Annotated in this window: 52 protein-coding genes and 1 tRNA gene; 19 read left to right on the top strand and 34 right to left on the bottom strand. The window is 75.4% G+C overall.

Annotated elements, in window-relative coordinates; genetic code table 11:
- The coding region (locus tag ABD994_RS23625; RefSeq protein WP_345421121.1) for an ATP-binding protein at nt 1-2302 on the bottom strand (2302 nt) is incomplete at its 3' end.
- Between the two features lie 140 nt (nt 2303-2442).
- On the opposite strand from ABD994_RS23625, the gene ABD994_RS23620 reads away from it, so the two are divergent.
- Together ABD994_RS23620 and ABD994_RS23615 are read left to right on the top strand one after the other, a co-directional pair.
- Nucleotides 2443-3117 carry a hypothetical protein gene (locus ABD994_RS23620; RefSeq protein WP_345421118.1) on the top strand — a complete coding sequence of 225 codons (675 nt, stop codon included), beginning with the start codon at nt 2443-2445 and terminating at the stop codon, nt 3115-3117.
- Nucleotides 3118-3188: 71 nt separating this feature from the next.
- Nucleotides 3189-3503 carry a hypothetical protein gene (locus ABD994_RS23615; protein WP_345421115.1) on the top strand — a complete coding sequence of 105 codons (315 nt, stop codon included), beginning with the start codon at nt 3189-3191 and terminating at the stop codon, nt 3501-3503.
- A 12-nt stretch (nt 3504-3515) separates the two neighbouring features.
- Here ABD994_RS23615 and ABD994_RS23610 read toward each other — a convergent pair whose 3' ends face one another.
- From ABD994_RS23610 to polA, 3 genes are all read right to left on the bottom strand, one after another.
- Nucleotides 3516-4277: a maleylpyruvate isomerase family mycothiol-dependent enzyme gene (locus ABD994_RS23610; RefSeq protein WP_345421112.1), complete on the bottom strand. Its 762-nt coding sequence runs from the start codon at nt 4275-4277 to the stop codon at nt 3516-3518.
- Nucleotides 4274-4900, bottom strand: coding sequence for a TetR/AcrR family transcriptional regulator (locus tag ABD994_RS23605; protein WP_345421109.1), 627 nt, complete (start codon nt 4898-4900; stop codon nt 4274-4276). The genes ABD994_RS23610 and ABD994_RS23605 overlap by 4 nt, the downstream gene beginning before the upstream one ends.
- A gap of 114 nt (nt 4901-5014) precedes the next feature.
- On the bottom strand, nt 5015-7786 hold the full coding sequence (gene polA, locus ABD994_RS23600; protein ID WP_425550115.1) for a DNA polymerase I: 2772 nt from the start codon (nt 7784-7786) through the stop codon (nt 5015-5017).
- 81 nt (nt 7787-7867) lie between these two features.
- Between polA and ABD994_RS23595 the strand changes: the two genes are divergently transcribed.
- The 3 genes from ABD994_RS23595 to ABD994_RS23585 are packed head-to-tail and all read left to right on the top strand — an operon-like array spanning nt 7868 to nt 12750.
- On the top strand, nt 7868-8311 hold the full coding sequence (locus ABD994_RS23595) for a PaaI family thioesterase (RefSeq protein WP_345421106.1): 444 nt from the start codon (nt 7868-7870) through the stop codon (nt 8309-8311).
- A 47-nt stretch (nt 8312-8358) separates the two neighbouring features.
- On the top strand, nt 8359-11121 hold the full coding sequence (locus tag ABD994_RS23590; protein ID WP_345421103.1) for a helix-turn-helix transcriptional regulator: 2763 nt from the start codon (nt 8359-8361) through the stop codon (nt 11119-11121).
- Nucleotides 11122-11166: 45 nt separating this feature from the next.
- On the top strand, nt 11167-12750 hold the full coding sequence (locus ABD994_RS23585; RefSeq protein ID WP_345421100.1) for an FAD-dependent monooxygenase: 1584 nt from the start codon (nt 11167-11169) through the stop codon (nt 12748-12750).
- A gap of 78 nt (nt 12751-12828) precedes the next feature.
- Here ABD994_RS23585 and ABD994_RS23580 read toward each other — a convergent pair whose 3' ends face one another.
- The 12 genes from ABD994_RS23580 to ABD994_RS23525 form a co-directional block, all read right to left on the bottom strand.
- Complete coding sequence (locus tag ABD994_RS23580; protein WP_345421097.1) at nt 12829-13548, bottom strand: ABC transporter ATP-binding protein; 720 nt, start codon at nt 13546-13548, stop codon at nt 12829-12831.
- On the bottom strand, nt 13545-14498 hold the full coding sequence (locus tag ABD994_RS23575; RefSeq protein ID WP_345421094.1) for an ABC transporter ATP-binding protein: 954 nt from the start codon (nt 14496-14498) through the stop codon (nt 13545-13547). The genes ABD994_RS23580 and ABD994_RS23575 overlap by 4 nt, the downstream gene beginning before the upstream one ends.
- Nucleotides 14495-15652: a branched-chain amino acid ABC transporter permease gene (locus ABD994_RS23570; RefSeq protein ID WP_345421091.1), complete on the bottom strand. Its 1158-nt coding sequence runs from the start codon at nt 15650-15652 to the stop codon at nt 14495-14497. Before ABD994_RS23570 ends, ABD994_RS23575 begins: the two co-directional genes overlap by 4 nt.
- Before the next feature lie 8 nt (nt 15653-15660).
- On the bottom strand, nt 15661-16647 hold the full coding sequence (locus ABD994_RS23565) for a branched-chain amino acid ABC transporter permease (RefSeq protein WP_345421127.1): 987 nt from the start codon (nt 16645-16647) through the stop codon (nt 15661-15663).
- A 251-nt stretch (nt 16648-16898) separates the two neighbouring features.
- Nucleotides 16899-18122, bottom strand: a complete 1224-nt coding sequence (locus ABD994_RS23560; protein WP_345421088.1) for a branched-chain amino acid ABC transporter substrate-binding protein — start codon at nt 18120-18122, stop codon at nt 16899-16901.
- 170 nt (nt 18123-18292) lie between these two features.
- Entirely contained in the window at nt 18293-19507 is a 1215-nt protein-coding gene (locus ABD994_RS23555) for a branched-chain amino acid ABC transporter substrate-binding protein (RefSeq protein ID WP_345421085.1), read from the bottom strand.
- Nucleotides 19508-19695: 188 nt separating this feature from the next.
- Complete coding sequence (locus ABD994_RS23550) at nt 19696-20349, bottom strand: ANTAR domain-containing response regulator (RefSeq protein WP_345421082.1); 654 nt, start codon at nt 20347-20349, stop codon at nt 19696-19698.
- A gap of 168 nt (nt 20350-20517) precedes the next feature.
- Nucleotides 20518-20591 (bottom strand) — tRNA-Leu (locus ABD994_RS23545).
- An 890-nt stretch (nt 20592-21481) separates the two neighbouring features.
- Nucleotides 21482-22102 (bottom strand): rhomboid-like protein, encoded by a 621-nt coding sequence (locus ABD994_RS23540; RefSeq protein WP_345421079.1) that lies wholly within the window; start codon nt 22100-22102, stop codon nt 21482-21484.
- A 56-nt stretch (nt 22103-22158) separates the two neighbouring features.
- Nucleotides 22159-22578, bottom strand: coding sequence for an OsmC family protein (locus tag ABD994_RS23535; RefSeq protein ID WP_345421076.1), 420 nt, complete (start codon nt 22576-22578; stop codon nt 22159-22161).
- Nucleotides 22579-22604: 26 nt separating this feature from the next.
- Nucleotides 22605-22889, bottom strand: coding sequence for a WhiB family transcriptional regulator (locus ABD994_RS23530; protein WP_345421073.1), 285 nt, complete (start codon nt 22887-22889; stop codon nt 22605-22607).
- A gap of 109 nt (nt 22890-22998) precedes the next feature.
- Entirely contained in the window at nt 22999-23871 is an 873-nt protein-coding gene (locus tag ABD994_RS23525; protein ID WP_345421070.1) for an alpha/beta hydrolase, read from the bottom strand.
- Between the two features lie 268 nt (nt 23872-24139).
- On the opposite strand from ABD994_RS23525, the gene ABD994_RS23520 reads away from it, so the two are divergent.
- Complete coding sequence (locus ABD994_RS23520) at nt 24140-24460, top strand: GNAT family N-acetyltransferase (RefSeq protein WP_345421067.1); 321 nt, start codon at nt 24140-24142, stop codon at nt 24458-24460.
- Between the two features lie 3 nt (nt 24461-24463).
- Here ABD994_RS23520 and ABD994_RS23515 read toward each other — a convergent pair whose 3' ends face one another.
- Both ABD994_RS23515 and ABD994_RS23510 read right to left on the bottom strand, forming a co-directional pair.
- Entirely contained in the window at nt 24464-24919 is a 456-nt protein-coding gene (locus tag ABD994_RS23515; RefSeq protein WP_345421064.1) for a MaoC family dehydratase, read from the bottom strand.
- A gap of 10 nt (nt 24920-24929) precedes the next feature.
- Complete coding sequence (locus ABD994_RS23510) at nt 24930-25814, bottom strand: SDR family oxidoreductase (RefSeq protein ID WP_345421061.1); 885 nt, start codon at nt 25812-25814, stop codon at nt 24930-24932.
- Nucleotides 25815-25892: 78 nt separating this feature from the next.
- Between ABD994_RS23510 and ABD994_RS23505 the strand changes: the two genes are divergently transcribed.
- The 4 genes from ABD994_RS23505 to ABD994_RS23490 all read left to right on the top strand — a co-directional run bounded on the left by ABD994_RS23505 (nt 25893) and on the right by ABD994_RS23490 (nt 30016).
- Complete coding sequence (locus ABD994_RS23505) at nt 25893-27080, top strand: MFS transporter (protein WP_345421058.1); 1188 nt, start codon at nt 25893-25895, stop codon at nt 27078-27080.
- A 61-nt stretch (nt 27081-27141) separates the two neighbouring features.
- On the top strand, nt 27142-27900 hold the full coding sequence (locus ABD994_RS23500; RefSeq protein ID WP_345421055.1) for an SDR family NAD(P)-dependent oxidoreductase: 759 nt from the start codon (nt 27142-27144) through the stop codon (nt 27898-27900).
- Nucleotides 27897-28673 carry a crotonase/enoyl-CoA hydratase family protein gene (locus ABD994_RS23495; RefSeq protein ID WP_345421052.1) on the top strand — a complete coding sequence of 259 codons (777 nt, stop codon included), beginning with the start codon at nt 27897-27899 and terminating at the stop codon, nt 28671-28673. Before ABD994_RS23500 ends, ABD994_RS23495 begins: the two co-directional genes overlap by 4 nt.
- 224 nt (nt 28674-28897) lie before the next feature.
- Nucleotides 28898-30016, top strand: a complete 1119-nt coding sequence (locus ABD994_RS23490) for a hypothetical protein (RefSeq protein ID WP_345421049.1) — start codon at nt 28898-28900, stop codon at nt 30014-30016.
- Between the two features lie 4 nt (nt 30017-30020).
- On the opposite strand, the gene ABD994_RS23485 is transcribed toward ABD994_RS23490, so the two are convergent.
- From ABD994_RS23485 to ABD994_RS23475, 3 genes are read right to left on the bottom strand one after another with little or no spacing between them, the layout of a single operon-like run.
- Entirely contained in the window at nt 30021-30542 is a 522-nt protein-coding gene (locus ABD994_RS23485) for a VOC family protein (protein WP_425550114.1), read from the bottom strand.
- 18 nt (nt 30543-30560) lie between these two features.
- Nucleotides 30561-31676, bottom strand: coding sequence for an adenylate/guanylate cyclase domain-containing protein (locus tag ABD994_RS23480; protein ID WP_345421045.1), 1116 nt, complete (start codon nt 31674-31676; stop codon nt 30561-30563).
- 9 nt (nt 31677-31685) lie between these two features.
- Complete coding sequence (locus ABD994_RS23475) at nt 31686-32045, bottom strand: ArsR/SmtB family transcription factor (RefSeq protein ID WP_345421042.1); 360 nt, start codon at nt 32043-32045, stop codon at nt 31686-31688.
- Between the two features lie 89 nt (nt 32046-32134).
- Between ABD994_RS23475 and ABD994_RS23470 the strand changes: the two genes are divergently transcribed.
- The 5 genes from ABD994_RS23470 to ABD994_RS23450 all read left to right on the top strand — a co-directional run bounded on the left by ABD994_RS23470 (nt 32135) and on the right by ABD994_RS23450 (nt 40346).
- A complete protein-coding gene (locus tag ABD994_RS23470; RefSeq protein WP_345421039.1) occupies nt 32135-33034 on the top strand; it encodes a nicotianamine synthase family protein in 900 nt (299 codons plus the stop codon).
- A 14-nt stretch (nt 33035-33048) separates the two neighbouring features.
- Nucleotides 33049-33600, top strand: coding sequence for a peptidase associated/transthyretin-like domain-containing protein (locus ABD994_RS23465; RefSeq protein WP_345421036.1), 552 nt, complete (start codon nt 33049-33051; stop codon nt 33598-33600).
- Nucleotides 33597-34229 carry a ferric reductase-like transmembrane domain-containing protein gene (locus tag ABD994_RS23460; protein WP_345421034.1) on the top strand — a complete coding sequence of 211 codons (633 nt, stop codon included), beginning with the start codon at nt 33597-33599 and terminating at the stop codon, nt 34227-34229. The genes ABD994_RS23465 and ABD994_RS23460 overlap by 4 nt, the downstream gene beginning before the upstream one ends.
- Before the next feature lie 11 nt (nt 34230-34240).
- Nucleotides 34241-34447 (top strand): hypothetical protein, encoded by a 207-nt coding sequence (locus tag ABD994_RS23455; RefSeq protein WP_345421031.1) that lies wholly within the window; start codon nt 34241-34243, stop codon nt 34445-34447.
- A gap of 184 nt (nt 34448-34631) precedes the next feature.
- Nucleotides 34632-40346 carry an ATP-binding protein gene (locus ABD994_RS23450; protein ID WP_345421028.1) on the top strand — a complete coding sequence of 1905 codons (5715 nt, stop codon included), beginning with the start codon at nt 34632-34634 and terminating at the stop codon, nt 40344-40346.
- A gap of 155 nt (nt 40347-40501) precedes the next feature.
- Here the strand turns inward: ABD994_RS23450 and ABD994_RS23445 are convergent, their stop codons facing one another.
- On the bottom strand, nt 40502-40780 hold the full coding sequence (locus ABD994_RS23445) for a hypothetical protein (protein ID WP_345421024.1): 279 nt from the start codon (nt 40778-40780) through the stop codon (nt 40502-40504).
- 186 nt (nt 40781-40966) lie between these two features.
- On the opposite strand from ABD994_RS23445, the gene ABD994_RS23440 reads away from it, so the two are divergent.
- Complete coding sequence (locus ABD994_RS23440) at nt 40967-41845, top strand: enoyl-CoA hydratase-related protein (protein WP_345421021.1); 879 nt, start codon at nt 40967-40969, stop codon at nt 41843-41845.
- Between the two features lie 4 nt (nt 41846-41849).
- Here the strand turns inward: ABD994_RS23440 and ABD994_RS23435 are convergent, their stop codons facing one another.
- The 3 genes from ABD994_RS23435 to ABD994_RS23425 are packed head-to-tail and all read right to left on the bottom strand — an operon-like array spanning nt 41850 to nt 44374.
- A complete protein-coding gene (locus ABD994_RS23435) occupies nt 41850-42506 on the bottom strand; it encodes a winged helix-turn-helix transcriptional regulator (protein ID WP_345421018.1) in 657 nt (218 codons plus the stop codon).
- A gap of 57 nt (nt 42507-42563) precedes the next feature.
- On the bottom strand, nt 42564-43235 hold the full coding sequence (locus ABD994_RS23430; RefSeq protein ID WP_345421015.1) for a response regulator: 672 nt from the start codon (nt 43233-43235) through the stop codon (nt 42564-42566).
- On the bottom strand, nt 43232-44374 hold the full coding sequence (locus tag ABD994_RS23425; RefSeq protein ID WP_345421012.1) for a sensor histidine kinase: 1143 nt from the start codon (nt 44372-44374) through the stop codon (nt 43232-43234). Before ABD994_RS23425 ends, ABD994_RS23430 begins: the two co-directional genes overlap by 4 nt.
- A 168-nt stretch (nt 44375-44542) precedes the next feature.
- Between ABD994_RS23425 and ABD994_RS23420 the strand changes: the two genes are divergently transcribed.
- A complete protein-coding gene (locus ABD994_RS23420) occupies nt 44543-45265 on the top strand; it encodes a hypothetical protein (RefSeq protein WP_345421009.1) in 723 nt (240 codons plus the stop codon).
- A 112-nt stretch (nt 45266-45377) separates the two neighbouring features.
- Here the strand turns inward: ABD994_RS23420 and ABD994_RS23415 are convergent, their stop codons facing one another.
- The 6 genes from ABD994_RS23415 to ABD994_RS23390 all read right to left on the bottom strand — a co-directional run bounded on the left by ABD994_RS23415 (nt 45378) and on the right by ABD994_RS23390 (nt 49874).
- A complete protein-coding gene (locus tag ABD994_RS23415; RefSeq protein WP_345421007.1) occupies nt 45378-45779 on the bottom strand; it encodes a VOC family protein in 402 nt (133 codons plus the stop codon).
- Nucleotides 45780-45813: 34 nt separating this feature from the next.
- Nucleotides 45814-46623, bottom strand: a complete 810-nt coding sequence (locus ABD994_RS23410) for an enoyl-CoA hydratase (RefSeq protein WP_345421005.1) — start codon at nt 46621-46623, stop codon at nt 45814-45816.
- 72 nt (nt 46624-46695) lie between these two features.
- Nucleotides 46696-47382 (bottom strand): DUF4383 domain-containing protein, encoded by a 687-nt coding sequence (locus ABD994_RS23405; RefSeq protein WP_345421002.1) that lies wholly within the window; start codon nt 47380-47382, stop codon nt 46696-46698.
- Nucleotides 47379-47684 carry a hypothetical protein gene (locus ABD994_RS23400; RefSeq protein ID WP_345420999.1) on the bottom strand — a complete coding sequence of 102 codons (306 nt, stop codon included), beginning with the start codon at nt 47682-47684 and terminating at the stop codon, nt 47379-47381. The genes ABD994_RS23405 and ABD994_RS23400 overlap by 4 nt, the downstream gene beginning before the upstream one ends.
- A 77-nt stretch (nt 47685-47761) precedes the next feature.
- On the bottom strand, nt 47762-48559 hold the full coding sequence (locus ABD994_RS23395) for a histidine phosphatase family protein (protein WP_345420996.1): 798 nt from the start codon (nt 48557-48559) through the stop codon (nt 47762-47764).
- 19 nt (nt 48560-48578) lie between these two features.
- Nucleotides 48579-49874 carry an alpha-hydroxy-acid oxidizing protein gene (locus ABD994_RS23390; RefSeq protein ID WP_345420993.1) on the bottom strand — a complete coding sequence of 432 codons (1296 nt, stop codon included), beginning with the start codon at nt 49872-49874 and terminating at the stop codon, nt 48579-48581.
- Nucleotides 49875-49944: 70 nt separating this feature from the next.
- On the opposite strand from ABD994_RS23390, the gene ABD994_RS23385 reads away from it, so the two are divergent.
- Nucleotides 49945-50394, top strand: a complete 450-nt coding sequence (locus tag ABD994_RS23385) for a nuclear transport factor 2 family protein (RefSeq protein WP_345420990.1) — start codon at nt 49945-49947, stop codon at nt 50392-50394.
- A gap of 8 nt (nt 50395-50402) precedes the next feature.
- Here ABD994_RS23385 and ABD994_RS23380 read toward each other — a convergent pair whose 3' ends face one another.
- Both ABD994_RS23380 and ABD994_RS23375 read right to left on the bottom strand, forming a co-directional pair.
- On the bottom strand, nt 50403-51257 hold the full coding sequence (locus tag ABD994_RS23380; protein WP_345420987.1) for a vWA domain-containing protein: 855 nt from the start codon (nt 51255-51257) through the stop codon (nt 50403-50405).
- A 128-nt stretch (nt 51258-51385) separates the two neighbouring features.
- Nucleotides 51386-52282 carry an AAA family ATPase gene (locus ABD994_RS23375; RefSeq protein WP_345420984.1) on the bottom strand — a complete coding sequence of 299 codons (897 nt, stop codon included), beginning with the start codon at nt 52280-52282 and terminating at the stop codon, nt 51386-51388.
- Between the two features lie 141 nt (nt 52283-52423).
- On the opposite strand from ABD994_RS23375, the gene ABD994_RS23370 reads away from it, so the two are divergent.
- A complete protein-coding gene (locus ABD994_RS23370; protein ID WP_345420981.1) occupies nt 52424-53272 on the top strand; it encodes a mycofactocin-coupled SDR family oxidoreductase in 849 nt (282 codons plus the stop codon).
- Nucleotides 53273-53278: 6 nt separating this feature from the next.
- On the opposite strand, the gene ABD994_RS23365 is transcribed toward ABD994_RS23370, so the two are convergent.
- Nucleotides 53279-54777 (bottom strand): LuxR C-terminal-related transcriptional regulator (locus ABD994_RS23365; protein ID WP_345420976.1); only part of this gene is annotated, 1499 nt, incomplete at its 5' end.

Raw genomic sequence — 54777 nt, 5'->3', positions numbered from 1 at the left:
CCCGGCGGGCGCGGTCCGCCGCCGCGCGCAGCCGGACGGCGACGCCCTCGCGCCCGGCGTCGGCGGCCGCCGCGGAGTCCGGCTCGAGCGCGTCGAGCAGGGCGATCGTGTACCCGCCGTCGGACGCCGCCGCGAGCGCGTCGTGGGCCTCGGCCGTGACGTCCTCACCCCGGGCGCGCCGCACGGCGAGGTGCGGGAGGTCGGCGGCGACGGTCAGCTCCCGGGCACCCCGGTCCCGGGCGCGGCGGCGGGCGGGCTCCGCGAGGTCCAGCGCCCCGGCGAGGTCGCCGGCGGCGAGGGCGGCGGTGGCCACGACGCCGCCCACCTCGGCGGCGATGAGCGAGAGGCCCTGCCCGGCCCAGGTCTCGAGGGAGGCGGCGAGGTCGCCGACCGGGCCGGGTGGGTCGGACCAGAGCGCGACGTGCGCGCGGCAGGCGTCGAGGCCCTCGAGCGCGATGAAGCCGGGGTGCTCGTCGAGGAACAGGGCGTGCTCGTCGATGAGGCCGACCGCCTCGCCCACCCGCCCGCCGCGGCACAGCGCGCGGACCGCGGGCAGCAGCGCGCAGGTGGCGCTCGCGGGCTCGCCGATCCCCATCGCGAGCAGCTGCCCGGCGCGGCCGTGCTCGAGCGCGGCGTCGACGTCGCCCCGCTGGCCCGCGATCTCCGCACGGATCGCCCCGTCCCAGGCGCGCAGCTGGTGGTGGCCGAGCTCGTCGAGGGCGGGCAGGGCGGCGTCGGCGCAGGCGAGCGCCGCGGCGTCGTCGCCGAGCCACAGGTGGGTGTAGGCCAGCACCTGCAGGGCCTCCACGCGGCCCCAGAGGTCGCCGGCGGCCGTCGCCCGCTCCGTGGCCCCGGCGAGGACGGGCGCGGCCACGGCCGGCGCGTCGAACCCCTGCGCCATCCCGAGCAGGATCATCGCCCGCCCGCGGACGTCGTCGGCGGCGCCCGCGTCCTCGGCCACCGCGACGGCCAGGCCCAGGCCCTCCTCCAGCTCGCCGGCGTACACGGCGTGGAACGCGTGCGCCCAGCGCAGGCGGTCGGGGACCGGCTCGCCCGCCGCCGTGAGCGCCGCGGTGACGCGTCGTGCCCGGTCGAGCCCCTCGCGGCAGCGGCCCCGCAGCGACCACCAGAAGGCGAGGTCGGCGACGACGTCGGCGGCCGGCCCGCGCGCGCCGTCGTCGCCGGACGCGCCGTGGGCCAGCACCGCCCGGACGGCCTCGGCGTCGCCGTCGAGGCGCGCCAGCACGGCGGCGTCGGCGCGCTCGAGCCCGTGCCGGGCGGCGGCGGCGAGCGCCGCCACCCATGGCGAGAGCCGGGCCAGGGCCCGGTGGGCCTCGCCGGGCACGACCTCGCGCGCGTGCTCGCGGACGGTCTCGAGCACCAGGTAGGTGCCGTCGGCGGGCCGGAACCGCACCAGCGAGTGGTCGACGAGCTCCTCCAGCACCGCCACCGCGTCCGGACCTCCGATCGCGGCCGTCGCCGCGTCGAGGGAGAGGTGGCCGTCGACCACCGACAGCGCGGCGAGACCGGCGCGGGCCTCCGACCCGAGCAGGGCCGTGCTCCAGGCCAGGCACGCCTGGAGCGACCGGTGGCGCGGGTCGCGCTGCGTGCTGCTCGTGAGGAAGGCGAGCCGGTGCGCCGTCCCCTCCTCGATGACGCGCAGCGGCAGTGCCCGCGCGCGGGCCGCGGCCAGCTCGAGCGCCAGGGGCAGCCCGTCGAGCGCGGCGGCGATCCGGCGGGCGCGCCGCGCGGTGTCGTCGGTGTCGGGCAGGTCCGGGCGCACCCGCCGCGCCCGGTCGAGGAACAGCGCCGTGGCCTCCCCGGCCGGTAGCCCCTCGACCGGCAGCGTCCGCTCCCCCGGCACCCCGAGCGAGACCCGACTGGTGGCCAGGACGTGCAGCCGGGGCAGCCGGGCGAGGAGGGCGTCGACGAGCGCGGCGACGGCGTCGCGCACGTGCTCGCAGTTGTCGAGCACGAGCAGGACGTCGCAGTCCCCGAAGCGCTCCCCGAGGCGGCCGGCCAGGCGGTCGAGGGGCGCGCGGGCGGGGTCGTCGCGGATGTCGCACGCAGCGAGCACGATCGACCAGAGGTCGTCACCGGGCGTGTGGGTCGCCAGCTCGACGACGCCGGCGACGGCGGGGGCGACGTCGGCGAGCGCCTCGGTCACGAGACGGGTCTTGCCACTGCCGCCCGGCCCGACGGCCGTGACCAGCCGTTCGCTGCCACACAACCGGCGCAGCGTCGTCAGCTCGGTGTCGCGGCCGACGAACGGCGTCGCGACCGACCGCACCCCCTCGGTCATGGCGGCAGTGTGATCGAGCGCGACCGCTCCCGTCACCCGTCGGGCCGACGAGGTCTGCCGATCGGCAGATGTTCCGCCCGTTCGGCTCACCCAGAGTGACCGATATCGGGCAGGGAGCCCGCCGACGCGAGGAGACCACGATGCGCTCGTCCACCGTCCTGCTCGCCGCGACGGTCGTCGCGGCGCTGCTCTACGTCGCCGGCGCCGGCGCGCTCGGCGCGCCGCCGGACGCCACCGCGTCCGGCGACGAGGTGGTCGCCTGGTTCGCCGCCCACGGCAGCGGCGTCCGCGCCTCCGTGTGGTGCCTGACGCTGCTGGTGCCGGCCGCCGGCACGCAGGTCGCCCTCATCCGGCACCGCCTGCCCGCCCCGTACCGCGACGTCTTCCTGGCCGGCGGCCTCACCTTCCTCGCCGAGACCGCGGTGATGGGCTGGCTCTGGTGCGCGCTGTCGTCCCACCCGGGATCGCTCGAGCCCGGCACGGCCCGGGCCCTGCTCGACGTGGCGTCGTTCTGGGGTCCGGTCCTGACCGGGTCGACGACGCTGATGCTCGGCGCCGTGGTGGCGGCCGCCGTCCGCGGCGCCGTCGCCCTGCCGCGCTGGCTCACCGTGCTCGGCGCGGTCGCTCTCGTCGAGCAGGCGATCGAGACGGTCACCGTGTTCGGCCGGACGGGGTTCACCGCCCCGGGCGGGCCGATGAACCTCTACCTCGGCGCGGTGCTGACGCTCGCCTGGTTCGTGGCGCTCGGCGTCGTGCTGGCGCGGCGCGGAGAGCGCGTCGGGGCCCCGGTCGCCGAGCCGGCACCGGCCCGGTGACGACCCGGGCCGGGTCCGGACCCACCGGGGGGCGGGTCCGGACCCGGTCCGGCGTGCGCCACGATCACGCGGTGGCACGGTGGCGGCGCAGCTTCCTGCGCGAGGTGAGGGCGGAGCTGATGCGCCTCGGGCTCTCGGCGTGCCCGGTGTGCGGCGCGAGCGAGCTGGAGATGCTCGCCCGGCCCCGCCTCCTGCGCGTCGGCGGACCGGGAGCGCAGGGCTGGCGGCGGCGCGCGGACGCCGACGAGGGGACCGACCACCTCATCGCCGTGCGCTGCGACCTGTGCGGGCACGAGCTGCTGTTCGACTCCGAGCGCTACCGCCGCAGCGGCGAGTCGGAGCTGGTCAGCGGCCCGGACGAGGACGACGACCGGCCGGGCGGCTGAGCGCCCCGGCCGTCAGAACGGGACCTGCGTCTCCAGCAGCCCCTCGGCCGGGGCCCGCCCCGAGAGGCGGCGGCAGAAGTCGACGGCGTCGTGGGACAGCTCGGGGCCGCCGGCGCCCCGGCTCCAGTGCCCGCCGGCCGGGCCGGTCAGCTCGAGGCGGAACGGCTGCCCGTGCCGGGACGCCCACTCCCCCACGACGTCGTCGACGAGGACGCCGTCGTGCTCCGGGGTCAGGTCGAGGGTCGCGCCGCAGGCGTCGGTGATGTCGATCCGGTGCATCCACGGATCGCGGGTCAGGATCGTCTCCCACAGGTAGCCCATGGTCCACACGTCGCCGGGCGCGCCGGTCATCGTCATGCGCCGCGTGAGCGACGACGCGCGGGCCCGGCTGCGGGCGGCCCGCGGTGCCCGCTCGGCGTAGGCCGCCGCGATCGTCGGGCCGTCCGTGTCCGCCCGCTCCTCGACCTGCAGGCCGGTGAGCTCGTCGATGAACTCGGTGCCGCGGCGCCTGCTGCGGACGGTCGCGGTGAGGTTCTGGCGCACCATCTCCCGCGTCGTCGCGATCATGTCGACCATGCCGAGGCAGTGCGCCGCGACGGCGCGCACGTCCCAGCCGGTGCAGACGGTCGGGGCGGCCCACTGGTCGGCGTTCAGGCCGGCGAGCAGCGCGGCGAAGCGCTCGTACTCGGTGGCGGCCAGCCGGTCGGCGGTGGGCCGGTCGAGCGTGGAGGTGCGTGGTGGTGTCCTCGCGACGGTGGTGGCGGCGGTGGTCATGACCCCTCCCGGAGAGGTGTGAGCGGTGGGCCCGGCAGGCCCGTGTTGTCGGCGTACATGTCGACGACGCGTGGCAGCAGCCGCCGCCAGCGCTCGCCGCCGGGGTCGTTGGCCAGCTGCTGGGAGACCATCGCCCCGACCAGGGCGGTGAAGATGTCGCGGTCGTCCGGGTCGCCCAGGCCGAGCCCCTCCAGCAGCCCGACGAGCTGCGCCATCACCGCGAGCGACGGGGCGTAGGCCTCGGGCGAGGGCCGGAACCCGGGCACCACGGCGGTGTCCATCAGCTGGTGACGGACGGGGTCGGCGACGGCGAAGTCGAAGTACGTGCGCGCCACCGCGAGCAGGACCTCGCGCGGCGCCTCCGGCAGGTCGGCGTACGCACCTCGCCCGACGGCCAGGTACTGCTCCCAGGCCTGCCCGAACATCGCGTCGATGATCGCGAGCTTCGACGCGAAGTGGCCGTACAGCGACGGCGCGCGCATCCCGATCCGCTCGGCGACCTCCTTGAGCGTCATCGCGGCGAGCCCCCGCTCCCGCGCGACCTCCCACGCCGCCTCGACGATCTCGAGGCGGGTCGCCTCACGACGTTCGGCGCGGCGATCACGCGTCGGCTGCCCTACCACGATTCGTAGTGTCGAACGGAGTTAGGCATGTCGTCGATCGGCCGGGCGGGTGACGCGGGGACGGCGATGACCCCGCGCCCGGGGCCGGGCGCGGGGTGCGGGGTGTGGCCGGGTCTAGTGGGCCGCCTGGTCCCAGGAGCGGCCGAAGCCCACCGACACCTCCAGGGGCACGTCGAGCTCGAAGGCCGCACCCATCTCGCGGCGGACCAGCTCGGTGACCTGCTCCTTCTCGTCGGCCGCGACCTCGAGCACGAGCTCGTCGTGCACCTGGAGCAGCATCCGCGAGCGCAGACCCTCGGTGCGCAGCGCCTGGTGCACCCCGAGCATCGCGACCTTGATGATGTCCGCCGCGCTGCCCTGGATCGGGGCGTTGAGCGCCATGCGCTCGGCCATCTCGCGCCGCTGGCGGTTGTCGCTCGTGAGGTCGGGCAGGTAGCGACGCCGGCCCAGGATCGACGAGGTGTAGCCGTCCTTGCGGGCCTGCCCGACGACCTGCTGCAGGTAGTCGCGCACGCCGCCGAACCGCGCAAAGTACTCCTCCATCAGCTCCTTGGCCTCGTCGGTGGAGATCCGGAGCTGGGCGGAGAGCCCGTAGGCGGACAGCCCGTACGCCAGGCCGTAGTTCATCGCCTTGATCTTGGCGCGCTGCGCGGGCGACACGTCGTCCTCGCCGACGCCGAACACCCGTGCCGCGGTGGCCGAGTGGAAGTCGTAGCCGGACTGGAACGCCTCGATCAGCGCGTCGTCGCGCGAGAGGTGCGCCATGATGCGCATCTCGATCTGCGAGTAGTCGACGGTCATGAGCTCGGCGAACTCGCCGTCGGCGGAGTCCGACCCGACGACGAAGGTGTCGCGGATGCGGCGGCCCTCGGCCGTGCGCACCGGGATGTTCTGCAGGTTGGGCTCGGTGGAGCTCAGGCGGCCGGTGCGCGCGATCGTCTGGTTGAACGTGGTGTGGATGCGGCCGTCGTCGCTGCACGCGTCGAGCAGACCCTTCACCGTCACCCGCAGCCGCGTCGCGTCGCGGTGCTCGAGGAGGTGCTCGAGGAACGGGTGGGGGTTCGACTCGTTGAGCGTCTGCAGCGCGTCGGCGTCGGTGGTGTAGCCCGTCTTGGTCCGCTTGGTCTTCGGCATCTGCAGCTCGTCGAACAGCACCACCTGCAGCTGCTTCGGCGACCCGAGGTTGATCTCCTTGCCGATGACGTCGTACGCCGACTGTGCCGCGGCCTGCACACGGGCGCCGAACTGCGACTCGAGGTCGTGCAGCGCGGTGATGTCCACCGCGACGCCGGCGGCCTCGAGGTCGGCCAGCACGGCCAGCAGCGGCAGCTCCAGCTCGGTGAGCAGGGCGGTGCCGCCGAGCTCGGCGAGGTCGGCGTCGAGCTTGTCCGCGAGGTCGGTGACCGCGCGGGCCCGCAGCATCTCGGCCTGCGCGAGCGCCGCGTCGGCCTCCTCCTCGCCGCCGTCGAGCGTGAGCTGCTCGCTCTCGCCGGCCGCCTCCTCCACCCGCAGCTCGCGGCGCAGGTAGCGCAGCGCGAGGTCGGCGAGGTCGAAGCTGCGCTCGCCGGGACGGGCGAGGTAGGCCGCGAGCGCGGTGTCGCTGGTGACGCCCTCGAGCCGCCAGCCGCGGGCCCGCACGGCGTGGCTCGGGCCCTTGATCTCGTGGCCGGCCTTCGGCAGGTCGGGGTCGGCGAGCCAGGCGGCCAGCGCCTTCTCGTCGCCCTCGTCGAGCGTCTCGACCGCGAGGTAGGTGGTCTCGCCGTCGGCGGCCGCGAGCGCGATGCCCTCGAGGTCGCCCGTGCCGTGCGCCCAGTGCCCCCGGAACGCGAGCCCGACCCGGCTGCCGTCGCGGGCGTGGTCGGCCAGCCAGTCGGCCACCGCGCCCGTCTCGAGCGCGGCGCCGCGGACCTCGAAGCCCTCCTCGGCCTCGGGCTCGGCCGCGGTGAGCGTGGAGAACAGCCGCTCGCGCAGGACGCGGAACTCCAGCTGGTCGAACAGCTGGTGCACCGCGTCGCGGTCCCACTGCCGCACCACGAGGTCGTCCGGGCCGGCGCCGATGCCCTCGACGTCGCGCACCAGCTCGGTGAGCTGGCGGTTGAGCACGACCGACGAGAGGTGCTCGCGCAGTGCGTCGCCTGCCTTGCCGCGGACCTCGTCGACGCGGTCGACCAGGGCGTCGAGCGACCCGAACTCGCGGATCCACTTCTGCGCCGTCTTCTCCCCCACCCCGGGGATGCTCGGCAGGTTGTCGCTCGGGTCGCCGCGCAGCGCCGCGAAGTCCGGGTACTGCGCCGGCGTCAGCGTGTACCGCTCCATGACCTGCTCGGGCGTGTAGCGCACGAGATCGGACACGCCCTTGCGCGGGTAGAGCACCGTGACGTCGTCGGACACGAGCTGGAACGCGTCGCGGTCGCCCGTACAGATCGACACCGTCATGCCCGCGGCCACCGCCTGCGTGGTGAGCGTGGCGATGAGGTCGTCCGCCTCGTAGCCCTCGACCTCGAGCACCGGGATGGCCAGCGCCGCCAGGATGTCCTTGATCAGGTCGATCTGGCCGCGGAACTCGTCGGGCGTCGAGGACCGGTTGGCCTTGTAGGCCGCGTACGTCTCGGCCCGGAACGTCTTGCGCGAGACGTCGAAGCACACCGCGACGTGCGTCGGCTCCTCGTCGCGCAGGAGGTTGATGAGCATCGACGTGAAGCCGTAGACGGCGTTCGTGGTCTGCCCGGTGGTGGTGTTGAAGTTCTCCGTGGGCAGCGCGAAGAAGGCCCGGTACGCCAGCGAGTGCCCGTCGAGCAGCAGGAGCCGCCCGCGCCCGCTCGCCGGGGCGTCCGGGACGGTCTCGGCCGGGACGGCGGATGACGGAGCGGTGCTGGTCGGAGCCACGTCCCGGAGTCTAGGCGCGACCCCCGACACACCCGGCCCGCCCGGGGAGCCCCGCCCCGACCGCCGCCCTACCCTGCGGGAATGACCAGTTCCCGGGCGCCCGAGTCGGCGGCGGTCCCCGACATCGAGGTGCAGTACCCCGACGAGCAGCTCGCCGCCAAGATGGGCATCGAGATCACGTCGTGGGAGCCCGACCGGGTCGTGGGCACCATGCCGGTGACGGGCAACCGCCAGCCGTTCGGCCTGCTGCACGGCGGCGCCAACGGCGTCCTCGCCGAGACGCTCGGGTCCACCGCGGCCGCCCTGCACGGGTGGCCGGAGCGCGCGCCGGTCGGCCTCGAGCTCTCGTGCACCCACCACCGCTCCGCGCTGGGCGGAACGGTCACCGGCGTCTGCACGCCGCTGTCGGTCGGACGCACGATCGGGACGTTCGAGATCGTGATCACCGACGACGAGGACCGCCGCGTCTGCACGGCGAAGCTCACCTGCGTCTACCGCTCGCGGCCGCCGGGCTCCGGGAGCTGAGACCTCCGCCCCTGGTCAGCGGGCCGGGGGCACGCTGCAATGGGCGGATGACCGCCACCCGTGCCCGGCTCGTCGGCCGGGACGCCGAGCGCGCGCTCGTCCGCCGCCGGGTGGCCGCGCTGGGCGCGGGGACGGGCGGCGCGCTGCTGGTCACCGGCGAGGCGGGGATCGGCAAGTCGCGCCTGCTCGCCGAGGTGGCCGACGCGGCGGCGACGGCGGACCGGCCCGTGCTCGCCGGGCGCGCGGTGCCCGGCGGCGGGGCATATCGGCCGGTGGCCGAGGCGCTGTCCGCTCCCCTGCGTGCCGGGCCGGTACCCGACACCGACCGGCTGCGGCCGTTCCGTCCCGCGCTCGCCCGGGTCCTGCCCGGGGCGTTCCCCACACCGTCCGACGCCGGGACGCCCGGCGCCGATCCCGCCGTCGTGCTCGGCGAGGGCCTGCTCGCGCTGCTCGCCGCGCTGCACGGCGACCGCGGCGCCGTCCTGGTGCTCGACGACCTGCACTGGGCCGACGCCGACACCCTCGACCTGCTGGTGTACCTCGCCGGCGCCGCCGCGGGGGCGGGCCTGCTGCTCGCGCTCGCCGCCCGCGACGACGAGCACGCCCCCGGCCTCGCGGCCCTCGGCGGGCACCCCGACGTCACGGTCGTGCCCCTGCGACGCCTCGACGCCGACGCGGTGGCCCGGCTCGCGGGCCGCCCCGACGAGACGACCCTGGCGGCGCTCCTGCGACGGTCCGAGGGCCTGCCGTTCCTCGTCGAGGAGCTGGTCGACGGCGGGACGGACACGCTCCCGGCGAGCTGGGCGACCCTGGTCGCCCACCGTCTCGCGGCCCTGCCGACGGCGGCCCGCACGGTGCTGGACGCGGCCGCCGTCGCCCCGGGCGACCCCGACCGCCTGCTCCTCGCGTCCGCCACGGGCGAGGGCGAGGAGACCGTCCTCGCCGGGCTGCGGGCGGGGGTCGCCGCGGGCCTGCTGACGGCCGCCGGCGGGCGCCTGACCTGGCGGCACGCCCTGACCCGCGACGCCGTCGTCGCCGCCCTGTTCCCCGGCGACCGGGAGGACCTGGCCGGGCGCCTCGCCGCGGCCCTGGAGTGCCGCGACGGACCGGGTGACCGGGAGGTCGCCGCGCAGTGCCACGCCGACGCGGGCGACCACCGCCGGGCCACCGGGCTCCTGCTCGACCTGGCCCGCCGGGACGCCGACCGCGGCGCGCTCGGCCACGCCGAGGAGCTGCTGGCGCGTGCCGACGCCCTGGGCACGGCCCCGGGCGCGGTGGCCCTCGAGCGGGTCCGGGTGCTGACGCTGCGCGGCGCGGCCGCCGACGCGCTGGCCGTCGGGGACGCGGCGCTCGACGCCGGGGTGGTGACCGGCGACGAGCACGCGGAGCTCTGTCTGCGCCTGGCCCGCGCCGCGGTGCTGGGCGGGCGCTACGCCGAGGCCGCGCAGCGGGTGGCCGGGATCGGGCGGCCCGGTGACCACCGCGCGCTCGTGATCGCCGCCGACGCCGCGTTCGGGGCCGGCGACGTCGCCGCCGCGAGCGGGTGGGCGCGGGCGGCGGTGGATGCCGCGGAGGGGGCCGCGGAGGGCACTCCCGAGGGCGCGGCGACCCTCTGCGAGGCGCTCCTCGTCCTCGCACGCTGCGGGCTGGCCGACCCGGACGTCGACGGGATCGCGCTCACGAGCCGCGCGGCCGCGGTCGCGGCCGCGCACGGCCTGACGCCGTGGCGCGTCGAGGCGCTCTTCCACCTCGGGGCGCGCCGGATGAGCGCGGGTGACGCGAGTGCCCCCGACCTCGCGCGGGCGCGTGACCTCGCCGAGCGCCACGGCATGCTCGCCCGTGCCGCCCAGGCCGACCTCCTGCTCGCCGACGCGGCGCTGCACGTCCACGGCCCGCACGCCGCCCTCGCGATCCTCCGCCCGGCGATCGAGCGGCTCGCCCGGCTGCGCCTGTCGACGCTGCTCGGCACCACCGAGCTGTTCGCGGCGGCGTCGTGCGCGCTGATCGGGGACCGCGCCGGGGCGGACAGCATGCTCACGGCGTCGCGGAGCCGCCCGGACCTCCCGGCCGACGTGGCCGTCATCGGCCCGCTCGTGCCGGCACTGACCGCCCTGCTGGCCCACGACCTGGAGCGTGCGACGGCCCTCGCCGACCGCGCCGTGACCCCGGCGCTCACCCATCGCAGCGCCGCCCCCATCCCCTTCTACGGTCTCTGGCCGCTGCTGCGGACCCTGCGCGCCGACCGCGACGCCGAGGCCCGCGACGGCCTGCGCGGCCACCCCGTCCTCCTCGCCCTGCCCAACCGCGCCGCGCTCGTCTACGCCGACGCGATCGCGGCGGGCCGCGACGGCCGCACCGAGGACGCCGACGCCCTCGCCGCGGCGGCCGCCGCCGACCTCGCGGACTGGCCGTGGTGGCACCGGCTCCTGCGCACGATCGTGCTCGAGGCGCAGGTGCGCGACGGGTGGGGCGACCCGGTGCCCGCCCTGCGCGCCGACCTCGCCGTCCACGAGCAGGGCACCGACGCCGGCGCCCGCGCGCTGGCCCGCACGTGCCGCGACCTGCTCCGGGCGGCCGGCGCGCCCACCCGCCGCTCGGGCGACGGGGTGCCGCCGGACCTGCGTCGCCTCGGGGTGACGGCGCGGGAGGCCGAGGTCCTGGCGCTCGTCGCCGAGCACCGCACCAACGCCGACATCGCCACCCGGCTGCACCTCTCGACCCGCACCGTCGAGACCCACGTGGCGCGGCTGCTGGCCAAGACCGGCACGACGGACCGCGCCGGGCTGCGGGCGTGGGCGTTGGATCCGTAGTCGGTACGGACGTCGTCGGGGCCCCCGCGCCCGAGGCTCGGGGCCATGGAACACACAGCGCACACCCCCCACGTCCTCGTCGTCGGCGCCGGCCCCGCGGGCCTGGCCACCGCCCTCTCCGCCGCGCGCCACGGCGCGCGGGGGTTGCTCGTCGAGCGGCACCCGACGACCTCGATCCACCCCCGGGCCTCGGGGCTCAGTACGCGGACCATGGAGATCTTCCGGGCCTGGGGCGTCGCCGACGCCGTCCGCGCCGCGAGCTCGACGGTCATCGCCCGCAGCGCCACCGGCGTCACCCTGGCCGACGGCGAGCTCACCGAGAGTTCCCTGGGCTTCCCCGTCCCCCGCGAGGCGCTCGCCGTCAGCCCGTCGTTCCCGGCCTGCTGCGCGCAGGACCACCTCGAGCCGATCCTGCTCGACGCTGCCCGCCGCGCCGGGGTCGACGTCCGGTTCTCCACCGAGCTCACCGACCTCGTCGTCGACGACGACGGAGGCACCGCACGGCTCCTCGACCGCGACACCGGCCGCACGACGACGGTGCGCAGCCGCTTCGTCGTCGGCGCCGACGGGCCGCGCAGCCGGGTGCGCACGGCCCTCGGCATCGGCACCGAGCCGATCGGCGGCCTGGGCCCGGCGATGCAGGTGCTCTTCCGTGCCGACCTCTCGGCGGTCCTCGACGGGCCCCGCCACGCCCTCTACTGGCTCAGCCACACCGAGGCCTCGGGACTGCTCATCGCCTTCGGCACGGAGGGCGGCACCGACCGCTGGGGCTTCGCCCGTCAGGACCCGTCCGCCGACGACCGCGCCGGCGACGACGCGTACTGGACCCGGCTGCTGCGCCTCGCCACCGGCGTGCCGGACCTGCGGCCGGACTTCCTGGGCACCGCGTCCTTCGACCTCGCCGCCGAGCTCGCCACCACCACCCGCGCCGGCGCGGCGTTCCTCGTCGGCGACGCCGCGCACCGGATGACGCCGGTCAACGCGGTCGGGCTCAACACCGCCGTCCACGACGGCCACGGCCTGGGCTGGAAGCTCGCGTGGGTCGCCCGGGGACAGGCGGGCGAGGCGCTGCTCGACAGCCACGTCGCCGAGCGCGGGCCGGTCGGCGAGCGCAACGCCCGCCGCTCGACGCGTCCCGGGGTGCCCGACCCCGCCGACGGGATGGTCGGCGACCTCGGGTCCCGCTACGGCTCCCCGGCGCTCGTCGACCCGGCGGAACTGCGGGCGGACCCGGGCGAGCGGGCCCCGCACGTCTGGGTCCGGCACGCGGGCCGGCGGTGCTCGATGCTGGACCTGTGGGACGGGCGCCTGACGCTCGTCACCGCGTCCGACGCCTGGCGCCGGGCGGCGGGCGTGGTCGGCCTCGCCGCCCCGGTCCTCGACGACCCCGACGGCCGCCTCGCCCGGGCCTACCGGCTCGACGCCGGCGGCGCGGTCCTCGTCCGTCCCGACGGCTACGTGGCCTGGCGTGCCGAGACCGTGACCGTCGACCCCGCCGCCACCCTCCGCACCGCCGTCGCCGAGACCCTGGGGCTCGCACCGGGAGGAGCGAACGGGCGGTTCGCTGCGTCTACGCGCCCGAACTCCCCGTTCGTTCCCGGGCGGGGCGAGCCGGTCCCGATCTCCTGACGGATCTTTCCACGCCACGCGGAGCAGCGCGCTGCGCCGGACGCCGAACCCCTCCGTTCGTGCCGGAGGGGGCGGGCCTCAGCTCACGCCCAGGTAGGCGTCCTGGATGGTCGGGTCGGCGAGGAGGTCGGCGCCCGTGCCGGAGCGGGTGACCTCGCCGGTCTCGAGGACGTAGGCCTGGTGGGCGAGGCCGAGGGCCTGGGTGGCGTTCTGCTCCACGAGCAGGACGGTGGTGCCCTGGCGGTTGATGTCCTCGATCACGCGGAAGATCTGCGCGATGAACTGCGGCGCGAGGCCCATCGAGGGCTCGTCGAGCAGCAGCAGCCGCGGCCGGGCCATGAGTGCGCGGCCCATTGCGAGCATCTGCTGCTCGCCGCCCGACAGCGTGCCGCCGGTCTGGGAGCGGCGCTCCTTGAGCCGCGGGAACAGCTCGAAGACGCGGTCGAGGTCGTCCGCGAACTCCTTGCTGCGACGGTCGGAGCGCAGGTAGGCGCCCATGTCGATGTTCTCGGCGACGGTCATGCCCGGGAAGATCCCGCGGCCTTCGGGCACCTGGCTGATCCCCCGCTTGACCCGCAGGTCGGCGCGGATCGCGGTCAGGTCGTCGCCCTCGAAGCGCATCGACCCCGACGCCAGGCCGAGGATCCCGGAGATCGCCTTCATCGTCGTGGTCTTGCCCGCGCCGTTGGCGCCGATGAGGGCGACGATCTGGCCCTCCTCGACGCGCAGGGAGATCCCCCGCAGCGCCTGGATGCGCCCGTAGGCGACGTGCACGTCCTCCAGCTCGAGCAGGCTCACGCGTGCCCCTCCCCCGACTCCGCCCGGGACGGGGTCGCCTCGTCGATCGCCCCGCCCAGGTATGCCGAGATCACCGCCGGGTCGCGCCGGACCTCGTCGGGCAGCCCGTCGGCGATCTTGCGCCCGAAGTCGAGGACGACGAGCCGGTCGGTCACGCCGAGGACCACGCGCATGTCGTGCTCGACGATCACCACGGTGTAGCCGTCGTCCCGGATCTTCAGGATGAGCTCGGAGAGCGCGTCCTTCTCCGTCGCCGAGAAGCCGGCCGCGGGCTCGTCGAGGCAGAGCAGCTTCGGCTCGGTGGCGAGCGCGCGGGCGATCTCGAGGCGCCGCTGGTAGCCGTAGGGCAGCGCCGTCGCCTTGTCCGCGGCACGGTCGGCGATGCCGACGAACTCCAGCAGGGCCATCGCCTTCTCGACGGCCTCCTTCTCCTCGCGCCGGTGCCGCGGCAGGCGCAGCAGCGCCCCGGGCACCGACGTGCGGTGGCGCGCGTCGGCGCCGACGACGACGTTCTCCAGCGCGGTCATCGCGCCGAAGAGGCGGATGTTCTGGAACGTGCGGGCAACGCCCTCCTGGATGATCCGGTAGCGCTTCATCCTCGCGAGCGACCGGCCTTCGAGGCGGATGTCGCCGGTCGTCGGCCGGTAGACGCCGGTCATGATGTTGAAGCAGGTGGTCTTGCCGGCGCCGTTCGGGCCGATCAGGCCGAGGATCTCGCCGCGCTTGACGTCGAAGGTGACGTCGTCGAGCGCCGTCAGCCCGCCGAAACGGACCGTCAGCGCGTCGACCGCCAGCAGCGTCTCGCCCTGGGCGACCGAGGACACGCGCCGCGGGGCCACCGACGACGCCACCGCTGCGTCGTGCGCGGCGCGCTCGGTCGCGTCCATGTGCTCGAGGGACTCGAGGATGCCCTCCCCCGGGTCGCCGTCCAGCCGCGTCGGCTCGGTCATTCGCCACCTCCCCGCGGCGAGGTGCCGGCGTGGTCGTCGGGCGTGGTCTCGGCCAGGTCCCCCCGAGCCTTCGAGGACGCCGTCAGCCCGCTCGGGGCGACGGCCGCCCCGGCCCCGAACAACTTCTGGTACGCCTGGCGGCCGTAGGCCAGCAGGTGCTGGCGCATGCCCAGGATGCCCTGCGGACGGAAGATCATCAGCACGATCAGCGCGATGCCGAAGACGAGGAAGCGGTACGTCGGCTCGAACTGGAACCGGTCGGGGATGTAGGAGACGAGGAACGCGCCGACGATCACCCCGACCTTGTTGCCCTGCCCACCGAGGACGACCGCGGCGAGGTAGAGCGTCGAGGTGGTGATGTCGAAGCGCTGGTTGTTGACGTAGCCCACCTGCGCGGCGAACAGCGTCCCCGACAGGCCGCCTACCGCGGCGCCGATCGCGAACGCCCAGATCTTGAACCGGTAGGTCGGGACGCCCGACAGCTCGGCGGCGTCCTCGTCCTCGCGCACGGCGATCCACGCGCGCCCGACCCGCGAGCGCTCGAGGTTCCCCATGAAGAGCAGGACGATCACGATGATGATCACCGCGAGCCAGTAGAAGCCGAGGGCGTCGGTCTGGCTGAAGATCGGCGTGCCGTCCGGGAAGTCGCCGCCGGGCCGCGCGATGTTCTGGAAGCCGCGGTTGCCGCGCAGCGGGTCGACGTTGTCGGCCAGCAGCCGCACGATCTCGCCGAACCCCAGCGTCACGATCGCCAGGTAGTCACCGCGCAGCCGCAGCGTCGGCGTCCCGAGGATGACCCCCGACAGCATCGTGACCAGCATCGCGATCGGCACGATGACCAGCCACGGGTAGCGCACCCCGAGCTCGGAGTCCGGGCTCGAGAGCAGCGCCGCGGTGTAGGCGCCGATGGCGAAGAAGCCGACGTAGCCCAGGTCCAGCAGGCCGGCCTGGCCGATGACGACGTTGAGCCCGATCGCGATCAGTGCGAACACCGCCGCGTTGAACAGCGAGATCGGGAAGTCGGTGTACGGCTCGGTCGTGATGATCGGCGGGTTCAGTACCGGCAGGGCCATCAGGAACAGCACGACGGGGACCATGTAGCCCCACTGCGCCGGCCGGCTCTGCGCGTTCCACCAGTGCGAGACCGTCTGCATGCGCTCTCTCACGCTCGCGCCCTCGCCAACGACTCGCCCAGGATGCCCGTGGGCCGGAACATGAGGATGAGCACCAGGAGGACGAACGCGACGACGTCGCGCCAGTCGCCGCCGAACAGGCTCTGCCCCCAGTTCTCGACCACGCCCAGGATCAGGCCACCGAGCAGGGCGCCGCGCAGGTTGCCGATGCCGCCGAGCACCGCGGCGGTGAACGCCTTGATGCCCAGCAGGAAGCCGCCGTTGTAGACCGCGCCCTGCGGGATGGTCATGAGGTAGAAGAGCCCGGCCACGCCGGCCAGCAGCCCGCCGACCAGGAACGTGATCATGATGACCCGCTCCCGGTTGACGCCCATGAGCGTCGCGGTCGCCGGGTCCTGCGCGACCGCGCGGATGCCGCGGCCGAGGCGGCTGCGGTTCACGAACTGGTCGGCGATCACGAACATCGCGATCGAGGCCAGGATGATCGTGAGCTGCAGGTTCGTCACCGGGGCGCCGAAGACGGAGAACAGCGGCTCGGGGGGCAGCAGGCGGATGGTGCCCTCGGGGTTCGACCCGCGCCAGATGCGGATGACCTGCTGGATCGCGAACGAGGCGCCGATCGCGGTGATGAGGAAGGCCAGGCGCGGCGCGTTGCGCCGCCGCAGCGGGCGGTACGCGACCCGTTCCAGCCCGACGGCCGCCAGGCCCGAGACGACCATCGCCACCAGTCCCGCCAGGACCAGGTCGAGGATGATCGCGGGCAGCGGCAGGTTCGGCAGGGCGCCGGGGGTGAACCCGAGCGCCAGGAACGTCAGGTACGTGCCGAACACCCCGAGCACGAAGATCTCGGAGTGCGCGAAGTTGATCAGCTGGAGCACGCCGTAGACCAGCGTGTACCCGAGCGCCACCAGCGCGTAGATGCTGCCGTACGCCAGGCCGTTGATCGTGTTGGCCCAGAACCGGTCGAGGAACAGGCCGACGTCGAAGTTGATCCAGGGCTCGGCGTGCACGATCAGCGGCGCGGCGTGCGCCCCGTGCGCGAGGGCCAGATCGAGGACGGTGCTGATGACGCGCTCCTGCGGGTGCGTCGGGCGCCCACGGCGGTGGGCACGGGAGTGGGGGCACGGCAGTGTCGGACGGACCGCCGCGGGGCGGCAACACGGGGGCGCTCGGGACGACGTGGCCGTCACCGGGTGCGACAGCCGACGGCCGCGCCCCCGCGCGACGGTGCGCGGGGACGCGGCCGGGGCCCGTCAGGTCGTGCGCGTCAGCCGATCTGGCTGTCGGTGACGATCTGGTTGCCGTTCACGCGGTACATCCAGACCGGGGTGTTCGTCAGCTCGCCCGTGGGGCCCCACTGGAACCGCTTGGTGAGCCCCTGGCCGTTGTAGCCGCGGACGAAGTTCAGCAGGCCCGCCCGGTCGGCGATCCCGCTGTCGAGACCGCGCAGCAGGATCGTCGTGACGTCGTACGACTCCGCCGAGTAGGTCTGCGGCGGGCTGCCGAAGGCCTGCTGGTAGGCGCTCGAGAAGGCCGTGAAGCCCTCCTGCGGGACGCACGGGCAGGACAGCAGCGTGCCGTTGGCCGCACCGGCCGCGTTGACGACGTACTGCTCGTCCTTCACGCCGTCGGGGCCGATGAAGGTCGTCTGCACGCCGGCGTCGCGCAGCTGCTGGACCAGCGGCGCGGCCTCCTGGTAGTAGCCCGAGTAGAAGATCGCCTGCGGCGCCTGCTGCTGGACCTGGCCGATGACGGCCGAGAACTCGCGCTGGTTGGTCTTCACGTCGACCTGGCAGCTCGCGACGTTCGGGCCGAGCACCTGGTTGACCTGCTGCGCGAGGCCGATGCCGTAGTCCGAGTCGTCCTTGATGACGCAGACCTTCTGGGCGTTGAGGCGCCCCTGGATGTAGCGCGCGACGGCCGGGCCCTGCACCGCGTCGTTGCCGAGTCCGCGGAAGAAGTTCGTCCACCCGTTCTGCGTCAGGCCGGGGTTGGTGGCCGACGGGGTGATGTTGACGATGCCGGCCGCGTTGAGGGCCGGGCCGACCGCGCGGGACTCGCCGGAGAACGGCAGGCCCACGATGCCGAGGACGGCCGGGTTGTTGATCAGTGCCGTGGTCGGGCCGACGGCGGTGTCCGGCGTGCCGCCGGTGTCCGCGCGGACCAGCGTCACCTGGCAGTTGGGGTTCGCCTGGTTGTGCTGGTCGACCGCGAGCTGGGCCGCGTTCACGATCGCGATGCCGAGCGCGGCGTTCTGGCCCGCGATGGTGCCGGCGTAGCCGATGGACGTGCCCGGGGCGCAGCGCCCCTGCCCGTTGCCGGCCGGCAGGGCCGCGTCGGTGGGCTGGCTGGGCGCGCCGGCCGCAGGCCCGCCGCCCTGTTGCTGCCCGCCCCCCTGGTTGGCGCAGCCGCTGAGCACCAGCGCGACTGCTGCCACGAGCGCGCCCGCGGCTGCGAGCCGTCGTCGGAACACGTCCACCTCCGTCGTCACGAGTCGTCGATCCACGACGGGGTCCGCATGATCTCGCTCGCCCGGTCGGGTGTGGAAGGTATAGGCGTGTGCGCGCTCCGGCGCAAGCGCCTACACCGTCGTATTCGGACCGTAACGCCCGAACTCGCGGAGATCTCCGAGGGAGATCCTCCGGGTGGCGGTGGGGCGGATCAGTCGGCGGGGCCGACCACCGACCACTGGCCGCCCTGCACGCGGTAGATGGTCACCGCGTCGGTGCTCACGTCGCCGAAGCGGTCGAACGACAGCGGCCCGGTGATGCCGTCGCCGTGGAAGCCCTGGACCGCCCGGACCATCTCCGGCCGCAGGGCGGCCGACCAGTCGCGGTCCTCGCCGAGCGTCCGGACAGCCGAGTCGATCAGGACGTTCGCGGCATCGAAGGTGAACGCGCCGTACGAGCCGATCGCCTCGGGGTAGCCGGCCTGTCGGTAGGCGTCGACGAACTCGCGGGCCGCCGGCAGCGTCTCCGGGGGCGGACCGACCGAGGTGCCGAGGTCGCCCTCCCGACCACCCGCGGTGACGTAGCCGGGGTTGACCACGCCGTCGCCGCCCATCACCGGGACGCGGACGCCGGCCGCCGCGAGCGCCGCCGAGAGCGGACCGCCCTCGGGGTACTCGCCGCCGTAGAAGACGGCGTCGGGCGACGCGGCGGCGACGGCCGCGACGACCCGGGCACGGTCCCCGCCCGGCGGTGCGCTGATGCGCGCGGCCACCTCGCCGCCCTCGGTGACCAGCTGCTTGGCGAACTCCTCGGCGATCCCCTCGCCGTAGGTCTTGCCGTCGGACACCACGGCGACGCGGCGTTTGTCCTCGGCACGCGTGAGGTAGGTCGCGGCCGCCGGGCCCTGGACGGCGTCGGTGGCGACCGTGCGGAAGAACGTCTGGTACTGCCGCAGCGGCGCGGTGACGGCGTTGGCGCCGCGCGTCAGGGTGGTCGCGGTGCTGCCCGGCGAGATCTGCACGACGCCGGCCTCGCCCAGCACCGGCTGGACGGCCTGGGCCACCGACGAGTTGAAGGGGCCGAGCACCCCGACGATCGACGGGTCCCGGGCGAGGGTCGCGGCCGCGGCGGCACCGGTGGCGGGGTCCGCGCGGTCGTCCTGGCTCTGCACCGCGAGGTGGTAGCCGGGCACGGCGCAGCGGGCGTTGGCCTGGGTGACCGCGAGGTCCGCGGAGTTCTTCATCCCGAGGCCGACCGACGACAGCTCGCCCGACAGCGGCGCCACCAGGCCGACGACGAGCGTGCCGCGGCTGGTGTCGCAGTCGCCGCCGGTGCCCGAGAGCCGACCCGCACCGCCGCACCCGGCGGCGAGCAGCGCCACCGCGGTGGCCAGCACCGCCACCGTCCCGCGGAGATGACCTCGCACCCGCCTCGACCCCCTGCCGTGATGCCCTGCCGCCGTGCCCTGCGCCTGCCCGGCGAGGGCCCACGGTAGGTCACGGTCGAGTGACGGCCGCGCGGGGGACGGTGCGCGTGCACCCGGCCTGCTCAGCGACGACACCCACCGACGGAGCAGTGGTCGTCATCCGTGCGGACCAGCCGCACGGTGGGCGATCAGCCGAACGTCTCGATCACGGCGTCGGCGACGGCCCGCATGGTGGTGCGTCGGTCCATCGCGGTGCGCTGGATCCAGCGGAACGCGTCCGGCTCGGTCATCTTCTTCTTCGCCTGGAGCAGGCCCTTGGCGCGCTCCACGGCCTTGCGGGTCTCCAGGCGGTCGGTCAGCCCGGCGACCTCGGCCTCCAGGGCGGTGACCTCGGCGAAGCGCGACGCGGCCAGCTCGATGGCGGGCACGACGTCGGTCTTGGAGAACGGCTTGACCAGGTAGGCCATCGCACCGGCGTCACGCGCGGACTCGACGAGCTCGCGCTGGCTGAACGCGGTGAGCATGACGACCGGGGCCAGGCGCTCGCCGGCGATCGCGCGCGCGGCCTCGAGCCCGTCGGTGCCGGGCATCTTGATGTCCATCATGATCAGGTCGGGCCGCAGCTCCCGGGCGAGGCGCACGGCCTGCTCGCCGTCGCCGGCCTCGCCGACGACCTCGTAGCCCTCCTCGCGGAGCATCTCCACGAGGTCGAGCCGGATGAGCGCCTCGTCCTCGGCGACGACGACCCGCAGGGTCGTGGGCGTCGCGCCCTCCGCAGCAGCCTCGGTCTCGCTGATCGTGTCGGCCGACTGGCTCATGAGCGGCTCCTCCTCGCGCGTCATCGCGTCATCCCCTCCGGACGGCGCGGCGCTGCGGATCGCCCCGGGACAGTCGGCCCGCCCCCACACCGTCCGGGCAGGCCGTTTCGATTCAGGAGACTACCTGCGGCGACGGCCCGCGCCGATCGTGACGCTTGCCTCGCGAGGGGCGCGTAACGCCCGTCGCGTCGGTGCCCTCGGTGGGATTCGAACCCACACTGCATGGATTTTGAGTCCATCGTCTCTGCCGATTGGACTACGAGGGCCCGCCGTCTGGTCTAACAACTGCCTGAGCAGAGCCAGACGGCCTCGGAGGAGCATAGACAGACCCACGCGGGGGGCACGTGCCGCCACCGCGCGCGGGAGAGCGTTGTCGGTGCTCGGTGCGACGCTTCGCCGTGTATCCCCAGGAGACGGTCGCGCTCGCCATGGCCCTCCGGTCGTCAGGGCTCGACGCCACGGCGATCGGCAGGAGTCTCGGGGTACCCAAGAGCACCGTGCAGTACTGGTGTCGCGGCGGCCGGGGTCCCGATCGCCGGACCCGAGCCGAGGACTGCCTGCGGTGCCGTGGGGCGTCGCTCGACGAGCACCAGTACGCGTTCCTGCTCGGCCACTACCTCGGTGATGGCCACATCAGCAGAGCCACGGGGTCGGTCTTCGCGTTGTCGATCTACTGCACCGACGACTACCCGGGGGTGTCGGCCGAGGTCCAGGAGGCGGTCAGGGCGGTCATGCCGATCTCACGCGTCCACGTCGTGGCACGGACGGGATGTCACGCCGTCAAGAGCTACACCAACCACTGGCCGTGCCTCTTCCCGCAGCACGGGCCAGGCATGAAGCACACCCGGCCGATCGTGCTGGAGCCGTGGCAACAGGAGATCGTCGACCGCGAACCCGGCCGGCTGCTCCGCGGCCTGTTCCACTCCGACGGGTGCCGCATCACCAACTGGGCGTCGAAGCAGACGCCGGACGGTCCGCGGCGGTACGAGTATCCGCGGTACTTCTTCTCCAACAAGTCGCTCGACATCCTCCGTCTCTGCGCCGACGCCCTGGACGCCCTCGGGATCGCCCACCGCCGACCGCGGTGGGACATGATCTCGGTCGCTCGGCGCGCCGCGGTCGCACGTCGGACGAGTTCGTGGGGCCGAAGTACTGATCAGGCCGTGGCCACCCGGGTCCGCCGGCGCACGACGGCGCCCACCCCGAACCCGATGGTCGCGGCCACGAGGTGCCCCACGCTCGTGAAGTCGGGCACCGCCCCGGACCACGACGCGTCGAGCAGCGGCCAGCCCAGGAGCACGACGGCGCCGGCGAGCCGCCACCACCGCGGCAGCAGCACCACCGCGGCCGCGGCGGCGGCCTGGGCGCCGTAGCTGACGCCGACGTCGGGACCGGTGAGCACCGCCGCGGGGTAGCGGCCGGCGTCGACGGCGACACCGATCACCACGGCGGTGAGGGCCGTCGCGCCGACGTGCCCGCCGAGGAACGCGGCCGCCGCGGCCCCGAGTCCGTGCCGGGCCTCGAGCCACCACAGCGCGACGCCGACGCCGATCCCGACGATGAGCACCGTGCCGACGGTGACGCCCGGGGTGTTGCCGAGGAAGAAGACGCTCGTGGCGATCGCGCCGACGGGGTGGTCGCCCAGGTTGGCGACGTTGGTGCTGCTCCACGCCCGCGCCGCGGCGAAGGTGCCGGTGAGCGCCAGGACCAGCTGGACCGCGACGAGGACCAGGAGGAACGCCACGGTCACCGGCCCGCGCCGGACGTAGGCGCCCACACCCCCAGGTTCCCACCGCCGTGCGTCGGGCGCGGTGAGGACCGGGTAGGGCCGCGTCAGCCGGCGGTCGCCCCGGTCCCGACGTCGAGGTGCGTGACGATCACGAGCGCGTCGCGCAGCAGCACCGTCACCGGCGTGCTGTCGACGACGGCGGCGAGCTGGCGGCGGGCGTCGGCGTCGAGGTCGGCCGCGAGGACGACCCGGCGGTGCAGCACCGGCGGCGGCCCTGCCTCGAACGACACCTCGACGGTCACCGCGCAGCCGGGCACGTCCCAGCGCCGCAGGAAGGTGCGCACCGACATGGCGGTGCAGGCCGACAGCGACGCCGAGAGCAGGCCGAAGGACGTGGCACCCTCGACCGGCGCGTCGTCGGCGGGCACGAGGCAGTCGAGCGCCAGTCCGTTGACGTCGATCGCGACCGTCCGGCCGTCGCCGTCGGGCAGGTGGCCCCGGGCCCACACCGCGGGTGCGTCCATGGGCCCAGCCTGCCACCTGGGCCCGCTCAGCCCCGGCGCAACCGGGCCAGCGACTCGCGTCGTTCCTGCTCGCTCTCCCCGCCCCAGACGCCGTAGGGCTCGGCGACGCGGTGGGCCCAGTCGCGGCACGGTTCCCGCACGGGGCACGACGCGCAGATCCGCGCCGCGGCGGCGACGCGTTCGCTGCGCGACGGGTCGCGCTCGCCGTCCGGGTGGAAGAAGAGCTCGGAGTTCATCCCGCGACAGGCGGCGTGGACCTGCCAGTCCCAGTGATCGGTGATCGCCCACGGGAGCCGCGACACATCAGCCATTGATGCACACCTCCTACCGACCGTCGTACACCTCGGCACCGACGGTCGGTGTGAGATCCCCGTCTCCCCGGCGAGGGGGTGTACCGCGAGACGGTCGAGCGGGTTCGGCTCAGGCCGCGGCAGCCGCCGGTGCCGCGGGGGCGCCCTGCGGGCGGCGACGGCCGGCGCCGGAGAGCCCGTGGGAGACCGCGGACGGCCACCGGAACGGCCGCCACCGGTCGAGGGGCACCTCGAGCCGGTCGGCCACGGCCACGAGCGCGGCCGGGTTGTGGGTCAGCCCGCAGTGGCTGCCCGGCACGACGACGTTCTCGCAGAGATCACCGTCGTCCTGTCGGCAGCCGTCGCCGTGCAGCAGACCGTCGTAGGGCGAGTACACGGCGACCGACCGGACCGACACGGGCCGGCGGACGGCCTCGATGACCTCGTCGGTGCGTTCGGAGAAGCCCCAGTGCCGGTCGGCGGCGCGGAACGCGCCGGTCACCCGGTTGATCTCGGCCTCGGGCCGCCAGGGCGAGCCGAGGCAGACGATCCGCTCGACGGCGTCCGGGCGCACCTGCGCGAGCCAGCGGGCCATCAGCCCGCCCAGGCTCCAGCCCACGATGGCCACCGGGCGACCGTGCCGTGCGTGGACGTCGTCCAGGCGCTCGAGCAGCCCGTCCAGGATCGCGTCGGTGAATCCGTGGTTGATCCCGAGGGTCCAGCGGTGCGTGTGGAAGCCGCGCGAGCGCAGGTGGGCGCGCATCGCGGCGGTGGTGATGTCGCTCGTCATGAAGCCGGGGATCACCAGGACCGGCCGGCCGTCGCCGCGACCGCCGTCGGGCACGAAGTGCCGCACGGTGTGCCACGCGACGGTCTCGAGCGCGGCGCGTCCCAGGTCGGTGGCCGTGAGCCACCAGGAGGGGAACGGGAGGGAGGTGACCCCGGGTGTGGAGCCTGCTTCGAGATCCGGGCACCGCTCTGGTGCCGGTGTGGGGGCGTCCATCACGACCACCTCCTCGCCCCGGACACCGCCTCGACGCGGTCTCCGGACGACCACGAATTACCCGGTGCCCCGGCCGGACAACCACGTCGTCCGGTGTCCCGGGTCGAGCCCTCCCCGATCGAGGGGGTGAGCTGCCGTTCGTCGTGCGGCGAGGCCCATCGGACTCTCCGGCGGACACCGCTCCCCCGTTCTGGGCAACGGTCCCTTGCGCCGTCCGGCCGTGCCGGCGACGCTGCGTGCACAGCACGGCACGGAGGGTCGGGGGGCCATGGACGAGGGTCGCGAGGTCGCGTACGACCCCGTGCACGCGCGCGTGGAGATCCGCCACGACGGCGTCGTCACCGGGTTCGTGGAGTTCGGGCTGCGGGCCGACGCGGCGGTGCTGGTGCACACGAGCGTGGCCGACGCCGACGCGCCGGCGCTGATCGACGGCGCGCTCGCCCTGCTGCGGGCCCGCGGGTTCCGCATCGTGCCGCTCTGCCCGCGCGTGCGGGCCCACCTGCTGGCGCACCCCGCGCAGCAGGTGGGCGTCGACACCCGGTTCCTCGACGGTGACCGCCCGCCGCAGCGCCTGGCCGCGGCGGGCTGACCGTCAGAAGTACGCGCGCGTGACGAGGTCGGCGACGCACGCCGGCTTGGGCGAGCCGTCCACCTCGATGGTCACCCGCGTGACGAGCTGGAGCCCGCCGTCGCCGACGTCGGTGGCATCGACGAGCGTCGACCGCGCGCGGACCCGCGTCCCCGAGCGCACCGCCGAGGGGAACCGGACCCGCTCGAGCCCGTAGTTCAGGCCCATCCGCGTGCCCTCGACGCGCCGCAGGCCGTCGAGCAGCAGCGGGACCAGCGAGAGCGTCAGGAACCCGTGGGCGACGGTCGCGCCGAACGGCCCCGCCGCGGCCCGCTCGGGGTCGACGTGGATCCACTGGTGGTCGCCGGTGACGTCGGCGAAACCGTCGATGCGGTCCTGGCCGATCTCGAGCCAGTCGCCGGGTCCGAGCTCGCGGCCCAGCGAGGCGAGGAGCTCCTCGCGTCCGTGGAAGGTCTCCATGGGGGTTGTTCTACAGGCGTGCGGCCCGGATCGCGTCGACGAGCGGTGTGGGCGCGCGGCCGAGGAGGTTCTCCAGCGCCGGGCTGTCGGTCTCGAGCTCCCCGCGGGCGGTGGAGGCCTCCAGCGCGGCGACGAACCCGGCGGTGTCCTCGTCCATCCCGGCGGCGCGCAGGGCGTCGGTGTAGTCGCCCGGCGAGAGGTCGCGGTAGGTGACCTCGGTACCGGTGACGTCGGTGATCGCCGCGGCCAGGTCGCCCATGGTGAAGGCCGGGCCGCCGAGCTCCCAGTAGCCCTGCTGGTCGGTGATGTCGCCGGACAGCAGCGAGACCGCGGCCTCGGCGTAGTCGGCGCGGGTGGCCGCGGAGACGCGGCCGTCGCCGGCGGCGCCGACGATCTCGCCGCGCGCGAGGTACTCGTCGAGGCGCCCGGTGTAGTTCTCGACGTACCAGCCGTTGCGGGCCACCGCGAACGGCAGCCCCGAGCCCTGCAGCACGTCCTCGGTGGCGACGTGCTCGGGCGCGAGGACGTTCTCGGTCTCGTCGGCGTGGAGGATGCTGGTGTAGACGACGTGGCCGACGTCGGCGGCGTCGGCCGCGCGGATGACGTTGGTGTGCTGCTCGACGCGGCGGCCGGGCGTCGGGCTCGACACCAGCAGCAGCCGCTCGATCCCCTCGAGGGCCGGGCCGAGGGTGTCGGGACGGTCGTAGTCGGCCCCGCGGACGCCGACGCCGAGCTCGGCGAGGTCGCCGGCCTTGTCGGGGTCGCGCACCAGGGCGATCACGTTGCGGGCCGGGACGCCGCGGCGCAGCAGGGCGTCGACAGCGAGGCGGCCCAGGTGACCGGTGGCGCCGGTGATCGCGTACGTGGCGGTGGGCAGGACGGGCGGCTCGGTCATGGTGGGGAGTGTGCCCACGGGCCCCGACGTCCAGACGTGCCCGCGGCGAACGTCGGTGGGCGGGCACGATGGACGGCGATGGGCGACGGGACCGGCGGTGGCCTCGCCACGTACCGGGCGGTGCTGCGCCTGCCCGGGCTGGCGCCGCTGGTGGCGATCGGGTTCGCCGCGCGGCTGCCCGTCACCGCGGTCGGGGTGTTCCTCACGCTGCACGTCGCGGTGGGGATGGACCGGGGGTTCGCGGCGGCGGGCCTGGTCGGGGGCGCGGTCACCGCCGGCGTGGCCGTCGGGGCGCCCCTGCTGGGGAGGCTGATCGACCGCCACGGGCTGCGCCCGGTCCTCGCGCTGTGCGGGGTCGTGCAGGCGCTCTTCTGGTCGGTGGTGCCGCTGCTCGGCGCGACGGCGCTCGTGCCGGCCGCCCTCGTCGCCGGGCTGCTCATGCCGCCGGCGTTCTCGGTCGTGCGCCAGTCACTGGCGGCGTCGGTGCCGGTGGAGCACCAGCGGCCCGCGTTCGCGCTCGACGCCATGTCGGTGGAGGTCACCTACGCGGTCGGCCCGGCGCTCGGGACGCTGGTGGCGCTCACCCTGCCCGGCGCCGGGCCCTGGGTCGTCGGCGCGGCGTTCGTGCTGGCGGTGGCGGCGCTGATCCGGCTCGACCCGCCCGTGCGCCCGCCCGGCGTCGCGCACGGCGAGCGCCCGCCGCCGCTCCGCTCCTGGCTGCGGAGCCCGATGCTCGTGGCGCTCGCGTCGACCGCCGCGGCCATCCTCGTGCTCACGGCGACCGAGCTGGCGGTGGTCGCCGTGCTCACCGCCCGCGACGAGACCGCCTGGTTCGCGCTCGCCAACACGGTCTGGTGCGCGGCGTCGCTGCTCGGCGGCTGGATCTACGGGGCCGCGCGCCGGACGCCGCCGACGGCCGTGCTGCTCGCCCTGCTCGCCGCCGGGTCGCTCCCGGTGGCGCTCGGCGGGCCGTGGTGGGCGGTGACGCTGCTGCTCGTGCCCGCCGGCGCCTTCTGCGCGCCCGCCCTCGCTTCGGCCGCCGAGACCGTCGGGCGGCTCGCCCCCGACGCCGCCCGCGGCGTCGCGACCGGCCTGCACAGCTCCGCGCTCATGGTCGGCGCGACGATCGCGTCGCCGCTGGCCGGCGTGCTCATCGAGACGGTCGCGCCGTGGGCGGCGGTCGTCGGGGCGTCGCTGCCGGCGCTGGCGGTGGCGGGCGCCGCGGCCGCGGTGGGCGCCACCCGCGCCGGCAGCCGGACCCGGTGACACGGTCAGTCCTGACTGGTTACGGTGCCCGGGAGTCCCCGTCGACAGGAGGAACCCGATCATGGATCTGCAGGGCGTCTCGGCCCTCGTCACCGGCGGCGCGTCCGGCCTCGGCCTGGCCACCGCGCAGGCGATCACCGCCGCGGGCGGCCGGGTGGTCGTCGCCGACCTCCCGTCCTCGAAGGGCAAGGAGGTGGCCGCCGACCTCGGCGGCGAGTTCGTCGAGGCCGACGTCACCGACGCCGAGGCCCTGGGGCGTGCCGTCGCCGCCGCCGAGGCCGCCGGGCCGTTCCGCGCGCTCGTGCACTGCGCCGGCATCGGGAGCCTCACCCGCGTCGTCGAGAAGAACGGCGAGCCCGGCGACATGGACGCGTTCGAACGCGTCGTGCGCGTCAACCTCTTCGGGTCGTTCAACGCCCTGCGCCTCGGCGGCGCGGCGATCGCCCGCACCGAGCCGGTGAACGGCGAGCGCGGCGCGATGATCATGACGGCGTCGGTGGCCGCGTTCGAGGGCCAGATCGGGCAGATGGCCTACTCGGCGTCGAAGGGCGGCGTCGTGTCGATGACGCTGTGTGCCGCACGCGACCTCGCCTCGAAGCTGATCCGCGTCAACACGATCGCGCCCGGGCTGTTCGACACCCCGCTGTTCGCGACGCTGTCCGAGGACGTCCGCAAGGCGCTCGGCGACTCCGTGCCCAACCCCCGGCGTCTCGGCGACCCGGCCGAGTACGGGCAGATGGCCGTGGCGATGCTGCAGAACCCGATGCTCAACGGCGAGACGATCCGTCTCGACGGCGCGATCCGGATGGCGCCCCGATGAGTGCACCGGAGGAGACCGTGCTCCGCGCCGAGCGCGAGGGCACGACGCTGGTCATCACGATCGACCGGCCGAAGGCGCGGAACTCGGTCAACCTGGCGGTGGCCGAGGGCATCGCCGCGGCGCTCGAGGAGCTCGACGGCGACGACGACCTCGTCACCGGCATCCTCACCGGCGCCGGCGGGTTCTTCAGCGCGGGCATGGACCTCAAGGCGTTCCTGCGCGGCGAGCGCCCGCATGTCGGCGACCGGGGGTTCGCGGGCATCACCCAGCGCCCGCCGTCCAAGCCGATCATCGCGGCCGTCGAGGGGCCCGCCCTGGCCGGCGGCTGCGAGCTCGTACTGTCGTGCGACCTCGTCGTGGCGTCGGAGGAGGCGAGCTTCGGCATCCCCGAGGTCAAGCGCGGCCTCGCGGCCGCGGCGGGCGGGCTGATGCGCCTGCCGACGCGGATCCCGCGCACGGTCGCGATGGAGCTCGCGCTCACCGGCGACCCGATGTCGGCGGCGGACGCCCACCGCTGGGGGCTGGTGAACCACCTGACGGCGCCGGGCGGCGCGCTCGACGGCGCCCGCGAGCTCGCCGGCCGGATCGGGGCCAACGGCCCCCTGGCGGTGCGGGCGAGCAAGCAGGTGATCGTCTCCTCTCCCGACTGGTCGTCGGACGAGGCGTGGCGGCGCCAGGGCGAGATCCTCGGCCCGGTGCTCTCGAGCGACGACGCCCGCGAGGGCGCCGCGGCCTTCGCCGAGAAGCGCGCCCCGGTCTGGAAGGGCCGCTGACCGACCGCACCTCCGGTGCGAGCAACGCGGCATTGCTCGCATCCAGGGCCAGGATCGCCACATCCTCGCCGTGCGACACGCCGGTGCCCGTTCGTCCCTGTGGCCCAGTGGTGTCCTTCCCGTCCGCGCAGGGCACCTGGTCTCCTACGATCCGCATCGACGCTCGACCACCCCGGGCGCCGTCCGCCGCGTGATCGAGGACCCGCCAGCACCGGAGATCAGGTATGGACCTCCACCACTCCGTCGTCGAGCTCGAGGTGCTGCTCGCGCGGATCGCGCGGGGCGAGCTCGATCCCGGCTGGTCCGGCACGGGTGGATGGGACGCGCGGCGCCAGCAGCTGCTCGTCGACACGGTCGTGCGGAGCTGGCCGATCCCGCCGGTCGTCGTCGCCGGCGACGACGACGGCGAGGTCGTCCTCGATGGCCGCGAGCGGCTGCTCGCGCTGTGGCGGTTCACCCGCGACGAGCTGCCGTTCGCAGGCCGCCCGACGCCGGGCGGCGAGTACCTCGAGCAGCTCGACGGGATGCGCCACGCCCAGCTCCCCGAGCGGTTCCGGGCGCGGCTGCGCCGCTACGGCGTCCCCGTCGTCCGCGTCCCGGCCGCCGACGACGCCGAGGTACGGGAGCTGATGTCGCGCTGGGGCGCGTCGCGACCGGCCACGCCCTCGGCACCGGCCGACCCGGTCGTCAGCGACACCCCGGCCGTCCCCGACACCCCGGCCGTCCCCGACACCCCGGCCGTCCCCGACACCCCGGTCGTCCCCGAGAGCCCGTCCCCGCCCGAGACTCCGCGCCCGACACCGCGTCCCGCGGTGGTCGTCCCGCCACCGCCCTCGACCTCCGAGACGCCGGTGGCGGCGCCGGCGCGACCGTCGTTCGACCAGCCGACGATCCCCGAGCAGCCGGTCCCGGCCCGCGCCCCGCAGGACGCGCCGCTGTTCACGTCACGGGTCGACGGCGACGACCGCGAGCGCCGCGCCGGCGCCCACCGTCGCGCCGCGGACTCAGAGCCGATCTTCGACGAGCTGTCCGCCTGGTTCCTCGACGTCGCCGCCCCCGGCCGCACGGGCCCCGAGCCGGCCTGGACGTCCGAGGCCGACCCGGTCTACGACGCCGCCCGCAGCGCGCTCCACGCGCCGACGCCGGACCTGACGGCCGCCGGACTGCCCATGCGCCAGCCGGCGCAACGGCTCGCCCCCGGCACGATCCGCCCGACGGTGCGCCGCGCGCCGCCGCGCCCGGCCGACCCCCGGGCCGTCGGCGACCACCTCTCGCGCCTGCGCGACGGTACCGCCGCCGCGCGCGAGGACATCTCGGGCGGCACGACGGCGTCGGGGTACTGATCCCCTAGATCGTGTCCTCGCCGTACATCTCGCCGAGCGGGTCCATGATGAACTCGATGCGGGCGCCGTCGGGGTCGTGCGTGTAGATCGAGACGTCCGACTCGACCATGTAGTCGATGCCCCGCTCGTCGAGGCGGCGCTTGATCCCGTACCACTGGCTGCCGGGAACCGAGATCGCCACGTGGTGCAGGCCGCCCAGCACCTCGGCGTACGGACCCGGGTCGACGCCGGGCAGGTCGAAGAACGCCAGGCAGTTGCCGTTCCCGACGTCGAAGAAGAAGTGCGTCGAGCCCGCGAGGTCGCGGTTCTCGAACAGCACGGTGACCGGGAAGCCCGCCACGTTCTGGTACCACTCCACGGTGGTGCGCACGTCGCGGCAGACGAGCGCGGTGTGGTGGATGCCCTTGCCCGTCGAGGGCGGGCGGTTCTCGTGCGAGAACAGGAACTCCTCGCGGATGCGGTCGCGGGCGGTGGTCAGCCGCTGCCGCTCCTCCTCGCTGATCAACGACGACTTGTCGGCGCTCACACCGCGCACCGTAGCCCCTCAGGACAGGTCGTGGACGGCCAGCGAGCCGGCGTCCCGCTCGGCCTTCCCGCCCGCCGTGCCGCCGTCGCGGCCGAGCTCGGCGAGCATCCGGTAGGTCATGCTGCGCGGGCGCAGGCCCAGCGCGGCCGCGGCGGCCTCGTCGAGGCGCTCCACGAGGGTCTTGCTGACGAGCCGCTGCCCGCCGGTGGCCACCTGCTCGATCCGCGCGCACTCGTTGACCTCGTCGCCGAGCGCGGTGACCTCGAGCCGCCCGCCGGTGACGACCTGCCCGATGAACAGGTCCGCCCCCCAGTGCGCGCCGACGTTGAGGCGGCAGTCGTCGCCGGAGAGCTCGACGCCGGTCTCGACGAGGTCGGCGACGACCTCGTCGACCGCTCCGGGCAGCTCCTGCACGAGACGGACCGCGGCGGTGGCGGCCGCGGCGTCGCCGCCCGGCTCGTCGCGCAGGAAGTAGGCGCTCGCCCCGTCGCCGGCGTGCTTGCCGACGATGCCGCCGTGCCGGGCGACGAGCGCGTCGAACGCCGTGGTGATCCCGCGGATCAGCTCGAAGTAGACGGCCGTGGGCAGCCGCCGCGACAGCGGGCCCGACCCGTCGATGTCGGCGAAGACGATCGCCGCCGGCCGCTGCGCGGGGACCGCCAGGTCGGCCATGCGCGTGAACATGGCCTCGTCGCCCTCGCTGACCATCGCCAGCACGCGCGCCGGCAGCAGCGGGGTGTAGATCAGTGCGGCGCCCAGTGCCGCGCCGTCGGCGTCCCGCAGGGTCACGCCCAGCAACCCCACGGTGCGCTCGCGCTCCCCCAGCTGCAGGTCCAGCGCCAGCACCCACAGGGGGGCGTGGGTGCCCGCCGGGTCGTCGAGGCGGGGGTGCAGGTCGTGGCGCAGGGTCTCGACGGCGCCGGGGGTGAGCAGCGCGCGCCAGACCTCGCGCTCGAGCACCTCGTCGACGTGGTGGCCGATGCCCAGGTCGGTGTCCTCGTCGGCGCCGGCCATCATGACCATCTGCTCGGACACCCAGGCCAGCCGGCCCTCGGCGTCGACGATCTGGGCCGCGGCACGGCCCCCGGACAGCGCCGCCACCACGTCGCCCAGCGGGCCGTCCGGTCGGTCCACGCGCGCAGGCTACGGGGCGCCCCCGGACGGGTGCGCGGTCATCGCCCGACGGTGGGCCGCGTCGTGGACGAGCACGTCGAGCAGCTCGGCGATGTGGTGGTCGCGCGCCCGGGACAGGACGTGACGTCCCGCACGTCGCTGGGTGACGAGCCCCGCGAGGCGGAGCTTCGTGAGGTGCTGCGAGATCGCCGGTCGCGTCGCCCCGAGCCGGTCGGCGATCGTGGAGACGTCGAGCTCTCCGCCGCAGAGCAGCCACAGCATCCGCAACCGCGTGGGGTCGGCGAGCATCCGCAGGCCCTCCACGGCGAGGTCGACGTGCTCGGGCGCCGGGAGGTCCGCGAACCGGCCGGATTTCTCGGTTGCGTACACGTTGACGTATCGTGCCAGGCGGAGAGATCGTGTTCCATGGGCGACCGGACGACGACGACGACGCCCGCCCCGGTGGAGGTCCGCAGGCGATGAACACCCACAGCCGCACCGGCCGCGCCCGCGCCGAGCGGGCCCTGGACCTCGCGCCGCGCCTGCGGGTGCACGGCTGCGGGCACGAGCGCAGCCCGCAGGACCAGCTGCTCGCCGAGATCCTCGCGCTGCACGACGCCCTCGTCGCGGCGCCCGACCTCGAGCCCGGGCCCGTCACCGACGCGGTGTTCACCCGCCTCGTCGGCCTGGCCGTCGCCCCGCACCCGACGCCCGTCGTCGACGCCGTGCTGGCCGACCCGCGCCTGCGCGACCGCCTGCCCGACCTGCGAGCCCGGTGCGCCGCCGGCGAGTACGCGCTCGAGCGCGCGTGGGCCCGCCGCGTGCTCGCCGCGACCGACCCGGCCGCGGAGCTCGAGCACTTCCCCTACCTGCAGAACTACCGCGACCTGACCCGCATCGAGTACCACGCCGTCGCCGGCCACGCCCCCGACGTCCCGCGCCGCGCGCTGTTCGTCGGCTCCGGCCCGCTGCCGCTCTCGGCGCTGCTGCTGGCCCGCCACGGCGTGCGGGTGGACGCCGTGGACGTCGACCCCGACGCGGTCGCGCTCGGCGGCGCCGTGGCCCGCGTGCTCGGCGACGACGTCACGGTCACCCGCGACGACGTCCTCGCGCTCGGCGACCTCGGCGCCTACGACCTGGTCTGCGTCGCGGCGCTCGTCGGCCTCGCGCCCGACGACAAGGCCGCCGCCCTGGCCCACGTCCGCGCCCGCATGAGGCCCGGGGCCACCGTGCTGGCCCGCAGCGCGCACTCCCTGCGCGGCCTGCTCTATCCCGTCCTGGACGCCGGCACCGACCTCGGCGGCCTCGAGCCCGTCGCCGTCCTGCACCCGCACACCGACGTCGTCAACTCGGTGGTGCTCGCCCGCGTGCCGGCCTGAGGCAGGCTGGGCGGGTGTCCCCCACCCGCACCCGCCCCCACCCGGCCGCGGTGGTCGCCGTGGCGGTGCTCGTCATGGTGATCGCCGCGCTGCTGTGGCGCTCGGACCTGTCGGGCACCGGGGCGCGGAACGTGGGCGGTACCGGGTCGCCCGTCGCCATCGCGAACGGCACCAGCTGCCCGCCGACGATCACCAACCCGGGCGGGCGCAACAACTACCGCGCCGGCGCCCCGCTCGACGCGCCGATGGGCACGGGCTTCGTGGTCACCGGCGTCGTGCGCGACACCGCGTGCCGGCCGCTGCCCGGTGTGCGGGTGCAGGTCTGGCTGCAGACCGCGACGGCCGGCGAGCGCGACCACCGCACGTCGGTGCTCACCGGCCCGGACGGGCGCTACCGCGTCGACAGCGACCCCATGGTCGCGCAGTTCGGGGAGCCCAACGTGCACGTCGCCCACGACGGCGCCGTCGGTGGTGCGGAGGACGGCTGGCGGTCGGTCTGGCAGCGCCACGTCCTCGACGACGGCGACACGTCGGCCACCGTGGACCTCGTGCTGGTGCCGGCGTGACCCGCGCCGCCGTCGCGGTCGGCGTGGTGGGCGCCGCCCTGCTCGTCACCGTCGCGCTGACCGGCCCGCACCTGCGCGGCGCCCCGGTCCTGCTCGTGGTCTCGACGCTCGCGGCCTGCCTCGCCGTGGGCGCCCTCGCCGTGCAGCCCTGGCTCACCCGCCGGCGGGTCCCGGCACACGTGCGGGTCGGCGGCGTCGTCGCCGCGCTCGTGGGGGTGCACCTGGTCGCCCTGCTCGTCGAGGACCCCGACGACGCCCTCTACTCGATGTCGCCCGACGGGCCGACGCGGGCGCGGATGGCGCTGATCGCGACGGTCCTGCTCGTCGTCGTGACGCTGCTGGGGGTGTTGCGGCGGCGCCTGCGCTGGTCGCCGGCCACGTGGCGGTTCGTGCACGGCAGCCTCGCCGTGCTCGTCGTCGTCCTCGGTGTGGGGCACGCGCTGCTCATCGAGGGCGCGCTCGAGGGGTGGGGCACGGTCGTGCTCGTGGCGCTGGGCGTGGTCGGGGCGGTGGGGGCGCTGGTCCGGCTCGTCGTGGTCCTGCGCGGTCCCGGACGACCCCACCCAGCGGGTGATCCCACCCCGCCCGATCGTGGGCGCGTCCGGCCCGGCGGCGACGCGCGCGGCTAGCGTCGGCGGGGATGGAGCCGACACCGATCTTCGCCGACCTCTCCGGGCGCGAACCCCGTCCGGACGGCGGTGCGAGCGGCGGGGCGAGCGCCCACCGCGAGGGCCGGTCGGTCACGGATCTGCTGCGCGCGCTGCGCACCGAGACGGCGTCCCCGCCCGGTCCCCCGGCCGTCGGCGGCCGGCGTGTGGGCCACGTGCCGCACCTGCTCAGCTTCTGACCCGCCGGTAGCTTCCGGCGGTCCCGCCGGGACCTCGCGGACGCCCGGGGACGCATCGTCCGAGGTCGGGACGGACGCGACGGTTCCGGGCGCGGCGACGCGGGGTCACGGCCGTTGCGCCCGACGGCGGAGAGCGGGTCGTGAGGGCTCCGCGTGACCCGGTGTCGCGGTTAGGGTCCCGACCGTGAGCGTGCCGCCTCGTCCGTTCCAGCGCCTCGCCGTGGTCAACCGCGGCGAGCCCGCGATGCGACTGATCAACGCCGTCTGCGAGTGGAACGCCGAGCACGACGGGGCGCTGCCGCGGATCCGCACGATCGCCGTGCACACCGCGGTCGACCGCCACGCGATGGCGGTCCGCGAGGCCGACGAGGCCGTGCTCATCGGCCCGGACGACCCCGACGACATGGGCCCGGTGCCCTACCTCGACCTCGCCGAGCTCGAGCGCGCCCTCGTCGCGACGCGCGCCGACGCCGTGTGGCCGGGCTGGGGCTTCGTCTCCGAGCGGGCCGAGTTCGCCGCGCTGTGCGAGCGGCTGGGGATCACGTTCGTCGGGCCCGGCTCGGAGACGATGCAGCGGCTCGGCGACAAGATCGAGTCGAAGCGCATCGCCGAGGGCGTCGGCGTGCCGATGGCGCCGTGGAGCGGCGGCCCGGTGGCCGACGTCGACGCCGCCCGGCAGGCGGCCGAGAAGATCGGCTTCCCGCTGATGGTCAAGGCGACCGCCGGCGGCGGCGGGCGCGGCATCCGGTTCGTCGCCCGCGCCGAGGACCTCGACGACGCCTTCACCCGCGCGTCGGCCGAGGGCGAGCGCACGGCCGGCGACGGCACCGTCTTCCTCGAGGGCGCCGTGCGCGGCGGGCGCCACGTCGAGGTACAGGTGGTGGCCGACGCGGCCGGCGGCGTGGTCACCCTGGGCGTGCGCGACTGCAGCGTGCAGCGCCGCAACCAGAAGGTCATCGAGGAGTCCGCGTCCACCGCGCTGACCGCCGAGCAGGACCGGCTGCTGCGGCAGAGCGCCGCCGACCTCGCCCGGGCCGCGGGCTACGTCAACGCCGGCACCGTCGAGTTCCTCTACGACCCGGCCAACGAGGTCCTCTCGTTCATGGAGGTCAACACCCGGCTGCAGGTGGAGCACCCGGTGACCGAGGCCGTCACCGGCGTCGACGTCGTCAAGCTGCAGCTGCACGTGGCGATGGGCGGTTCCCTGGCCGACGTGCTGGGTGATGTCGACCCGATCCACCCGCCCGCGTCCGGCCACGCCATCGAGGCGCGGCTGACCGCCGAGGACCCCGAGCACGGCTTCGCGCCCGCCCCGGGCGCGATCCGCCACCTCGTGCTGCCCGCCGGCCCGGGCATCCGCGTCGACACCGGCGTCGCGACCGGCGACGTCATCCCGCCGCAGTACGACTCGATGATCGCCAAGGTGATCGCCTGGGGCCGCACCCGCGACGAGGCCCGCGCCCGGCTGCGGCGTGCGATCCGCCAGACCGCCGTGGTGGTCGAGGGCGGCACGACCAACAAGGCGTTCCTGCTCGACCTGCTCGCGCGGCCCGAGGTCGCCGAGGGCACCGCCGACACCTCCTGGCTCGACACGATGATGGCCGAGGGCTACACCCCGCCGCGCCGGGTCGACGTCGCGCTGCTCGCGGCCGCGGTCGAGGCCCACGAGGCGCACGAGTTCCGCCAGGAGGGGCGCCTGTTCCTCTCCGCCGAGCGCGGGCGTCCCGAGGTCGGCCACGAGGTGTGGCACCAGGTCGACGTCCGCGTCGTCGGCGAGTCCTACCGGCTGCGCGTCGCCCGCACCCGCCCGTCGCACTACCGCGTGGTGCTCGACGGGGACTCCGTGGACGGCGTCGACGTCGTCGTGGAGCGCTCCGGGCGCTTCGAGCGCCGCCTCACCGTGGGCGGGCGGACGTTCGGCGTGCTGTCGGTGTCGCAGGGCCCGGACTACCTCGTCGAGGTCGACGGCGCCGTGCACCGCATCGCCGGTGGCGAGGCCGGGCTCGTGCGCGCCCCGGCCCCGGCGATGGTCGTGTCGGTGCCGGTGAGCGAGGGCGACCTGGTCAGCGAGGGCGACACCGTCGCCGTCGTCGAGAGCATGAAGCTCGAGACGGCGCTGCGCGCGCCGGTCACCGGGCGGGTCGCCGAGGTGCTCGTCGACGCCAACACCCAGGTCGAGGGCGGCACGCGGCTCGTTCGCCTCGAGCCCGAGGCCGACGACGCCGGTGCCCCCGCGGGCGACGACCGGGCGAGCTTCGCCGACCTGGCCACTCCCCCGCCGGACGCGCCCACGCCCGACGCCCGCTCCCGGGCCCGCGACGCGCTGGCCGCCCTGCGCGCGCTGGTGCTGGGCTACGACGTCGACGAGCGCGAGACGCGGCCCCTGCTCGAGACGCTCGACCGGGCCCGCGAGGAGCTCCCGGCCGGCGACCCCGACGTGCTGGCCGGCGAGATCGACATCCTGCGGATCGTCGCCGACCTCTCCGCCCTGACCCGCAACCGCCGTCTCGAGGGCGGCCCGGGCGAGCTCGACGACACTGCCGTGGACGAGGAGTCCTCCCGCAACCCGCAGGAGTACCTCTACGCCTACCTGCGCTCGCGCGACCCCGACGCCGAGGTGCTGCCCGAGTCGTTCCGGCTCAAGCTGCGCCGGGCGCTGGAGCACTACGGCGTCACCGACCTCACCGCGGCGCCCGAGCAGCTCGGTCCCGCCCTCTACCGGGTGTTCCTGGCCCACCGCCGTGCGAGCGCCCACCAGCCGGTCGTGATGGCGCTGCTGCGGGCCCGCCTGCGGCGCCCGGACTCGGTGACCGCGGAGGGCACCGAGCAGGGAGAGGCCTACCGCGCCGTGCTCGACCACCTCGTCGCCGCCACCCAGGTGCGGCACCCGCAGATCGGCGACCTCGCCCGCCAGGTGCGGTTCCGCTGCTTCGACGCGCCGCTCATCGAGGCCGAGCGGGAGCGGACCCAGGAACGGGTCCGCGCCGAGCTCGACGCCCTGTCCGACGACCCGGCCACGCGGCGCGCGCAGATCGACGAGATCGTCGCGTCCGGCGAGCCCATCCTCGGCCTGTTCTCCGAGCGCCACCACGCGGTGATGCTCGAGGTGATGACCCGGCGCTACTACGGGCTCATCCGCGACCTCGGCGAGCTGCGCGTCGACGAGCACGACGGCCGCCCGCTGCTCACCGCCCGCTACACCCACGACGGGCACTCCTACGTCCTCGTCGCCACCGTCGCGACGGTCGACCAGCCCGACGGCGCCACGGCCCCGACCACGGTCTCCACCGACCTGCACCGGCTCATCGACGCCCTGCCGGACGGCGACACGGTGATCGTCGACCTGTACGTGACCTCGCCCCGCGGCCCCGAGTCCCCCGACGGGCCGGACGAGAGAGCGGCGCGCATCCGCGACTCCATCGGCACGGTCCCCGACGCCGTCGGGCGCGTGACCGTCGGCATCCGCGGCGAGGTCCACGACGGCGACCACGGCGGCGGCGCGACCAGCTGGTTCACCTTCCGCCCCGCCGAGGACCACCGGCCCGAGGAAGATCGCACCCTGCGCGGGCTGCACCCCATGGTCGCCGAGCGGCTGGGGCTCTGGCGGCTGCGCGACTTCGAGCTCACCCGGCTGCCGTCGGCCACCGACGTCCACCTGTTCGACGCGCGCGGCCGCAACGTCCCCGAGGACCGGCGGCTCATCGTCACCGGCGACGTCCGCGACCTCACGGTCCTGCGCGACGACGACGGCGCCATCCGCGCGCTGCCGCAGGTGGAGGCCGTGCTCGACGCGGCGCTGGACAGCCTGCGCTCGGCCCGCGCGGCCGACGCCGACCTCGCGGCGCTGCGCTGGAACCGCGTGCTGCTCTACGTGTGGCCCATGGTCGAGGTGCCACTCGCCGAGCTCGACGGCATCGTGCGGACCCTGGCCCCGCGCACCGAGTCGCTGGGCATCGAGCAGGTCATGGTCCGGTTCCGGACGCCGGACCAGTCCGGCGGCACGCAGGAGCTGGTGCTGCGCATGTCCCGCCCGCCGGGTGCGGGGCTCACGCTGCGCGTCACCGAGCCGCCGAGCCACCCCATGGGCGAGCTCGACGCCTACACCCAGAAGGTGATCAAGGCGGCCCGGCGCGGCGCGCTGTACCCCTACGAGCTGATCCCCATGATCACCCGCAACCCGGACCCGGACGGCGAGCAGGGCACGTTCACCGAGTACGACATCGACCCCGACACCCTGGCCCCGGTGCCGGTCGACCGGCCCTACGGGCGGAACACCGCGAACTTCGTGCTCGGCATGGTCACCACCCCGACCCGCCGCCAGCCGGAAGGCATGACGCGCGTGGTGCTGCTCGGCGACCCGACGCGCGCGCTCGGGGCGATCGCGGAGCCGGAGTGCCGCCGGGTGCTCGCGGCGATCGACCTCGCGCGCGAGCACGGCGTGCCGATCGAGTGGTACGCGGTGTCGGCCGGCGCCAAGATCGCCATGGACTCCGGCACGGAGAACATGGACTGGATCTCCCGCGTGCTGCGGGCGATCATCACCTTCACCCAGGACCGCGGCGAGATCAACGTCGTCGTCACCGGCATCAACGTCGGCGCCCAGCCCTACTGGAACGCCGAGGCCACCATGCTCATGCACACCCGCGGCATCCTCGTGATGACCCCGGACTCGGCGATGGTGCTCACCGGCAAGCAGTCGCTGGACTACTCCGGCGGCGTCTCGGCGGAGGACAACTACGGCATCGGCGGCTACGACCGCATCATGGGCCCCAACGGCGAGGCGCAGTACTGGGCGCCGGACCTCTCGGGCGCGGTCGACCTGCTGCTGCAGCACTACGCGCACACCTACGTCGTGCCCGGGGAGCGGTTCCCCCGCCCGGCGGAGACGCGCGACCCGGTCGAGCGCGACGTGCGCGGCGCGCCCCACCACGGCGACGGGTTCACGGTGCTCGGCGAGATCTTCGACCCGGCCGTCAACGCCGAGCGCAAGAAGCCGTTCGACATCCGCTCGCTGATGCGCGGGGTGGCCGACGCCGACCACGCCACGCTCGAGCGCTGGGCGGACATGCAGGCCGCCGAGTCGGTGGTCGTGTTCGACGCGCACCTCGGCGGGCAGCCGGTCGAGCTCATCGGCATCGAGTCCAAGCCGCTGCCGCGCCGCGGGCCGCCCCCGGTCGACGGCCCGTCGCAGTGGACCGCCGGGACGCTGTTCCCCCGCTCGTCGAAGAAGACCGCCCGGGCCATCAACGCCGCCAGCGGCAACCGGCCCGTGGTCGTCCTGGCCAACCTGTCCGGCTTCGACGGCTCCCCGGAGTCGCTGCGCGGGATCCAGCTCGAGTACGGCGCGGAGATCGGCCGGGCGGTGGTCAACTTCGACGGCCCGATCGTCTTCTGCGTCGTCTCCCGCTACCACGGCGGCGCCTTCGTCGTGTTCTCCGGGACGCTCAACGACGAGATGGAGATCGCCGCCGTCGAGGGCTCCTACGCGTCGGTGATCGGCGGCGCCCCGGCGGCCGCGGTGGTGTTCGCCGGCGACGTCGCGAAGCGGGTCGCCGCCGACCCGCGCGTGGCCGACCTCGAGGCCCGGATCACCGAGCACCTCGAGCGCGGGGAGGACGTGACGGAGCTGCGGGCCGAGCTGGCCGAGGTCCGGCCCGTGGTGCGCTCGGAGAAGCTCGGCGAGGTCGCCGACGAGTTCGACACCCGCCACTCGATCGCCCGCGCCCAGGAGATGGGCTCGGTGCACGCGATCGTCGAGCCCGAGCGGCTGCGGCCCTACCTCGTCGAGGCGGTGCGCCGCGGGATGGACCGGACGCTCGCCCGGCTCGCCTCGGGGTCGTCGTCGGGGTCCTCGTCGGGGTCCTCGACGCCCACGGAGCGCGAGGTCTCGCAGACCTGACCGTCGGCGTCGCGGGGGCCGGGCAGGTCGAGGTCGAGCTGCTCGTCCCCCGCGCGCTGCGGGCGCCGGTAGTGGCTGACGACCCACCCCGACTCGCGCGCGTGACCGTGGACGAACGCCATGCCGTCCAGGAAACCACGATCCCGGGGCGGGAGTCAGCGCACGACGAAGCCCAGGCCGCGGCTGGCCGCGCACTCGCGGGCGCACGTGAGCACCCGCGCGACGTCCGCGTCGTCCGCCCGCTCCCCCGCCTCGACGACGACCGTCAGCGCGGCACCCACGCCGGCGCCGTTGATGACGCCGTGCAGCCGACAGCTCAGGGTCGCGGCGGCACGCGACCCGTCCGGCACGGTCACGACGATCTCGGCCGGGTCGGCGGTGGCGGTCGTGGCGGTGGTGTCGGTGGTGTCGGGGGTCGGGATCGCTGCGGTCACGGGTCCTCCTACGGCGCCGGGACGCCGGATGGGGCGGACGACCTCACCGTCGACCGGAATCCGTCTGTTCTACCCGTTCGGATGGCCCCGCACGCCCGACGACACCACCCCGTGACCCAACCGCCGTGCCCGGCACCCGCGGCAGTCAGGCTTGACCGTCCCGGTCGCGGACGCGAGGGTGCGGGGGTGCCGGACTTCGAGGAGATCGACTACTCCGTGGCCGACGGCGTCGCCACCGTCGTGCTGGACCGGCCGTCGCGGATGAACGCCTTCACCGGGCGGATGTGCGACGAGCTCGTCGCGGCCTGCGACGCGGTCGACGCCGACGACGCCGTCCGCGCCCTGGTGGTCACCGGGCGCGGGCGCGCGTTCTGTGCCGGCGCCGACCTCGGCGGGGGCGGGGGCACGTTCGACGACCGCGGCCGGGAGAAGGCCGCCCGCTACGGCGAGGTCGACGGGGTCGGCCGCGACCGCGGCGGCGTCGTGGCGCTGCGGTTCGCCGCGCTGCAGGTGCCCGTGATCGCGGCGGTCAACGGCCCGGCCGTCGGCGTCGGGGCGACGATGACGCTACCCATGGACGTCCGGGTGGCCGGCGCGTCGGCGCGCTTCGGCTTCGTCTTCGCGCGGCGCGGGATCGTGCCCGAGGCGGCGTCCAGCTGGTTCCTGCCGCGCGTGGTGGGCATCTCGCGGGCCATGGAGTGGGCGATGACCGGGCGGGTGTTCGGGGCCCGCGAGGCGCTCGAGGGCGGGCTCGTCACGCACGTCGTGCCCGACGAGGACCTGCTCGACACCGCCTACGGGCTGGCGCGGGAGGTCGCCGAGAACACCTCGCCGGTGTCGGTGGCCGTCACCCGCCACATGCTGTGGTCGATGCTGTCGGCGCCGTCGCCGTGGGAGGCGCACGCGCTCGACTCGCGCGCCGTGGTGGAGCTCGGCCGCGACGCCGACGCCGCCGAGGGCGTCACCGCGTTCCTGGAGAAGCGCCCGCCGGCGTTCCCCCTGCGCCGGACCCGCGACCACACCGACCTCGTGCCGGAGTGGCCGCGGCGCCCCGAGGGCCTCTAGGGGCTCAGGCCCACAGTGGCTCCGGCAGCCGGAACGTCCCGACGAACACGTCGAGCGCCGCGGGGTCGCCGGTGAGCTCGAGCAGGCCGTCCGCCTGCGCGTCGGCCACCGGGAGGCCCCGGTAGACCACGCCGGCCAGGACCGTCGGCGAGCAGCGGACGGTGGCGGCCGCGCCGGACACCTCGCCGCGCCGGATGTCGAGCTCGCCGCCGGCGATGCGAGCGAGGAACGGCTGGTCGTCGAGGACGAGCTGGAGGGTCACGTCGGTGCCGGCGGCGAGCTCCGGGTGGAACATCGTGCGCAGCGACAGGACGAACGAGTCGACCTTGATGCTGTCCGCCTCGGGCAGCGAGCGCGCGGCCCAGCGCCCGAGCGACTGGAGCACCGGCTCGAGCTCGAGGCCCCACTCGGTGAGCTCGTAGACCGCCGACGCCGCGGGCGGGGGCAGCCGGCGACGGCGCAGCACGCCGGCGTCCTCGAGCTCGCGCAGCCGCTGGGAGAGCACGTTCGGGCTCGCGTGCGGGAGCCCTACCCGCAGGTCGGTGAACCGCTTGGGTCCGAGCATCAGCTCGCGCACCACCAGCAGCGCCCACCGCTCCCCGACGAGGTCGAGCGCGTGCGCGGCGCCGCAGCCGTCGAAGTAGTCCCGTCGTGCAGCCATAGCGGCACCTTACCACCGGATACGTCTACCGACCTTCCGAGTTGCTTTCTAGGACCATCAGGGCTGGGCGCCGACGACCCCGTGCTCCCACGCCCACGCGATGAGCCGCGGGCGGTCGGGCAGGCCGAGCTTGTCGAGCACCCGGCCGAGGTGGGTCTTCACGGTGGTCTCGCCGAGGTGCAGCCGGGCCGCGACCTCGGCGTTGGACAGCCCGCGGGCGACCTCCGCGAGCACCTCGGCCTCCCGGGCGGTCAACGTGCGCAGCGCCGGCGGTGCCGCGGGGCGGGGGCGGCTGCGCGCGACGGCGGCGACGACGCGGGGCACCACCGCGGGGTCGAGCGCGCCCTGGCCCGCGGCGACCCGGCGCAGCGCGTCCAGCATGTCCTCGGGCGGCGCGGTCTTCAGCAGGAAGCCGGCCACCCCGGCGCGCAGCGCGGCCTCGAGCGTCTCGTCCTCGTCGAAGGTGGTCAGCACGAGCACGCGGGCGGGCGAGCCGGCCGCGGCGAGGGCCTCCGCCGCGCCGATCCCGTCGAGGCCGGGCATGCGCACGTCCATGAGGACGACGTCGGCGCGGGCCTCGAGCGCCGTGCGCACCGCGGCCCGGCCGTCGGCCGCCTCCCCGGCGACGACCACGTCCGGCTCGCCCTCGAGCAGCATCCGCAGCCCGGCGCGCACGAGCGTCTCGTCGTCGGCGAGCACGACCCGGATCGGGGTGATCGGGTCGCTCACGCGACCACGACCGGTGCGGGCGCCAGCGGCAGCGCCGCCTCGACGCGGTAGCCGCCGCCGTCGCGCGGACCGGCGTCGAGGGTGCCGCCGAAGAGGGCCGCGCGCTCGCGCATGTGGAGCAGGCCGTGCCCGCCCTCGGGATCGGTGGCCCCGGCCGGCCCCCGACCCCGGTCGAGGACGGTGATCACCAGCGCGTCCCGGCCGTGGGCGAGCACGACCTCGGCCTCGGTGGTGCCGGCGTGGCGCAGGACGTTCGTCAGGGCCTCGGCGACGATGCGGTACGCCGAGGTGTCCATGGCCGGGGCGAGCGTGGCCGGGGTGCCCTCCTGGCGGACGGTGACGGTGAGGCCGACGCGGCCGAGCTCCTCGACCAGCCCCTCGAGCCGGGAGAGCGACGGCGCAGGGTCTCGCGCATCGGGGTCGTCGCGCAGGGCGCCGACGACCCGGCGCAGCTCGTCGACCGAGCGCCGGCCGAGCTCCTCGACGGCGCGCAGCGCGTCCCCCTCGGGGGTGTCCTGCAGGCGCCGCCGCAGGACCCCGACCTGCAGGGTCATGACGCTGACGGTGTGGGCGACGGCGTCGTGGAGCTCGCGGGAGATCCGCGCACGCTCCTCGACGACGGCCAGGCGCCCGGAGCGTTCCCGCTCGGCGGCCAGGGCGGCCGCCAGGTCGCGCAGCTCCGCGCTGCGGCGCGCCTCCCGGCGCAGGAGCCAGCCGACGAGCCAGGCGCCGCCCATCGTCACGGCGAAGAAGAGGAACTCGAAGACCTGCTCGCCGGTCGCGACGAGTGCGCCCGACCCGCTCAGCGCGGTCAGCCCGGCGCCGGGAGCGCTCCACCGCGGCCGCAGCCGCCGGGCGGCCAGGCCGACGAACGCCATCATCACGATCAGGGTCGTCCCGCCGACGCCGGGGGTGTCCGGGTCGAGCGCCAGCTGCACGGGGTAGGCCAGCACGGCCGCGACCAGCCCGACCGCGGGCAGCAGCGGCGCGAGCGCGGCGCCCACCACCAGCAGCACCACCGGCACCACGAACGCCTGGGGCGGCGCGCCACGGTAGGTCAGCGCCTCGACGAGGCTCGCGGCCAGCACGAGCGCCGCGGCGACGAGACCGGCGAGGACGCGGGTCGGCACGGGGCCCATCGCGCGGAGGCTAGGCGCCGCGGACGTCCCGCGGGTCCTCCTGCGGGACGACCCCGGGTGGCCCACGGGACGAGGTGATCGAGCCCTGAACACGATGTGTGATCGTAGGCGGCTCCATAGCGTTCTGGTCATCGCTCGAACAGCGCAACCAGGACACGAGGAGCCACCATGAGCACCACCTCCGCCCCCACTGCCCCGACCACCGTCATCCCCACCGCCGCCGCGCACGCCGCTCCGGGCGCCTCGCCGCTGCGGATGGCCGCCGGCCTCGCCCTGGTCGCCTTCCCGGTCCTGTTCACGGCCGGGATCGCGACGTCACCGCCACAGGCCTCCGACGCGTCGCGGGACTACGTCGCGAGCCTCGGCGCCGACCCGACGCTCACCGCCCTGTCCGCCGGGCTCCTGCACTACTCGTGGGTGGCGTTCGCGCTCGGCGTGCTCGGGATCATCGGCCTGGTGCGCGGGCCGCGGGGCCGGGTCGTCGTGCCCCTCGCGGCGGTGGTGAGCTCGCTGTCGGCGATCCAGCTCTCCGGCCTGCTGCTCTACGACTTCTTCATCAGCGCCGCGGCGAACACCGTCCCGCTGGACCAGGCCACGACGATCTTCGACACGACGGTGGCGGACCCCTGGGTCGCGACGTGGCTGGTCAGCGGGCGCCTCGTCGGCTTCGTCGGCATCCCGCTGGTCGTGGCCGCCCTCGCCCGCGCCGGCGTCGTCAGCTGGTGGCTGCTGCTGGCGCCGGTGATCGGGTTCGCGAGCTTCGTCGTGCCGGTGCCGTTCGCGATCCTGGTCGGGATGTTCGTCTCGACCGCGCCGATGATCGTCGTCGGCGTCCGGCTGGTGCAACGGGCCTCGGCCCGCGTCCGCCGCGAGGAGCTCGCCGCCGCCTGACCCACCCCGCCCCGGACGACCGAACGGCGCTCTCGCTGCTACGGAAGCAGCGAGAGCGCCGTTCGTTCGTCGTGGTTCGCGGTGACCGGGCGAGCCGGATCGTCCGGACAGCCTAGGTGCCGGGGGCGATGAAGAACTCGAGGGCGATGTTGTCGGGGTCGCGGAAGGACACGCCCGACCCGTAGTGCGCCTTCTTGATGCCGCCGTGCTGGATGCCCAGCTCGTCGAGCCGGTCGCGCCACTGCTCGAGCTCGGCGGTGCCGGAGAGGGCGAAGCCCACGTGGTCGAGGCCCGTGCGGGTCTCGGCGAACCGGTCGCCGGACTCACGGCCCTGGTGGGTGTGCAGGCCGAAGAGCTGCCCGCCGTCGAGGGCGAAGACGGTGTGGTGGAACTCGCCGCCCTCCTCGTCCTCGTCGAGCACCGGGTCGGCGCCGAAGAGGCGGCTGTACCACTCGGTGCTGCGCTGCAGGTCCGAGACCGTGATCGCGACGTGCTGCAGGCCGGGGAAGGCCATGGGTCGGGCTCCTTTGCCCTCGAGGTGGGTGGTGCTAGTCCTGGTGCGTCCACTGCGGTGCCCGCTTGGCGAGGAAGGCGGACATGCCCTCCTGCGCGTCGCAGGTCATCGCGTTGGTGGCCATCGTCTCGCGCATCTGCTCGTACGCCGCGTCCTCGGGCAGGTCGACCTGCCGGTAGAACGCCTCCTTGCCGATGCGCAGCGTGACCGCGCTGGCGTCGGCGACCTTCGCCGCGAGCGCCCGCACGGCCCCGTCGAGCTCGCCGGGCGCGACGACCTGGTTGACCAGCCCCCAGTCGGCCGCCGTGGCGGCGTCGATCGTCTCGCCGGTGAGCAGCAGCTGCATCGCCCGCTTGCGCCCGATGGCCCGGGTCACCGCGACCATCGGCGTCGAGCAGAACAGCCCGATCTTGACGCCCGGCGTGCCGAAGACGGCGACGTCGGCCGCCACCGCGAGGTCGCACGCGGCGACGAGCTGGCAGCCGGCCGCCACGGCCACGCCCTGGACGGCCGCGATCACCGGCTGCGGCACGGCGTGCAGCGCGGTCATGAGCTCGGTGCAGACCGCGAAGACCTCGCGCTCCTCGTCGAGGGTGCGGTCGACCATCTCCGAGAGGTCGTGCCCGGCCGAGAACGCCGGCCCCTCCGCCCGCAGCACGATCGCCCGCACGCCCTCGCGGGCCGAGACGTCGCGCAGCGCGGCGGTCAGCTCGGTCATGGTCGCGACCGAGAGCGCGTTGCGACGCTTCGGGTTGTCGAGCGTCAGCACGGCGGTCGGGCCGTCGACCTCGATGCGCACGCCGGGGGTGGCGGTGGGGGCCGTGTCGACCGTGCTCGCACTCATGCGTCCACGTGTATCAGCCGGACGCACCACCCGACCAGGGCCGCGGGCGCCGCCCGTCCGACCGGAGAGGTCTCAGGCCGAGGTCGTGCCGCGCATCCAGCCCGCTCGACGCTCCTCGTGGGTGCGCAGGTGGTCGATCGCCGCGAGCCGCCGGCGCTGCTCGTCGGAGGCCGCGCCCTGGGCCAGCGCCCGCTCGGCCTGCGCCATCGCGGCGTCGGCGTCCGCCTCGGCACGCGACGAGGGCCGCGGCTGGCGGTGGGAGTCCTGTGGCGCCTCGGCGGCGTCGCCGTGGTCCTGGGGGTCGTCCGGGCGGCGCTCCTGCTTGTACGGGTTGTCGCTCGGCAGCTTCGCCGACAGCCGCCCGTAGGCGCCCGTGAACAGCAGCACGAGGCCGGCCGCGATCGAGAAGAAGACGTTGGGGAGCCGGAACGCGAGCACGTTGGCGCTGGTGCCGATCAGCCACAGGTTGACGAACGCCGAGACGAGGAACAGCGTCCCGACGACGATCATCACCGTCGAGGCGAGCCGCCCGCCGCGGATCGCGGCCGCGACGAGGACGACGGCGGTGACGATCGAGACGGTGGACAGGGCGCCGTTGGTGGAGAGGCCGAGCACCGGGGCGCCCTGGGTGTCGAAGAAGGCCAGCCCGCCGACGAAGCCGAGCACACCGAAGGCCGCGATGACGAGCGCCACCACCACGGCGCCGACGCGGTGGATCCAGACGACCCGCTCGCCGGAGCCGGCGGCACCCGCGCTCACCGCTCGCCCCGCTGGGCCTCGCGCTGGGCGTCGCGCCGGGCCTCCGCGCCGGTCTCGCCCGCGTACCCCTCGTCCAGACCCGCCGCGCGGCCGACGAAGACGTCGGTGTCGCCGGTGCCCGTGACCGACCCCTGGTCGCCCTCGTGCTCGGTGTGGGCCCCGCCGGTGACGCGCGACGCGGCGGTCCGCGGGTCGTGGCCCGCGTCGGACTCGTCGCCGGCCGACGCGGGCGACGGGCCGACGGGGCCGCTCTCGCCGGTCAGGCGGGCGCGGGCGCTGGCGAGGGTGTCGCGGAGGGACATGGACGGGCTCCCCGGGGTCTGGACAGCGTGACCCAGGGGAATCGGCCCGTCGCCGGGGACCGAAACACGCAGATCGCCTACCAGCGGTGCGCCGCGCGCTCCCCCGCGTCGAGGTAGGACGGGTCGAGCCAGGGCGGCAGCTCGGTGGGGACCTCGACGTCGGCGCTCTCGCCGCGGAACGTCACCGTCGCCCGCTTGCCGTCGTGGGTCACCTCGACGTGCTCGAGGTTGCGGGGCTCGCCGGGGTCGTGGCCCAGCGCGGCGGCCGCGAAGCCGCGCAGCAGGGCCGAGTGCGAGGACACGAGGGAGACGCAGCGGAGCGGAGCTCGACCGTCCGGGAGGGCGACCTCGGTGTCGTCGGTGCTGCCGTCGTCCAGGGCCCGGATGCCCGCCCACGCCCGGTAGGCGATGACCTGCGGCGGCTCGAAGTGCAGGCTGACGAGGTCCATCCAGCGGTCGATCGGGCCGCCGAGGCGCGAGCCCGCGCCGTAGTCGGTGTCGAAGCGGTCGTAGGCCCGGGCCCAGTCGGGGGCCGGCCCGTCCCCCTCCAGGCGGAGGCGGTGCTTCGCCACGCCCGACGACTCCCGCGCCGCGCCGTCGTGGAGGAACTGCAGGCTGTCGAAGCGCACGTCCGGCACCGGGTCGCCGAGGCGCAGGTCGTCGCGGCGGGCGGCGAGGACGTCGCGCAGCATCCGCGCGGTGGCCGTGGCCCGCGCCGTCGGGGCGTGGGGCATGGCGACCCGGCACCCGCGCGGCAGCTCGGCGGCCAGCGCCTCGGCCTTCGCGCGGCACTGCTCCTCGCCGTGCTCGGTGAGCCCGACGTCGTCGTAGTACCCGTGGGTCTCGCCGTGACGGATCAGCAGCACGCGGTGCACGCGCACCACCCTGTCGTGATCAGGCACGCGCCCGCGCCGCCGGTTCCGCCGTGCCGAACGGCGCGAGCTCGAGATCCGCGACGGTCCGGGCCCCCACGAGCGCCAGGGTGAGGTCGAGCTCGGCGAGCACGTCACGCACCACCTGCGCCACCCCGGCGGCACCGGCGATCGCGAGGCCGTAGGCGAACGGCCGGCCCAGGCACACCGCTGTCGCGCCGAGCGCCAGCGCGCGGGCCACGTCGGAGCCGCTGCGCACGCCGGAGTCGAGCAGGACCGGCGCCCGCCCGTCGACGGCCGCGACCACCCCGGGCAGTGCGTCCAGCGAGGCGACGCCGCCGTCGACCTGGCGGCCCCCGTGGTTGCTCACCAGCAGGCCGTCGACCCCGACGTCGAGGGCGCGGCGGGCGTCGTCGGGGTGCAGCACGCCCTTGAGCACCACCGGCAGCCGCGTGCGCGAGCGCAGCGTGGCGATGTCGTCCCACGACAGCGTCGGGCGCGAGTAGACGCGCAGGAACGTCTCCACCGCGGCCCGGGGCAGCGGCGAGCGCAGGTTGTCGGCGAACCGGCCGGGGTGGTGGCGGCTGATCTCGAGCAGCGTCCGGACGGCGGCGGGCGTCGGCCGCGGCGTCGGACGGGCCGGCCCCTCGGCGGTCTCCCGCGCGAGCCGGGCGAACACCGGGTCGGACGTGTACTGGGCGATCCCGAGGCCGCGGGCGAAGGGCAGGTGCCCGAGGTCGAGGTCGCGCGGGCGCCAGCCGAGCACGGTGGTGTCGAGGGTGACCACCACCGCCCCGGCCCCGGCGGCCTCCGCGCGCTGCAGGAAGCTGTCGACGAGGTCGTCGGAGGTCGACCAGTAGAGCTGGGACCACCAGCCCGCCGTCGCCCGCGGCGCGATCTCCTCCATGGGGAACCCGGCCTGGTTCGACACGATCATCGGCACGCCGGCGTGCGCGGCGCCCTCGGCGACGGCGAGGTCGGCGCGCCGGTGCACGAGGTCGAGCGCGCCGATGGGCGCGAGCAGCAGCGGGTGGTCGAGGCGGCGGCCGAAGAGCTCGACCGAGGTGTCGCGCTCCCCCACCCCGCGCAGCATCCGGGGGACGATCCGGTGCGCCTCGAAGGCGGCGCGGTTGGCGCGGACGGTCTCCTCGCTCCCGGCGCCGCCGGCGACGTAGGCCCAGGCCCGGCGCGACATGACCCGCCGCGCGCGGCGCTCCAGCGCCGGGAACGCCGTCGGCACCGGGGGGCGGCGCCCCGCGATCCCGCCCCGGTAGACCTCGTCCTGCCGCACCCGCCCGCTCGCCGCCACGGCGGGCATCCTCGCCCACCGTTCCGCCCTCCGCACCGCCGCTTGCCCCGGCACCCTCCCGGCGCACATCCTCGTGATCGTGACGGCAGCAGCGGGGACCACGGCCGCAGCCCTGGAGGCCACCGTCCGGGGCTACATGGACGCCTGCACGGCCGGCGACGCCGACGCGGTCGCCGCGCACCTCGCGCCCGACGCGCGGCACTACTTCCCGCCGGACATGTACGACGGCCCGTGGAAGGGCGCGCGGGTGATCGCGCAGCGCTGGGCCACGGCGGTGCGCGAGCGCGGCTCGTCGTGGACCGTCGACGCGATCGTCGTCGACGAGTCCCGCCGCCAGGCCGTCTGCGAGTGGACCCACCACAAGGGCTCGCTCGGGGTGATCCTGCGCGGCGCGGAGTGGTACGAGTTCGACGACGACGGGCTGATCACCGAGATCCGCGCCTACTACGCCTCGCCCCAGGCCGCCGGCTACGACCGCCTGGAGCTGGGCGGCTTCGACTACGGCGCCCGCGGCTACCCCTACGGCTGAGACCCGGCTCAGCCCGCGAGCAGCCGGTTGAGCGCCGGCGCCACGTCGCGGTGGGTCGCGACGGCGGCGAAGCGGCCGTGCCCGAGACGGGCCATGTCGCGGGCCAGCGGCGCGTCGTGCTCGCCGTCGGTCTCGCAGAGCACGTGCAGCTCGTCGAACCGGCGGGCGATCTCGCGGGGATCCGGGCCGGCGTTGTGCACGGCGTCGGTGAGCAGCACGGCGGTGCGGCGGCGCGCGGTCGCGCGGGCGAGCTCGGACCGCGCCACCGAGAGCCCGAACCCGACGTTGGTCAGGCCGCGGGCCGGGATGCGCACCAGCTGGTCGAGCAGCCGCGCGGGCGGCACCGGCTTCGCCGTGGTCGCGAGGACTGCCGCGTCGGACCAGAACGCGACGAGGCCGAGCGTGTCGTGCACGAGGTCGGCCGACAGGGCGGCGACGGTCGCCGCCGCGATCCGCACCTTCTCCCCGCGCATCGACCCGGACACGTCCACCACCAGCACCACCGCCCGCGGGGCGCGCATCCGCTCGCGGACGACGATGTCGGTGTCCTCGGGCACCGGGCGCTCGGCGAGCACCTCGATGGTGCGGTCCAGGTCGATGTCGTCGCTGCGGTAGCGGTAGGGCACCGAGAGCAGCCGGCCCGCGCCGCGCTCGGCCCGGGCGTCGCGGGGCCGCCGGCGCAGGGCCAGCCGGCGCGCGATCCGCTGGGCCATGGCCACGACCTCGGGGTCCGGCGCGCGGTCCTCCAGCAGCTCGTCGAGGCCGGCCAGGCGGGCGCTCTGGCGGGTGACCAGCACGCCCTGCCCGCCCGCCGGCTCGGTGTCGTCCCCCGATCCGGCGCGGGTGTCGCCGAGGTCGACCACGAGGGGGTCGGCGCCGTCGGCGAACAGCGCCGGCGCCTCGGTCAGCTGCTTGGGCCGGCGGCGCAGCGGGGCGAGACCCCGCCGGTCGCGGCCGTCGGGGGTGCTGACCGCGACCGCGTTGTCGACGCTCAGGCGGTGCGGACCCGGCGCCGCCCGCCGGGGGAGGAGAAAAAATGGTCCTCCCAGATCTGGGTGATCACCTCTTCCGGCGTCGCGTCGGAGGCCTCGTCGACGCCGACCCGCGCGGTCAGCGCCAGCAGGGCCGCGTCGAGCACCAGGCGCTCGCGCTCGGTGTGGCTGCCCAGCGCCGCCAGCTCGACCGCGATCGCCACCGTGTCGATCGCGCCGCGCACGCTCGACCCGCGGCGCAGCTCCGGGTGGTGACGGGTGGCGCGGGTGATCGCCACCGCGTCCGCGATCAGCCGCTGGTCGGTGGCCCCGGTGCGGACGGCGACGATGGCGGTCTCGTCGTCGGCGTCCTGGTAGCCGACCGCCAGCCGGCACCAGCGGTCGTAGACCGAGTCGGAGATGCGCGCCGTGCCGACGTTGTCGAACGGGTTCATCGACGCCAGCACCCGGAACGTCGGCTCCGCGGCGATCGTGCCGACGCGCGGCACCGCGACCTCCCGCTCGGCCATGGACGCGAGCAGGACGTTGAGGGTGTCCTCGGGGGCCCGGTTGAGCTCCTCGATGTAGAGGAACCCGCCCGAGCGCATGGCCTCGACGAGCGGGCCGGCGACGAAGTTGTCCTCCGAGTAGTCCTCGCGCAGGACCCGCGCCGGGTTGTGGTGGCCGACCAGGCGGGCCGGGGTGAGCTCGGCGTTGCCCTCGACCAGCACGAACGGGATCCCCCAGTTCGCGGTGATCGCACGCAGCATCGTCGACTTGCCGGTGCCGGGCGGCCCCTCCAGCAGGATGTCCCGCCCGGCCGTGACGGCGGCCAGCACCAGGTCCAGCTCGCGGCGGCGGCCGACCAGCGCGTCCCGGATCGCGTCGCGCCGGGCGGCGGGGTCGGCTCGTGTCACCCGGCCATCAGTACCAGCCCCACCCGCCACCAGACAAACGTTCGGCAGGTACGTCCGAACGCTCGATTGACCCGCTGTGCTGACCGCGATCACGGTGGAGGACGGGCCGGGCGACGGCGCCCGGCGGAGACGGAGGGCGTCATGGGCCGGGTCGAGGGCAAGGTCGCGCTGATCACCGGGGCGGCACGGGGCCAGGGGCGCAGCCACGCGCTGCGCCTGGCCCAGGAGGGCGCGGAGATCATCGCGGTCGACTCCTGCGAGGACGCGAAGACCACGCCCTACCCGCAGGCCCGCCGCGAGGACCTCGACGAGACGGTCCGCCAGGTCGAGGAGCTCGACCGCCGCGTGCTCGCCCGCGTCGCCGACGTCCGCGACCTCGGGGCGCTCCAGTCCGCGGTCGCCGACGGCATCAGCGAGTTCGGGCGCCTGGACATCGTCTCGGCCAACGCCGGCATCGCCTCGTTCGCGCCCGCCTGGGAGCTCACCGAGGAGACCTGGCAGGAGATGATCGACGTCAACCTGACCGGGGTCTGGAAGACCTGCAAGGCCGCCATCCCGGCGATGCTCGAGGCCGGCAACGGCGGCTCGATCGTGCTCACCAGCTCGACCGCCGGCATCGTCGCGTACGGCAACCTCGCGCACTACACGTCGGCCAAGCACGGCGTCACGGGGCTGATGCGCGTGCTGGCGGTGGAGCTCGCCCAGCACGGCATCCGCGTGAACTCCGTGCACCCGACGGTGGTGAACACCGACATGGTCCAGAACCAGGCGATCTACGACCTGTTCACGGGCGTCGAGGGCGCGACGAAGGAGCAGGCCACCGAGGCCTACAAGAACGTCAACGCCATCCCGATCCCCTGGCTGGACCCGGTCGACATCTCCAACGCGATCCTCTGGCTGGCCTCGGACGAGGCGCGCTACGTCACCGGCACCACCCAGGTCGTCGACGCCGGCGGCACACAGCCCTACCGGTTCCCGAACGTGGTCTGAGGGCGCTCACCATCCCCGGGCGCCCCGCGCGACGAGATGGGTGCGCGACGGCGCGTCGAGCTTCGCGAGCAGGTGCTCGACGTGCTTCTCCACCGTGCGGACGGACACGACCAGGCGACGTGCGATCTCGGGGTTCGGCAGTCCCTCGACGAGCAGGGTCAGGACCTCCATCTCGCGGCCGGTGACGGACCGTCCGGCCAGCGCCGCGGGCACGGCGGGCCCGGGGGTGCGCCGCGGGACCGGCTCGCCGAGGCGGCGCAGCAGGCCGCGGCAGGCCCCCGCCACACGGTCGTGCCCCTGCGCGCGGAAGTACGCCTCGTCCTCGCGCAGCCAGCGGGCGGGATCGCCCCAGCCCTCGGCGGCGGCGGCCTCGGCGACGTGGCGGCGCGCGAGGTGCCGGAAGGAGGGCATGGGGACGGGGAGGGTCATCGTCGCGTCGGCCGCCGCGTACCGGGCGGCGGCCTCCTCGGCGCACCCGCGGCGGCCCGCGGACACGGCCTCGGCGTAGCCGAGGTGGCCGACGGTCCACCGGGCGAGGTGCAGGCCGGGCAGGTCCGCCACCTCGTCGAGGGCGTCGTCGCCGCGCTCGAGGACGGCGAGGAGGACCCAGAGCGCCAGCGGTGGCCCGGAGGTCGTGTCGAGGCCGCGCCGGTAGATCGCGACGCTGGGATCGAGCACCGCGAGCGCACCGGGACGGTCCTCGGCGAGGAGGAGGCGGGTGGCGCGGGCGTGGCTCACCGCGGCCCGCACGTGGGCGTCCCCGTCCGCCGCGGCCAGCGCCGCGCGGCACGGCGTCTCGTGGTCCCCGCCCCGGCGGGCCGCGAGCAGGCCGCGCAGGGCGAGGACCATCCCCAGCACGGGCAGCTGCAGCGACCGGCAGAGGGCCTCGCACTCCCCCAGCAGCGCGTCGGCCGCCTCGTCCTCGTCGCGCCAGCAGGCGATGACGGCGCGGTGGAACGCGGAGAAGGCGACGAGGGCGACGGCGCCGTGGCGTCGCGCCTCCCCGCCCGCCCGCTCGGCCGCGCCGGGGTCCAGGCTCCAGAGCAGGTCCACGGTCGAGAGCTCGTGGAGCGCGTCCAGCCGCCGCAGCGGCAGGTCGTGCTCCTCGGCGGTGTCGAGGAGCTGCTCGAACAGGACGCGCGCTCCACCGAGGTGACGCCGCCGGACCAGCCGGCCGAGCAGTGCGAGCGCGGCGCACCGGGCGTCGCCCTGCGCCGCGGTGAGCACCGCGCGGGCCCGGTCCTCGGCCCGGTCGAACTCCTCGCGCCCGGCGGCGATCTCCGCGTCGAGGAGGTCGAGGGCGAGGTCGAGGTCCGGCCCGCCGGCCGCGGCGCGGGCGGCCCCGCTCTCCCGCTCGGCCTCGTCCCAGCGCGCGGCCGCCGCCCAGACCCGGGCGCGCCGGAGCCGGGCGGGCGCGGACATCGCGTTGGGCAGCAGGGCCGCGGCCTCGAGCGGGCGCCCCTGCGCGACGAGCACGTCGGCGAGCCGGTCGTCGGCCAGGCCGT

This window comes from Actinomycetospora chlora (assembly GCF_039542135.1).
Classification (GTDB): Bacteria; Actinomycetota; Actinomycetes; order Mycobacteriales; family Pseudonocardiaceae; genus Actinomycetospora; species Actinomycetospora chlora.
The sequence above is the reverse complement of the archived record's forward strand: the minus strand, read 5'-3'. Positions and strand labels throughout refer to the sequence as shown.

What these genes read in the sequence shown, in the direction of transcription:
- ABD994_RS23455 (WP_345421031.1), top strand. Translation starts at nt 34,241, where the DNA reads ATGGAGCCGACACCGATCTTCGCCGACCTCTCCGGGCGCGAACCCCGT.
- ABD994_RS23400 (WP_345420999.1), bottom strand. Translation starts at nt 47,684, where the DNA reads ATGTCCCTCCGCGACACCCTCGCCAGCGCCCGCGCCCGCCTGACCGGC.
- ABD994_RS23515 (WP_345421064.1), bottom strand. Translation starts at nt 24,919, where the DNA reads ATGGAGACCTTCCACGGACGCGAGGAGCTCCTCGCCTCGCTGGGCCGC.
- ABD994_RS23535 (WP_345421076.1), bottom strand. Translation starts at nt 22,578, where the DNA reads ATGGACGCACCCGCGGTGTGGGCCCGGGGCCACCTGCCCGACGGCGAC.
- ABD994_RS23570 (WP_345421091.1), bottom strand. Translation starts at nt 15,652, where the DNA reads ATGCAGACGGTCTCGCACTGGTGGAACGCGCAGAGCCGGCCGGCGCAG.
- ABD994_RS23530 (WP_345421073.1), bottom strand. Translation starts at nt 22,889, where the DNA reads ATGGCTGATGTGTCGCGGCTCCCGTGGGCGATCACCGATCACTGGGAC.
- ABD994_RS23435 (WP_345421018.1), bottom strand. Translation starts at nt 42,506, where the DNA reads ATGGCTGCACGACGGGACTACTTCGACGGCTGCGGCGCCGCGCACGCG.
- ABD994_RS23550 (WP_345421082.1), bottom strand. Translation starts at nt 20,349, where the DNA reads ATGACGCGCGAGGAGGAGCCGCTCATGAGCCAGTCGGCCGACACGATC.
- ABD994_RS23525 (WP_345421070.1), bottom strand. Translation starts at nt 23,871, where the DNA reads ATGGACGCCCCCACACCGGCACCAGAGCGGTGCCCGGATCTCGAAGCA.
- ABD994_RS23470 (WP_345421039.1), top strand. Translation starts at nt 32,135, where the DNA reads ATGAACACCCACAGCCGCACCGGCCGCGCCCGCGCCGAGCGGGCCCTG.
- ABD994_RS23620 (WP_345421118.1), top strand. Translation starts at nt 2,443, where the DNA reads ATGCGCTCGTCCACCGTCCTGCTCGCCGCGACGGTCGTCGCGGCGCTG.
- ABD994_RS23595 (WP_345421106.1), top strand. Translation starts at nt 7,868, where the DNA reads ATGACCAGTTCCCGGGCGCCCGAGTCGGCGGCGGTCCCCGACATCGAG.
- ABD994_RS23610 (WP_345421112.1), bottom strand. Translation starts at nt 4,277, where the DNA reads ATGACCACCGCCGCCACCACCGTCGCGAGGACACCACCACGCACCTCC.
- ABD994_RS23500 (WP_345421055.1), top strand. Translation starts at nt 27,142, where the DNA reads ATGGATCTGCAGGGCGTCTCGGCCCTCGTCACCGGCGGCGCGTCCGGC.
- ABD994_RS23495 (WP_345421052.1), top strand. Translation starts at nt 27,897, where the DNA reads ATGAGTGCACCGGAGGAGACCGTGCTCCGCGCCGAGCGCGAGGGCACG.
- ABD994_RS23510 (WP_345421061.1), bottom strand. Translation starts at nt 25,814, where the DNA reads ATGACCGAGCCGCCCGTCCTGCCCACCGCCACGTACGCGATCACCGGC.
- ABD994_RS23415 (WP_345421007.1), bottom strand. Translation starts at nt 45,779, where the DNA reads ATGGCCTTCCCCGGCCTGCAGCACGTCGCGATCACGGTCTCGGACCTG.
- ABD994_RS23585 (WP_345421100.1), top strand. Translation starts at nt 11,167, where the DNA reads ATGGAACACACAGCGCACACCCCCCACGTCCTCGTCGTCGGCGCCGGC.
- ABD994_RS23590 (WP_345421103.1), top strand. Translation starts at nt 8,359, where the DNA reads ATGACCGCCACCCGTGCCCGGCTCGTCGGCCGGGACGCCGAGCGCGCG.
- ABD994_RS23520 (WP_345421067.1), top strand. Translation starts at nt 24,140, where the DNA reads ATGGACGAGGGTCGCGAGGTCGCGTACGACCCCGTGCACGCGCGCGTG.
- ABD994_RS23575 (WP_345421094.1), bottom strand. Translation starts at nt 14,498, where the DNA reads ATGACCGAGCCGACGCGGCTGGACGGCGACCCGGGGGAGGGCATCCTC.
- ABD994_RS23425 (WP_345421012.1), bottom strand. Translation starts at nt 44,374, where the DNA reads ATGGGCCCCGTGCCGACCCGCGTCCTCGCCGGTCTCGTCGCCGCGGCG.
- ABD994_RS23370 (WP_345420981.1), top strand. Translation starts at nt 52,424, where the DNA reads ATGGGCCGGGTCGAGGGCAAGGTCGCGCTGATCACCGGGGCGGCACGG.
- ABD994_RS23490 (WP_345421049.1), top strand. Translation starts at nt 28,898, where the DNA reads ATGGACCTCCACCACTCCGTCGTCGAGCTCGAGGTGCTGCTCGCGCGG.
- ABD994_RS23505 (WP_345421058.1), top strand. Translation starts at nt 25,893, where the DNA reads ATGGGCGACGGGACCGGCGGTGGCCTCGCCACGTACCGGGCGGTGCTG.
- ABD994_RS23390 (WP_345420993.1), bottom strand. Translation starts at nt 49,874, where the DNA reads ATGCCCGCCGTGGCGGCGAGCGGGCGGGTGCGGCAGGACGAGGTCTAC.
- ABD994_RS23420 (WP_345421009.1), top strand. Translation starts at nt 44,543, where the DNA reads ATGAGCACCACCTCCGCCCCCACTGCCCCGACCACCGTCATCCCCACC.
- ABD994_RS23410 (WP_345421005.1), bottom strand. Translation starts at nt 46,623, where the DNA reads ATGAGTGCGAGCACGGTCGACACGGCCCCCACCGCCACCCCCGGCGTG.